The organism is Enterobacter sp. 03-F-07-AD-ECC (assembly GCF_047530935.1).
GTDB classification, from domain to species: domain Bacteria; phylum Pseudomonadota; class Gammaproteobacteria; order Enterobacterales; family Enterobacteriaceae; genus Enterobacter; species Enterobacter cloacae.
Map to the genome: position 1 here is coordinate 1 of NZ_JBLKBZ010000020.1, position 56,918 is coordinate 56,918.

A 56,918-nucleotide genomic window follows, 5' to 3' on the forward strand; every position below is an offset into this window, starting at 1 on the left:
GATACCAATGAGCGCAATGTTTTCCATGATAGTTCTCCGAATGAAAGCCTGTCCTCAGCATAGTACCGGGAAGGAGGGAGTGACCATCTCATTAAATGTAGTGCATGGAACATTAGGGAAAAGCGCTTAACTGTATGTATAGACAGTGCTAATTGACAGTAGTAGACTTCTGTAGACTATCGTTAGCAGGAAGCTTTTATGCGAGAAAACATTCTCAACATGCCCCATCATCTTCGCCGACAACGTGTGGTCACTGCTGAACAGGCTGCAATGGCTATGGCCGGTGTGTATCGTTTTGCTTGCTTAAGAGAATTTGATAAAAGTTATGACCCCGAAAGATACAACATGGCTTGTAGCTATTTTCGTATCATTCAAGAGGCTCTTAACAAAGAGCTAAGCCCGAAAACTGTTTGGACTGATATCGGCGGCAATTTTGTCAACGCTGAGTTTTACGCTGAAGATATTTGGCCCTGGGCAATCAAAGAGCTATCTGCTGAAGATGTGTGGTATGGCTGTGAGGAAGAAAATGCAGCTCATGCTAATGAACATACTCCTGAGGTATGGGGCGAGTTCGCTGGCAAAGACACTGCTTTGAAATTGATCGCTGGTATGGCGATTGCGCTTGAAAAAGCGGGTGGAAAATATGTTCGCGGTAAGAAATTGAACAAATCCGAAGTTGCCAGAAGTGCCTCAAGAATCATATTGGAGCATGGCGATGGCATCGATGTGACTGATAAGGCATTGACTATGCTAATTGATGAAGCTCTGAACACATACGCTTCCAAATAGCCCGTAAGGATTTCCAAAAAGACGATCTACAGGTTCTAAAACTTCTGGCCGTACTTCTATTTCCGTGGAAGAGCTACTTCCAACTGATTTACTGTGACTTCCACAACTACCCTCCTGTTTTTGCTGAAATATACCTCGTAGACCACATTAGACTTCGAGAGGTATATATGTCCCAATCCCTTATCCGCTTACCTGAAGTTCAGCGCAGAACCGGCTATAGCAAGGCTTGGATCTATCGACTCATGGCTGAGCAACGTTTCCCCTCATCCATAAAAATTGGTTCTCGAGCAATTGCTTTCATTGAAAGCGAAATTGATGAATGGATTAGTGAGCGCATTGAATCCTCACGCAGCCAAACGAACTGAGATTCCGTGAGCTGAGATAATTTGCGAGAGTTTGCACTTCAGATCTCGCAGAATAAGTTCGTCGCGACAGCTCACTAAAAAATTCAAAAAGGTTAATGCCATGAAAAACAATTATGCCCGTCTGGGGCAGGGCTTCGCTCACCCTAAAAACTCCTTGCCTTGTTATTCAACTGAAGGGTATGCTTTAAAAGCACCAGCAAAATATGGTGCCAGGATTGGCGTCCTGAATGACTGTATGGCGACACATGACGCGCCAAGCGTCTTTTTTTGTGCCGTTGATCCGTCTCACCTATTTTCACGCGTTGTGGTTCAAAACCGCTCTGCTAGCAAAATTATGGTGGGCTGGGTGGGGGCGGAGAAATCCGCGCCGGAGTCCATACAGTCCGGTTACGCCAACCCTGCTCAGTCCACCACCAGTGAAATTGGCGTTTCCGGTGGTGGTTATCTAGACCACTGTATGGAGGCTGCCACATGGCTACTACCCCAACCCAAAAACTACCCAAATTCACTTGGCTTTTCCTCGGTACGCCGAAAGGCCAAACGTGCACTCCCGTTGTTATCCGCATTGTTGCCGATAGTGAGCAAGAAGCCCGCGAGTGGTATTCCCGCTGGGATCTTATCTTTGCCGCCAAAATTCGCTCTGAATGTTCGCTTTATCAGTACAGCAGCGGCGCGTTTGAACTGGATGTTGCGAAACTGGGAGGTAGCCATGTTTAACCTCCAGACCCTGACAGCTAAAGCCCGCGAGCTGCGCGGCAATGTGGTAAAAGCCACTACCACGAAAGGTACCCGCACCATGACCCCCGTTTATGAACGGGAAGAGCAGCGCAAACTGCGCGAACGCATCCAGCAGACCCAGCCGGACTGGGTTTTACTCTGGTGGGATATTGCGACCGTTACCGGCTGGCGTACCAGCGACGTTTGCAACTTCCGTTACTCGTGCATCAACTGGGAAACCGGCATTGCAACAATCATCGTAGCGAAGCAGACCAAAGCAGCAGAAGCCAGGGCGACCCGGAAGGGGATCGAGATTGTTCGCCAGCAGCGTAAGGACGCTGCCCGGCTTGCTGGCGATCACATTGCCTACATGCACTGGGATAGCGTGAGCTGCGACGAGCTGGCCGCCGGTATGACGGAGGAAGAACAGGCGATCGTGTTTGAGCTGGTGGCAAAGGCTGAGGTTAAGCATGATACCAAACAGCTGCCGCCGGGCATCATCAAACGACTGAGTGAACGCATGGAGCGCAATCTTATCGGTGACGACCTGGTATTTTCCCGCAGCCAGATTGAAAGTAACCGTTGCCAGTCTCTGGAAGGTAGCGTGAGCCGCCAGACAATCTGGAAGAAACTGCACAACGTAATGCTGTGGTTTACGCGCGTCGTAAACACGCGTCTGCGCCTGAGCGCCTATTCCAGCCGCAAAATTGCCGCCTTTAATCTTATGTCCGCCGGCGGCGAACAGGGTTTGCTGGTCGCCTCTGAAATGCTCGGTCACAGTAACCCGGCAATCACCCGAACTTACCTCCAGTTAGGCAGTAAGGCCTCCGCCATTCAATCCCGTCTGGCCATGGAGGTATCTGTATGACAACGGTTATCCCGATTTGCCGTCTCGGCGCTTTTCTAGAGCACGTATATGAGCGATTAAATAGCGCACAATATTGTTTTGCCCGCCAGTCATTAAGGGATGGGGAGGAGAAATTATGACTCCTGTTTACGATCTGGTTCGCCGGGCCGACGGCAAAAACGTTTTCAGTTTCCCGGCTGGCGGCCGCTATCTGGTGGACACGTCAAATGGTCTTCAGTCGATGCGCCCCCTTATGGACGACGAGATCATTTTTACGGTGGAGAGTGCCGCGCGCTTTCTGAGGAAAATTGGTTATCAGGTAATCCCGCCAGCGGCGTGAGGTAAAAAATATGACGATTAAAAAATCCGGCTTAGCTGCTGGTGGCCGCGCTCACCCTGAAATCAGGCCGGGCGATAAATGGAAGGACGGTCGGGGCAACATCGTAATTATCGAAAGTTACCGATTCGACAGAGTGACATATTGCCGCGAAGGGTACAGCTCACCGTGTTTTTGCACGCCAGAAAGACTGGCGCGGGAATTTGAATTTATTTCTTCTGTGCCGGGCACCGGGGGAAGAGATATCGATCGAATTATGCGGGTGCAGGGCATCGAACGAATTCGGGTTATGCGGGAAATCATCAGGGAGCGAGGGAACAGAAAATGAAGAATGCACCAAACCTTAAAAAGCAGCCGGCGGATCTCATGGAGGAGTCAATCATCTTTGCCGGCGCCGATGCCTGGACGTTCGCCAAAGCATGGCAGGAAATGAACCCGATTGGCGATACGGTGCCGCCGGTTGTGCTGGATAAAAAGCAGCTGGCAGAGCTGGAGAATATCCGCATTGTGGATGATGGCCGGCTATATGCCCGGGTTTGCCGTGGCGGGCATCTGACCGAACGGCAGATAACCATTCTCGCGACAAAGCTGGCGGTGGCCGGCGTGGAGCGCGCGCAATTCTACTCTGAAGGTTATCAGCTTCTGGAGGACTGGACGCCGCAGCTGCCGCGCCTCAAAGCCGATGCGGAAGCCGGCAAAAGCATGGTGATCGGCAAACCGCTGACGGATGTAAACCTCCGCGACCTGGCTGATAACGAAAAGGCGCTCATACTGGCCGCGCGTTACACCGGCATTGCGATCCATGAAAACAGCGAAGGTGTGTACGTCTACCGTGCCGGCATCTGGGAGAAAACGTCTCTGCTCGAGCTGAGCCGCGAAATGGTGGCTATCTACAACGAGAACAAAACCAACTTCAGCAAGCGTGCGATCAACAACGTTATCGACGCCCTGAAAATCGTTATCCCGGTAATGGGGGAGCCGCGGCGCAGCCTGATCCCCTTTGCAAACGGCGTCTACGATATGGAAACCGGTGTTTTCTCCGAACACAGCCAGGATAACTGGCTGACCAACCATAACGGCGTGACCTACACGCCGGCGGTGCCGGGCGAAAACCTCCGCGACCACGCGCCGAACTTCCATAAGTGGCTAAGTTACGCATCAGATAGAGACGCAATTAAGATGCAGCGCATCGCTGCAGCGCTCTTTATGGTGCTGGCAAACCGGTACGACTGGCAGCTGTTCCTCGAGATCACCGGGGAGGGCGGCAGCGGGAAAAGTGTCTTTACCCATATCGCCACGATGCTGGCCGGCGCGCATAACACCGCCAGCGGGAACATGGCGGCGCTCGACAGCGCGCGTGGGCGGGCGCAGTTCGTCGGGAAAAGCATGATAACGCTTCCTGATCAGCCCAAATATTCAGGAGAGGGCACCGGGATAAAAGCGATAACCGGCGGGGATGCCGTGGAGATCGACCCGAAACACGAACACCAGTACACCGCCGTTCTGCGGGCGGTGGTTGTGGCCACGAACAACACGCCGATGATTTTCACCGAACGTGCCGGCGGCGTTTCCCGGCGCCGCGTAATTTTCCAGTTTAACCGGCGCGTCAGCGAAGAGGATAAGGATCCCGACCTGGCAGAAAAGATATCCGCTGAAATTCCGGTGGTTGTTCGCCGGCTGCTGGCAACCTTTTCGGACCCGGAAAAAGCGCGGGCGCTGCTGCTGGAGCAACGGAACAGCGAAGAAGCACTGGAGGTGAAGCAGAAAACGGATCCCCTGTACGCCTTCTGTGCGCATCTGGAGCGCCTGGCTGATTGCGTGGGAATGCTGGTGGGCAACCGTAACCCGCCTCATCGCCCCCGCATTTACCTCTATCACGCTTATCTGACGTTTCTTGAGGCTAACGGTTTCGAGAAGCCGCTGACGCTGAATAAATTCTCTGAGGGAATGGAAAGCGCCATGCGGGAGTTTAATCACGAGTACCGCAAGGAGAGAAAGACCCGCGGCGTGGTGACGAACGTCGAACTTTCAGAGAGTGCGGAGGACTGGCTGCCGCAGGCGCACCCGTTAGCTGAGGAAAAATGATGAATGTTTAGCTAAATATGGCGAAAGGTGTTCATAGTGTTCATTGATTGGGTAAAGTTCAATTAAATCAATAAGATTAACTATGAACACCTTTGTGTAAGGTATTCATAGGGTATTCATAGTGTTCATAGGTCACTTTAACTCAGTGCTCATAAAGTAAACAGAAATATGAACACCATGAACACTTGTTACCCCTGTATGTAGACCGGTGTTCATAGGTTAATTTATTGTTTTGTCTGTAATTTATCGCCTTTATGAACACCATGAACACCTTGAGGGCAAATTCTTTAAAACGCATCCACTCTTTTCACGTTGTGGACCCCTGCTATTTCATTAATATCGTTTCATAAATCGCAACTTATGGATTGATTGTTGCGATTAATAGAACTTTAACGGTCGCTATAACAGGGGGCATTATGAGCAAGGTTAACGTTAAGCCCGTTCTGCTGAACGGGGAGCAGATTCAGGCTCTGAAAACCATCCAGGAGAGGGAGCGCCAGAAGTCAGGCATGGGGATCGCGCCGTCAATCCATGCTGTTGCACGCAAGGTATTTGATGCAGGGCTGTCAAAAATGGAGGCTGGCCAGTGAGCTACTCAATCAAAATAGGGAAACACAGTATCGAGCTGGCGGGTTATGCCGGTAAGGTTGTTGCGCCAAATACTCAGATGGCCGCTTTATTCCGTGGTATGGCGGGCGAACTCACCAGCCTGAGGACAACGGCGCAGCAGGCCGAAGCTGAGGCGGATTTGCTGGACGTTATCCGCAACGATCCGGATCTGAACGAACAGGCAAAAAACCGCAGGGCAGGTGAAGCCCGGAACCCGGACACGCTCAAAGACTTTACCCGCGGCGTCGCAGCCGTAAGCGAGCAGGCCGCAAACATTCTCGATTATCTGAAGAACAAGCTCGCGCCGGTTAATCCACTGGCATCTGATGATGTTCAGGGATTCATGCGTGACAGTGAAATGCGCCAGGCATTCGCCCGACTGGATCGCCGTAGCCAGGAAAAAATGCTGCTGTCGATGCACAGTGGAAAGCATCAGGAGCTGGCGGACGCCTTACTGAGGGCGCACGCGGTGTGTTCGGGGCTCGATACGGAACAGCTAAAACGTCTCGGCTTCTCCCGTATCGCATCAGAGAACGGGCAGGTAATTAGCGCGGTTGCCGATCTGGTCGACGCGGTAAGGAAGGACGTCGCACAAATTACAGCTGTCCGAACCTGGTATAACAATCTCGTTTACGGGAAGAACGACGATCCATCAGAAGTTCTGCCCCGCATGACCGGCCTTGATCAGTTAAGCGAACATGTCAGCGCGATGCTCAAAGGCAGCCAGCGGCAGACACATTCAGAAGAGAAGCAGGCCGCCTGAGGGCGGCTTTTTTCTGCCCGGAGGGAAACACAGGATGCTGTTAAGTAAATCAGCCTACGCCAGGCATATGGGCGTCAGCCGGCAAACTGTTTACGGCTGGATAGCCCGCGGTGAAATTGTAATTTCAGGCGATAAGGTGGATGTCGAAGCATCGCAGGCTAAACAAAATTCTGCTGATGCTGGCGAACACCAGACTGAAATGACGTGGGCGCAGGCCGCCGCGTGGGTATGGGGGCATGACGGCGGGAAAGAGCTGCCGGCTGATATTAATGCTGGCCAGCGAATAGAGGCAGCAGCCGCTGAGCTGGGTTTTGATGTTCAGCACGAGCCCGATGAACAATTGCTGATTCTCTTCCGGCCGGATGAAGAAACCCACAGCTTCTATGGCAAAGACCGTGCAGCAGGCGCTTTACGGTTTCTTCGTTCTGAGCTGGCTTACGTTGCCACAATGCACCCCGATATGCTGGATGACTGGAACAAAACTGGTTTAATGTCACTCTGCCTGCTGGACGGCGAAAAACTGTAAACCCCCCAGCCCCTCAAACTTGACACTTTTTCGCGAGAAACTGGGAAAAGTGTCAACCCAACCTAACGGATCCTGACGCCTACGGACAGCAGCTACAGCAGAAGTGTAAAGGGCTGGCGTTGAGATTTGTTGAGCCTTGGCTGTTAACTTTTGTTAATCCTGATGCGAAGCAGGGCAGGTGTCAGCCTGTTATGGTTTGTTATGCCTCACCAGAAAAGTGTCAGCCGCTGCCGCTTCAGAAAACTTCAGGTGCAGATCGTCAGATGCGTCTGTCAAAACTTGCCACCCGCCGGCCCCGCTAGGAGGATTCGAGGTTATGTACATTCTAAGTTACAGTTGTGATGAAGTGTTAATCACATTGCCAACTAAGCTTTTGGACAGAATATGGTCATACATTTTGCATGAATAACCGGTTAAATTTTGATAAGTTAGTTCACAAAGCATCGAAAATGTTGGGGCAGATCAAAAGCCAAGATTAATGTGGCCGTATGTTTCCATGCTCCACTTTCGCTGATAAATTTTTAAGGCTAAGATGCTACTAACAGCATTTCGCTAATGGAGATTTTTATGTCTTTACTTGATAATGATAACGATATTTTTGAAATAGAAGATGAAACATATCCAATTGATGAATTCGAATTAACAACTACTCCCAACGATTTTAACATGTTGACTATAATAAGTTTTATTAGGTCGAAAGTGTTTAAGATTCCTTCTTTTCAACGGCACTTTGTTTGGGATATAAAGAAATCCTCAAAGCTAATCGAGTCGCTGTTAATAGGCTTGCCAATCCCACAAATTTTTCTCTATGAAAAAGGGAAGAATGAGTTTTTAGTAATTGATGGGCAACAGCGTTTAATGTCACTATATTATTTCTTTAGTGGTAGATTTCCTAAGATGGAAAAAAGATCTGAATTAAGGAAAATTTTTGATAAGCATGGATATATACCAGATGAAATTCTGGCTGATGATGATTATTTTGTAAAGTTTAATCTTAAACTTGATGGTATTGTCGATGGTCAGTTAAATAAATTCAATGGAAGAAATTACGACACTTTAGGTGAGTTTCAAACGACGTTGAATCTCGCAACCATTCGAAACATGATTATAAGACCTGTTGCCCCGGACTCTGAAGATGGAGCAATGTTTGAAATTTTTAACCGTTTGAATAGTGGTGGTGTAAATCTTGCTCCGCAAGAAATTCGAATGAGTTTATATCATTCCGAATTTTTAGAGATGCTTTTAAATTTAAATGAGCATCCGCATTGGCGATTAATATTAGCTAAAAAAGTCATTGACGTACGATTAAATGATGTAGAAGCGTTATTACGTTCCTTTGCGATGGCTATATACCTTGATAACTATAAAAGCTCTGTAAATGGATTCCTGAATAATTTCTCGAATGCTACGAAAAGCTTCCCCTCTCATTACATTGCATTTTATCAGGACTTATGGCGTGCCTTTATGGATGCCTGCTCCGATCTCAATGAAGAAAGTTTTAGAACAGGAGGAAGCCGGCTCAGTATCACACTCTTCGAATCTGTTTTTTCAGCTAGTGTTGAAGAATCACTACGTTCAGGGCAAATTGATATCAAAAAGATATCCCCTGCTTATATCGAACGTTTGAAATCTGATGCCGCTTTCATAGGCTATAGTACAGGAAAAACTACTAGAGGTGAGTTCGTTAGGGGACGAATTAAAAGGGCCAAAGAAATTCTCAAGGAGTTTTAAATGAACGAAATGGGGAAGCAGGCAATTGATAGTTTATACACGGATTTTGTAGAAAACTATGGGAGACTCATTGAAATTGGCGAAGTAAGCTTCGCCAACTCTTATAAATCTCAGTTTGCTAAAGTGATTCTTTTGGCATGCGCCAGCTATTTTGAATCAGCAACAACACTTGTAATTCACTCGATGTTAAACCCAACACGTTGCAATATAACAAGACAATTCATTGAAAATAAGGCTTTGAGTAGACAATATCACGCTCTTTTTGATTGGAATAATCGCTCTGTAAACAAGTTTTTTGCATTTTTCGGTGCGGAGTTTAAAGCTTTCATGGCTGCAAAGATAAGGCAAGATGCTGATATAAAAAGAAGTATAGATAATTTCCTTGAGTTAGGAGATTTACGAAACCAGTTAGCTCATGAAAACTATGCCTTATTTAGATTGAATCTTACGCCTGAAGAAATTTATGAAAAATTTAATGATGCCCATACATTTATAGATAATTTAAATGGTTATATGAATGAATATAAGGAAGCGTTACAGGCTCAGTTGGCTCAAGAGCCATAATGGCTATTCCAGAGAGTAATAAAGTTTAATAAATAGATTTATATAGTTTTTAACGTTTGCATGGAATTAAGGGGGTCTGATGAAAGCTGTAGATTTAATAAAAAAAATGGAATTGTACGTACACTCTGCACTTTACGCTTGCGAATTATCAATTGCTGCTGGATCTGCTATGTCCTTCTCAAAGGAAAAATGGAATGTTGGGCCTAGTTTGCATAGTGCTGCAAATCGACCACAATTAAACAATAAAATACTTCCTTTGACACTGAAAACATCTGATATATTCCAACTTGCATTGCATGTAATGAATGATCTTAAAATTCCGCAGAAAGAAAAAAATGGTGGTCGTCGAATGTTTAATATCAACGACTTAACTCCTCCAGATGAGATAATGTCTGCACAAACTATACTTTATCTTTTTTGCTTGTTAGAGGAATACGAATTTCTTACTTATGAGAACGCACTTACATCAAATCTAAGTAGGGTGTGTCATAGTGATCAGTACACCCTGAAAAATCTAGAGGAATTAGGGGTTGAAGGAGTAAAGAAAAAAAGTATTGAAAGGCATATGGCTACATATCAATTTTCAGCATGCCGAAAAAGAATTAAGTATTGGGGTAAAATGGGGCTAAAAGAGTTACCAGAGGGCAAAATCACTCTATACGAGCAAATTTCAAAAAGAAGAAATGAATTAACGCATTTATCTACACCAACCCCTGCATCAAGATTTGAGGCAGTAAATTTTTATTTAGTTTGCCGAAATTTAGTGCGTGATATAGCAATATCTTTCGCAGATGAGAGTATCAATGAACTTGATATTGAATGGGATATTTGGAGTGAACTTGAACATGATGTACAAAATGATAGTTTAGTTCATGACTTAGCAAAAGTTATAAACAATAATCAAAATCATAGTTAGATTGAAACTTAAAGTTTTGCTTTGCCCACTTTACAGCGCTTGAGCTTATGTTTTTATGAACTAAAGCTTGTGTAGCATGTCCTGCCAGCTGTTAATATCATTTAGAAGGTTTATGCAGAGCGTTACGGGGGTACTTTTGGGGGTATCTGATTGGGCGAGGAATATAAAACACATTAAATTCAATTAGTTAATTGGTGTTTTTTATTCCTATTATCGCACCATCTTTTCAAAAGTTACGCATCCTTCCTATTTTCATTATTTTGACTGTAGAACATTTTCGGGTCTGAAGTCCTTTAAATGGAATAGATGTCACACAAATTACACAGGTATAACAACCTCGTTTACGGGAAGAACGACGATCCATCAGAAGTTCAGCCATGCATGACCGGCCTTGACTAGTTAAGCGAACATGTCAGCGCGATGCTCAAAGGCAGCCAGCGCCAGACAAGTTCAGAAGATAAGCAGGCCGCCGTATGGGTATGGGAGCATGACGGTGGGAAAGATCTGTCGGCTGGTATTGATGCTGGCCAGCGGATAGAGTCCGCAGCCGGCTGAGTTTTGATGTTGAACACGAGCCCGATGAACAACTGCTGATTCTCTTCCGGCTGGATGAAGAAACCCACAGCTTCTATGGCAAAGATCACATGGCTGGTGGTCTGCGTTTCCTGCGTTCCGAGCTGGCCTATGTGGCCGCAATGCATCCCGACACCCAGGATGACTGGAACGAAACAGGATTAAAGGCACTCTGTCTGCTGGCAGGTGAAAAACTGTAAACCCCCAGCCAAACCTAACTCCTCTAACTTGACACTTTTTCGTGAAAAACAGGGAAAAGTGTCAACCCAACCTAACAGATCCTAACGCTCACGCATAACAGCTGCAGCCAACGTGTAAAGGGCTGATGCGAAGCAGGGCAGGTGTCAGCGTGTTATGCCTTACTAGGGAAAACTAGGGGGAAAGTGTCAACCGCTTCCCCTTTAGAAAACTTCAGGTACAGCTCGTTGGATGCATCAGTCAAAACTTGTCACTCACCGGCACTACCAGCGGAGATTTTTTCTAAGTTTCAGTTGCTTCCATCAGTATGATAGGATCGTACTTCAAGCTTGTTTTATAAGAAGTTCTAAGATTATCTCCATAACAATGTTTTAACGAGAACGGATTAATTATGGATTGGAAAGATTTAGCACATACAGCCATCTACACTGGGGCCGAAAATTCAGAAGGTAGTATATGGAATCGGGTGGAAGGAGTGGATGTAGAATTCATCGGAGGATTTCTTACTGCCCATCTTAGTGTTGAGAAATATATTAGTGACTATCTTTCTTTAAAGTATCCTTCACTTTCATGGAACGAAGCCAAGTTAAATTTCTCACAAAAAATTGCTTTATTGCAAAAAGAAAAAGCCGAGCCTCCTTATAATGAGATTTACATAAGGTTGAAAGATTTTAATAGTATAAGGAATAAATTAAGCCACAATTTAAACTACAAGTTAACTGAAACTGATAAAAGTAAGTTTGTTGATTTTTTTAAGAAGGTATCTAAGGGGCATGAACATGCCTCATCTATTGATATAGATGATCCGGCGTATTTAATAACTTTTTTGTGCAAATATCCGAAGCCTACTTCGCCAGTGCAATAGCTTTTTATCATTCTAAAAACCAAGTTCTTTCAAAAAGGGAGTGATTGATTATTTATGGTTTTTACTTCTTTAGATATAAGGTGGTTTCATGAGTAAAGAATCGAAGCTCTTTATTTCTCTAACAAGGACGGTTCACTTATTATACCTAATGAACTGATTGATAGGGAGAAGTCTAAAGAAATGTTGCTCTTAGCTATTGAAACTATAGACGATAGATTAGTTGGTTATAGCGATAAAACTTATGACATTGAAAAAAGATTATCTCAATTATTCGAACATGTTTTAAAACAATCTTTGGATGATTAAAATTATAACTCTAAATATTGTTATGGATTTGATTGTTCATGAAATGGAGAATGTGAAGAAGTTTTATTAATGAATATTAAAAATTAGATAGATATGATATTCATTAACTTTATTTTACACCCCCTTCACATCCTCTAGCATTTTATAAATTTTCACTTTGTAGTTAAGGGGGTTATTTCAATCAATCCAGAGCGTGTAATTGTTGCACTAGAAACATTGGCTAAAGGATATTTCTCTGATAGCTCATTTATAGCAGGTAATTTATCCATATCAAACATGGGGCCGAGTATGATTGTTTTAAGTTCGTGTATATTGAAGGTTAGGTCACTATAAAGACCTTCCTGAAGAGGTCTTTTGTGAGTTGATACTCTCCATTCTTTTTCATATTGCCAATCTAGGGTTTTGATGAAAGTTATATCTTCGTTTATATAATTTTTAACGATTTCTTCATCCATGAAAAATAATTCAGCCATTCCTTCGGCAGTATAAGTTAAGGGTTTTTTATCTGTGTACTTCACAGGTTTAGCTAAAAGCCAAACGCTATCAAGTTCATCTAAGCAACTAAATTCTAAAACTATACCCTTATAGCTGTCAGCATAATGATTCCACATTGATGTTATTACCGGGCTTTCACTAAGACATAATATCCGTCTATCTCGTAGTGTATTATCCCAATAATTTCTAAACCCTGTTAAAGCATCCTTTGCTCCTTCTCCTACGGGAGGGTTTAAAATAAGCTCGGTTTGTTTTTTAATTAACTCTTCTGGAAGTCCAAATGGAAAGTGATTTTTATAGAATTCAAGAAGGTACCTTATGCCAGAATTCAGTTGGGATGTGTCAGGTCGTGGATTTATTAATTCTAATAAAATTTTCTGGGCTAATGCTCTGCTAATATCGTGTTCATTCACATCTGGGATAACTTCTCGCGGAACATCAAAAGGGTCATTGAATATTAGTGGTGAACTCCATCGCAATGACGCGTTTTGCAGGACAATTTCAGCTGTGGAAAGGGGCATGTATTTATAAAAGGAGCTACGTTCATGTAAACGATACGGTGAGCGCATGTACAATCCTTAAGAGAATCAGTGCTATTACTTCTCACAATACTATTTATTAAAAAGATAGAGCAAGAAAATACGGATCTATTATTAACAAATTTTATGAAGATCTCATTTTAAGCACTGTTTCATGTTCGTATGGATGACTAGTAGGGTTAGACATGAATGATAAATGCTTACCTGAGGGAGGGTTCTGAGGCACTTGCCATATAATTGTATGTTTATTGAGCAAGGAAAAATACTGGGGGTACTTCTGGGGGGTATCGCTTAAACATATAATCATTGATTTTTCAATGGGTTGCATGTCTTGTGTTATTCCTGTTTCCTTTTTAAGGGATTCTATGACCAACAGTTGCCGCTATGGTTAACAGTGGCCATACAGGGATGTTTGCACGTAGCGACCTGTAGTTATAAAGCTCTAACAGGTACAAAGTGTGAACACTCCCCACGAACCGCTATCAACTCGAAGCTGATGACGCTGCCAACGTCTCTAAACCATCCCGAAACAGATTGATCACACGTATTTAAGCTCGATGTGTGGCCTGTGAGCCACGCACAGGTAAACGTACCTGCACACAATACGCAGGCTGTGCCAGCGCTTCGCTCACGCTCCGAAAGGTACACGAGCACCCTGATAAGGTGTGATCCTTCTGAACACTGATGTAGTCGCTACGCTCCGCTTGTTGCTTGCACCACTAACGGGGCTTTATGGCTTCTATTGTCTGAAATCTGATACATTGCACAAACATCAAGTGGATTGCTGTAAAGTTCATCAGTATGATTATTTTCACAATCAGCGGTTGAGAAAACACTTCTGGGAGCTAAGGGACGAGACGATATGAAAGTGACTGATGAGGCTTTGTTACGTTCAGGGTTTACGCAGCCCGAATTGCAGAAGATAAAAAGCAATATTGAAAAATATGGGGGAACGCTTGGAGAGGCCATAAATGACCTCGCCAGACGATTTGTTACCTTGGCGGGAGTGGTGGCTGTTTGTACCTTTATCCTGTTACTACTTATTGTCTTCAGCTCACCTGATAGAGTAATTGCATGGGGGCTGGCGATGATCTTTGGGGTTGCCATTATGTCCTTTGCGCAGCCGCCGGTAATTTCCTATAAATCCTGGCGTTACCGAAAAGCTATCAAGGATTAACTGGTTCCATTTTCTGTTGTCACCAGGTCGAAAATCACTTTTGCTTTAACACCATAACCGACAATCTTCATTGTTAGCGTAGGAGTGCTCATTGTGCTGACTTTGCGATAGTAATCGTGTGGAAGCCAGCGGAATAATCTCCAGGCTCCAGTTTTTCGAGCGAGTCCTAAAATGCTGTACACACTGGCTCCAAGAGTAACACCATTATAGAGAGCCAGGCCCGTGTTAGGATTAAATCCCATAAATTGGGCGGTATGCATCGCGGAGTCAGCAATGATACCTTGCGAGGGTTTATCTCCTGCTGGCTGATCAAAGTTGAGCACTTCTTTCGTTAATCCGTTCATACCATCGGCAATCAGGACTGCCCCAGCCAGCATACCAATTGGCCCCATAGTGGATAACATCATAAAGCCACCAAAGAAAACCATCCCTGAAAGCACCACATTCACAGCTGAAATAACATATCCGACTATCTTGTTATTTTCTCTGACAAACTCGACCTTCGCATAAAGCTGAGCGGACCTGGTCCTTAACAAGCGCTCTTGCTCAAGAAGATTCTCTTTTTCAGCACGCAGATTTTTGAGGCATTCAATGCATTCTTCATCGGTTTTCGCCCGCCGCGCTGTCGCGAACTCTTTTTCTACGGCCTGTTTAATTTCCTCAACAAACTTGATACGTGTTAGACCATCTTGTAAATAGTAAGCTGACAGTCGATTTGCAGTTTCGATGACCTTTCGGGCTTCCAGATTCACCATCGTATCTGACCAGGTTCTGTTCCATCCCCTGTTAAGCAGCGCAATATCCATCATGCTTCCTTCATTAATATGCCTGGCTGTTTTACGGGCAATATATTCGCCTCATCGGTTTTTCTCAATAGACGATCCCCTGGTATTCATCTCACGCCAGTAAAAGAATAACCACCCGTAATTACAATGACGAATAAAGGGAACAATTAACGATAATTAAGTACGACAGGCATAATATTGTGCGCACTCTGCAAAAAGGCGATATAACCTTTGGGTTATATCGCCTGCTCCTTTTTATCGTGCGATTAAGGCAAACACGCCCCAGCCAAAGTATTCCCGCGTATACGTCACATGGCGTTTAGGCGCATTCGTCAGCTCTGCCCGAACCTCATGCGCAAAGTCATCGTCAGGGTTCTCCTCAAGCCAGCGGCGCATGGTCAGCCATTTAGCCGCTTCATACCGATCCCAGCCTTCCTGGTCTGCCAGTACCATTTCGACCAGGTCATAGCCCTGTTCATCGAAAGAGGCGACAAGGTCGGGCTGGGTGAGGAAATCGGCCACCGATGAAACGCCACAGGCCTGGGCAATCTCTTCCGATGCAGGCAGCTGACGCCAGTACGGTTCGCCGATAAGCACCAGTCCGCCTGGATTAAGGCTCTTTGCCAGCAGTTCGATCGTCCCGGCGACGCCGCCCGCAATCCAGGTGGCCCCTACGCAGGCCGCCACGTCGCATTTTTCATCCGCCACGAAACCCGCCGCGTCGTTATGAATAAAATGAACGTGTTCACTGACGCCAAGCTCTTCTGCGCGCAGCTTTGCCTGTGCGGTGAAGAGCGGGCTCATGTCGATGCCGGTACCGGTAATGCCGTAGTCACGTGCCCAGGTACACAGCATCTCTCCCGAGCCGCTGCCGAGATCGAGAATGCGCGCGCCTGGCTTCATGCGTAACACGCGGCCCAGCGTGGCGTACTTCTCTGGCGTGAAGGGGTTGTGAATGCGGTGTTCACTTTCGCTGATAGTAAAAATACGTGGGATATCCATAATCCTCTCTTTATCGATTATCAGGCTGGGCGCGAACGTTGTTCAGCCCGGTGGTATTGATGCGGTAGGGTTGACCGTTGACGGATTTGATCAGCTTTTTGGTTTTGAGTTTTTTAAAGACGGCGAGTGTGCAGTCGGAGAGCAGAAGCCCTTCCCGGCTGTAGCATTCAACAGAAGTGACGCGGCCAGATGCATCGCGGACGTGCACAATACGTCCACCTTTAGCGAGAACGTGTAAGGTACGTTGTTCCTGACGGGATAAATTCATACTGGAAAACCTGTTTAATCATCATGTGCAAAACGTGCAAACACACAGCGGTGTCCGCATTCGATTTCGGCGCATTGATAATCAGTCCGGCCTGAAAGGTCGGGGTGCTGATTATCAGATGATTACATTCTCCAGCATCAAAGCCTCGGGTAGAGTTGAAAGGTATTTACGAGGCGAATGATAACACCGCTTTTTGGTAAGTGAATAGCCAGGGATAAAAAGTGTGATCACGAAGGGTAGGGTGCGGCGCCAGAATGTTGTATTCCCGGCAGGCTGGAAGTGAAAAGGTAAGCCTGTGGTCCGGCTATCTAGCTTTTTCATCCTGAAACCTCATGGTATTTCAGGATGAGCGTACTCCCACACAAGCCCGCACGAAGCGGGCCGTACAGCACATCACATTACAGCTTCAGCAAACGCGGCAGCTGGTTGTCCAGCTCAAGCAGGCAGCTTTTCATGTAGCTTTCAGTTTGGCTGGTCACTTTTTGGTAATTATTTGCACTCCACTCGCTCAGTGGCGCTTCAACTGGCGTAGGGGCGCATTCCGCTACCGTAAATGCAGAGAACATATTTCCGCTTTCCGGACGTTTATAGAAGAGGACTTTGTATTTCAGCTGATAGAGAGGTGTGGTCGCGGTGGCGTCTTTATAGATCAGCGCCCAGGTTGCTTTACCAATATAGAGCGGCTGCTTGTAAACGTGGCCATTGCCTTTTTCGTTCAGCCACTTGCTGATATTTTGTTTCGCTTTAGGAACAAACCAGCTGTTCGTCGGGTTTTGCAGGGTTTCGATCGCTGTCCCTTTATAGTTCTCTTTATCAAAGTCACCGGAGTTAATGTTACCTGTTAACGCGCCGAGAACGGCAAGCCCCATACCGGCTGCGGCATGCGTCGGGGTCACTTCGCGCAGCGTGTTGTCGGCGATACGGTTGTCATTCAGTTCCGGCAGTGCTGATACGCTATAAATATCAATTGCGCTGCCATTTGCCGCTTTCACGGTGTCGGGTTTTACCGAGCCAGCACAGCCCGCAAGAATTAAGGATGCAGATACAATCGCTAGAAGACGAACTTTCATTTTCTCTCCATGAGATAATTTTATTTAGGTGGCTGCGTGGATGATCCTGAGCCGAAAAGGGCCGTTTATCTTGCCCGGCAGAGTTGTCGGCCTGCAGACACAGGCTGACAACTACCCAGATAAATATCGACTCCCTGACCCTGTTCTTTAGTCAATCAGCCACATTCCTTTGACCCGCATCAATAATCGTTCGCGATTATCCAGCCACGGGTATTTTATTATTCGCCCGTATTATGTGACGCACCGAGAGGCAAACGCCACAAATCATAGCGTTCCTCTCCGGGTTTAACGGCTCCCGCGAAGTGGTCATTGAGGCGACTCGAGGTAAAGATCAAATCCCCGTCCGGACGGATTGCCGGTGTGTCTGGCCAGTAAACGTCTTCGCTGGCGGCGATAAGCGACATAGCGCGATGCTTCGGATCAAACCGGACAATCCCGTTGCGGGTGACATCCGTGATATAGAGGTTGCCCTTTGCATCGGTTACAAGACCGTCGGTGTTACCGCCCACCACGCCAAGATCCTGGATACTGGCGGCAATCTGCGCATCGGTTGATCCAGCCTGCCTCAGCAATGCCGTGGGCACTGCCCAGGCATGGGTTCCCGTTGTGACCGTCCAGTAGAGCGTGCCCGCATCCGGGGAGAGCGCAATACCGTTGATGCCAATTAATAAGGGTTTACCCGGCCAGACCTCCGCACCGTGTGAAACCACCTTGACGCCCGGCTCAATCTGTAGCGCAGGGTGACGGTCGAGCACGCGTCGCGCCGTGCCGGTGGTGAAATCTACGACGATAAGGCCCACGCGGTTTTCCGGTGCGCTCCGCGAGCCGCTGTCGGAGATATAGGCGACACGGCGTTTCTCATCGACAACCACATCGTTCAGGAAGCTGGCTTTGCGGTCCGCCACGCCATCCAGGGCGATACGTTTAAGGGGGCGGCCCGTGTTGAGATCCAGTACGACCAGTTTCTGCGAGCCCACGGGCGACTCCGCTTCGCCTGCGACAAACCCCATGTCCAGCGCCCATAGCCAGCCGTTTTGACGATCAATATAAAAGCCAAGCACGTTGCGCAGGTTGTGCGCGGGATCGGTGTTTACCGCGTTCCCCTCGCGGGACGGAAACGCCGTCAGGCGGGCAGGGCCGGACTGCACAGTCGTATCCAGAATGCTCAGCGTGGCGGGGGCGGCGGCAGAAACCAGCCGGGGCGTACTGACAAAGGCCCGGCCCTTTGCATCAAAATGGATACCGGCAATGGGCGCGTTAACCGAGCCGGAAAACCGCGTCGGCGTTTGCCCATTCTGAGAGGTATCCCAGCTCACGCCAGCATAGCTGCGCCAGCGTTCAAGGGGCTGGAGCGTCGCCGCACTGGCGAGACTCGGGAAAGCGATCAGCGCCGCCAGCGCAATGGCGGACAGACTACGGGTGCGAATGAACATGAAAAGGCTCCGGTGAGTTCAGCATTAAAGGATGGAACGGAACGTGCCGCCCTCGACGCGTACAGCCGCCCCGTTGGATGCCGCGCCCAGTGGACTGGCTAACAGAGCGACCATCGCCGCGATCTCGTCTGCCTCAATCATTCTGGCGATCAACGAGCTGGGGCGGTAGGTCTGGAAGAAATGCGCTTCGATCTCCCGATCGGTCATATCCGGCGCAGGCGCGGTCTGGCGAAGGTACTCAATAATGCCGTCCGAGCGCGTCGCCGACGGCAGCACGCTGTTAACCGTCACGCCGGTTCCCCGGGTCAGTTCGGCCATACCGCGCGAAACAGCAAGCTGCGCTGATTTGCTGACGCCGTAATGCACCATGTCTGGCGGCGTAAAGGCGCCCACTTCGCTGGATATAAAAATCACCCGTCCCCAGTTCCGTTCCAGCATGCGCGGGAAGTAGTGGCGTGAGAGGCGGACGCCGGACATCACATTTGTGTTGAACATGTGCAGCCAGTCTTCGTCGTTAATATCCGCGAAGGCTTTGGCTTCGTAGAACCCCAGGTTATTAATCAGAATATCGGTATCAGGGCAGGCGGCGAACAGGGCTTCTGCGCCCTCCAGGGTACCGAGGTCAACGACAACGGTGGAGACCTGTGCGTCAGGCGTCGCGTCGGTGATAGTGGCCGCGGCTTTTTGCAGCTTTGCCGGGTCGCGTCCGGTAAGGGTGACGGCAACCCCTTCTTGAGCGAGCGTGCGGGCGATGGCCAAACCAATGCCTGCGGTTGCGCCCGTAACCAGCGCGGTCTTACCGGTGAGTTGAAGATCCATAGTGTTTACCCTCTGGTGATGAATGCAGCTCACTTTACTCATCACTCCGGAGGGGATAAATTAGCCAGATTGAAAAACATTTGTTCCTGAAAGAGCAAAATGAGCCGCAAATTCGATTATCTCGGAGACGTTGAAGTCTTCATTACTGTCGTTGAACACGGCTCTTTTACGGCCGCAGCGGTTGTCCTTTCCACCACACCCTCTGTCCTGAGTCGCGCGGTTTCCCGCCTGGAAGCGCGTCTTGGACGGCAGTTATTACAGCGAACGACCCGCCGCGTGGGGCTGACGGAGGCCGGACGCGTTTATCTGGAACAGGCGAGGTCTGCGTTTGCACTGCTTGATGACGCCGAACGCGAGGGGCGGGGCCAGGAAGGCGATCTGACCGGTCGCGTGCGAATGAGCGTTCCAACCACCTACGGGCACTACCGTTTGCCGCCGCTGCTGGCGCGCTTTGCCCAACACTACCCACGCGTTCAGGTGGAGCTGAACATCACCAATCGCAACGTTGATCTGATTGCGGAGGGATTCGATCTGGCGATTCGCCTGGGGCAGTTGCCCGACAGTGGGTTAGTCGCGCGCAAGCTGGAGGATGCAGCGCTGCTGCTGGTCGCATCGCCTGATTACCTGCACCGCATGGGGAGCCCGCAGACGCTGGAGGAGTTGCATCGTCACACCTGTCTGCCCTTTATCATGCCGCGTACCGGACGCATTGCCCCCTGGGTGTTTCGTGATGAGGAACGTGATATTGACTGGCTGCTGGGTTCAACTATCGAAATCTCAGAAGATGTACTCGGCGTGGTTTCGCTGGCGGAGCAGGGGATGGGGATCTGCCAGAGCTATGAATTTATCGTCCGCGACAGGATACAGCGCGGGCAGTTAGTCGAGGTGCTGCCACACCTGCGTGGACGGTCGCGGCCGTTCTCCGTGCTCTTCGCGCCACACCGACGCCAGTCGGCGGCCACCCGGGCGATGATTGATCTTCTCACCACCCAAAAATGACAAGGATATGTCCACTATGAAAAAAGAGAGTTGCCCCTGAGCCGGGGGACGTGAGGGCGCGAAAATCACCGTCAGCCCGCCTCCAGCATCCCAAAGCTCACAATACGCGAACGGCCCAGCTCTTTCGCCCGGTATAAGGCCACGTCGGCAGCGCGCAGCAGGTTATCGCTCTGAGCGTGCTGCGGATAGCTGGCGACGCCAATCGACACATCCACCGGGCCAATCTCTGAAAGCCCATAGCGCAGCGACAGTTCATGCACGCCGTTATAAATCTCTTTGGCGCACGCCTGCGCCGCCTCTTCATCGACGCCGGAAAGCAACACCAGAAACTCTTCGCCGCCATAGCGGAATGCCAGCCCGCTGTCGTGTACGGCGCGTTGTATGATGGTGGCCACGCTTTTGATGACCTGATCGCCCGCTTCATGACCAAAGCGGTCATTGATGCTTTTGAAGTGGTCGATGTCGATCATCAGGCAGCTTACCGGCTCTTCATTGCGCACCGCCTGCGCCATTTGGGTGCGCAGGGTATCTTCCAGATGATGGCGGTTACGCAAGCCGGTGAGCGGATCGAAGAGGGCTTTTTCCAGCAGGGCATCGCGCAGACGTTGGTTGGCCAGCGCCAGACCGAGCGCTTCAGCCATCAGCTCCAGATAGGCGCGGGAAGGGGCATTTTCCGCAGTGATGTTCTGGAAGGAGAGCAACCCAATGGCTTCGCCCTGGGCAATCATAGGAACGCAGAGCGACGTATGCGTGTGCGACGCCGGCAAATGGTAGCAGGCGATATCCGGCTCGCCATTCACCGGAGGATGGCTCTGCCCACGTCTGACCGCCCAGCACTCATCGGGATGAAAAGGCGTATCCTCTCCTGGCGGCGAAAGCCACTGCGCGACGCAGCGCATCTGCCACGGATCGCGGTCGAGGATATAGAGCCGCCCGGCAATTCCCGGCGCGATATTGGGGGCGAACAGCTCCGCTACGTTAATCACGTCCGCAAAGTTCTCACACCCTTGCAGCCGCTGGGTCATGCGCGCCAGCAGCTCGCGGATGGCCCAGTCGGCGTCGCGCTCTTTTTCCAGACGCTGCCGCGCAAGGCCATTTTCACGAAAGATACGAATCGCCTGCGCCATATCGCCAATCTCATCGATCTGGTTGAAATTGGGTGTTTCAACCGCGTAATCCTGCGACGCGAGACGGTGTACCACATCGCTCAGGCGTACCACCGGGCGCAGCACGCGCCGTTTTAAGATAAAGCCAAGCACAAACAGGAACAGCAGGGCGGTCAGGCCAACCATCATTTCAGAGATTGTCCGCAGCGTTTTCGATTTTTTGGTTGCCTCCTGAACGGAAGCGATCACCCGCTTGTCGAGTATCTGGCGGAAGTGATCGATCTGATTCTGGGCGCGTTCCAGCTCCTGCTCATAGGGTGCACCGTAGAGCAGGGCGATGGCCTGGGCATCTTCTCCCTGCGCCGTGTGGGTGAGGGCGGCCTGCTGTTCGTCCTGTAGTTCATCGACGATTTTTATCCCTTCATGCAGCAGGGACAGCTCATCATCTGACGCGCCGACATCCTGCAGTTTTTCCAGCCGGAGTTCGGTACTCTTCAGCTTGTTCTCTGACTGGTTGTATTCCCTGAGGATCTGCGGATCTTTTTTAATCACGTACAGGCGGGCTAAATCAGACTGCGCCCAGATATCGGTTTCGATATCTTCCGTAAGTTGATCAAATATCTGCCGCTGTTCAACGGCCTGACGCTCAAGGGTGTCAGCATTGGACGCCATCAGCATGATGATGCCGGAAGCGAGGGTCAGGCAGACCGTGGCACCGTAGGCCCAGTTTGTTATCGTCGCGATTCGCACCTGGTGATCCTTTTACGACCAAAGAAGGATGGCGTTCTTTCAAATTATAGAAAACGTTTGATTTAAGGCGAAAAAAAAGGCGGCACAGCGCCGCCTGTTGGGAAGGTTATCGTCAGCGGTTTATAAATCTGGAGGATTTTTCCCTTCTTCAATAAACGCGGCATCCAGCTCTTCGGCGTTACCCGCATGATCGCGACCGGAGAAGAGATTCCAGCAGGCGATAAACAGCGCGGCAATCAGCGGGCCAATCACGAAGCCGTTAATGCCGTACAGCTCCATGCCGCCAAGCGTTGAGATCAGGATCAGGTAGTCCGGCATTTTGGTGTCTTTGCCTACCAGCAGCGGGCGCAGGATATTGTCCACCAGCCCGACGATAATCACGAAGAAGCCGACAATGAACAGCCCCTGCCAGATCTGATGCGTCGCGAAGAGGAAAATGGCGGCCGGAACCCAGACAATCGCCGACCCCACCGCAGGCACCAGGGAGAGGAAGGCCATCAGCGCTCCCCAGAGGATGCTGCCGTCGATACCGGCAATGGCAAACGCAATCCCGCCGAGCGTGCCCTGAACCACCGCGACAACCGCCGTGCCTTTTACCGTCGCCCGCGAGACGCCGACAAACTTGGCGAACAGGTGCTGCTTGGCGAAATCGGACAGAGGCAGGGAGTCGAGGATCTGGCGCACCAGGAACGGCCCGTCTTTCAACAGGAAGAACAGCAGATACAGCATGATGCCGAAGCTAATGGCAAAGCCGAACGTCCCTTTGCCGATCAGAAACGCGCTGCCCGCCAGATACTGCCCGCCCTGCAGAGCGACATCGGAGAGTTTTTTCTGGATCTGCGCGGCGTTGGTCAGGTTGTGATCCGCGAGGAAACCGCTGGCCCAGTCCGGCAGATGGTTAAAGATGCTCGCCACCACCTCCGGGAACTGGGTGTTGTTCTCCTGCAGTTTGGTGTACACCACGTTCAGCTCTATGGCGAGCGAGGAGAAGATCACCATCAACGGGATAAAGACAATCAGGCAGATAATGCCGATGGTCAGCAGCGAGGCCAGCCCGTTGCGATCTCCCAGTGCGGCGCGCAGCTTGTTTTTTACCGGGTTAAAGATAACGGTCAGAATGGCGGCCCACAGAATGGCGGAGAAGTAGGGCGATAGCACGTCGAAAAACGCCCACGTCACGAGGGCGAGAATAAAGATAAAGAAACCTTTGGTCAGTCCGTTAAAGCGCATCAGTCAGTCCTGGTTACTAAGAAACTGTGACGACTATAGAACTGATTGACGGATTTACCAACCATTGCGCCGGGGGGCGCAGGCGACGCGCCGCCGGGCAATGTCAGGACGGGAGGGGTCAAATCTCCTCAAACAGCGGGCTCACCAGCGCAACGTGCGTTTTCACGCCCACCGCCAGCGCAGCCTCGTCGATGCGAAAGTGTGGATTGTGGACGTTCCAGACCGCGCCTTTTTCCTCGTTGCCGCAGCCGATGAACAGAAACGTTCCCGGGACTTTCTCCTGATAGGAGGAGAAATCCTCGCTGCCAAACAGGGCCCGATCGGCAAGCTGCAGCGTTCCTTCTTCGAAGTGCGCTGCAATCGCCGCTTTGGCGATGGCATTGGTGTCGGCATGGTTGTTGCCAACGGCGTAACCCTGCTGCCAGCGGATCTCACAGCGCGCGCCGTGGGCACTGACGACGCCCTCGACAATACGCTGCACCAGCTGCGGTACCTGCTCGCGTACCTGCTGATTATGAGTACGCACCGTTCCGGCCAGGCGGGCGCTGTCCGGAATCACGTTATAGCTGTCACCGGCCTGGAAGGTCGCGATGGTCAGCACCGGGGCGTTAATCGGGTCGAGATTACGCGCCACCACGTTTTGCAGCGCGGTGACAACTTCAGCGCCGATTACCACCGGGTCGATGCAGAACTGCGGCATTGAGCCATGTCCGCCCCGGCCGAAGATCGTGATATCAAAATTATCGCTGGAGGCGACATAGACCCCTTCTTTCAGCGTAATGTTACCGGTAGGACTGGTCGGGAAAACGTGCAGACCGAAGATCTTCTCGACATCGTCAACCACGCCTTTCTCCACCAGTTCGCGCGCGCCGCCCGGCGGCACTTCTTCGGCAGGCTGGAAGATAAACTTGATGCTGCCGCACAGCTGGCTGCGCAGGTGGCAAAGCACTTTCGCCGCGCCCATCAGCATGGCGGTGTGGGCATCGTGACCGCAGGCATGCATGACGCCGGGTTTGGTTGAGCTGAATGCTTCACCGCTCTCTTCCTGCAGCGGCAGGGCGTCGATATCAGCACGCAGTGCCCACATCGGGCCGGGTTTTTCACCCTGTAATACCGCCACCACGCTGTTCTCCAGCGGGCGGCTAATCGTCAGCTCCGGCAGATTCTCCAGTTCACGGGCGATAAAATCTGCGGTCGGCTTTTCCTGAAATGAGAGATCCGGGTTGGCATGAATATGCCTGCGCCAGCGGATCACCTCGTCGTGAACGTCGCGGATAAGGTTTTCAGTGCTACTTTTCATGACAGTCTCCTTCAGTCAGTCACCGGCAGTGAGGGCGCAGGTTTTTTTATCAATGGCACTATCGCCACGCCCGCGCACACCATTGCCAGTGACAAGAAAATAAATGCGCTTTCATAACTGTGGCTTTTTCCAACGAGATAGCCAATAACAACCGGTGAAACGAAGCCCCCCAGCGTCCCCCCGGTGTTTATCAGCCCGATGGCCGAGCCCATGATGTTCTCCGGCAGGCGTTTCATTGGCAGGGTAAACGCGGTCACAAAGGTGGCCATCAGGAAGATCTCCCCCACAAACAGCAGGATGCTGGCACTCACCGCCGTGGCGGTGTGGAAGATGCCGAGAATGGCAGCAGCGCTCACCAGTGCGCAGATCAAAATCACCTGTGGCTCGCGGTGGTGGAAGTATTTTCCGACCAGCCAGCCGGTGCACAACGACGAAAGCCAGATCCCCGCGCCGCCAGCCGCCACGATATAACCGGACACCTCAATCGGCATGCCCATGCTCTGGACAAAGAATTTAGGCAGCCAGGCCAACAGGCCATAGCTTGGGATATTGATGCAAAACACCGAGAAAAACAGCAGCAGCACCGTGGGGTTACGCCACAGCGCCTCGCGTTGCCCATGCGCGGCCTGGCGTGGCGCGGGTTTCTGATACGGCACGCGCAAGGCGATCAACAGGGCGATGGCGCAGGCAACGATCCCTAATGCCACAAACGAGGTGTGCCAGCCCAGGTGTTCCAGCGCCGAGACGGCCACAATCGGCCCGACGGTCATCGCCAGCCCGGCGGAGGAGAGCAGTACCGACTGGGCGAAGGTGCGTTTTTCCAGCGTAAAATTGCTGACCACCGCTTTCGCGCAGGAGCAGGGATAGCCGGAATGCCCCACGCCGGAGAGAAAGCGAAACACCAGCAGCAGGCCAACGCTCATACCCAGCGCGCCAAAGCAGAGGGCGAAGATCCCCAGCGCACACAGAGAAAGGATCAGCATGGTTTTGTAGCCGATTCGGTCGTTTAGCCAGCCAGCAGGCACCTGAAAGAGAGAGTAGGCGAGAAAGAAGATCCCAGTGATATAGCCCAGCTGCGCGGTGGTAAGCCCGAACTCTTTTTCGATCGGCAGCAGGGCAAAACCCATTACGGTTTTATCGATGTAGACCACGACATAGCCGATAAAAAGTAAAAAAATCATCTGTGACTGGCTTTTCATTGTGTTTTCCGCCTGACGTCAGAGTGTGATGAGAATTGTTGTGTGCACTCTGAATCTAGGGGTTTACCAGACAGGCGGGAAGATATAATTTTGCTATAGGTGATGCTTTTTTGTTATAGGGCGAGCGATGAAATATCTGCCAAAACTCGGCCATCTTCAGGCCTTTCGTCAGGTGGCGCGCAGCGGCAGTATCCGTTCGGCCGCACGGGAACTGGGCGTTTCGCAGCCCGGACTGAGCCGTACATTGCGTGAGCTTGAGCAAACTTTAGGCACCCAACTTTTATTGCGCAGCAAAGAGGGGATTGCCCTTACCGAGGCGGGAATGGCGTTTTCCCAACGGGCGGAGTGGGTGCTTGAAGAGCTGCGGCGTGCGGCGGATGAAGTGGAGCAGATTAACCATTTTACTCACGGGCGTCTGACGGTGGGGTTCTCTTCGCTTATTGCGCTGACCGTCTTTCCTGATGTGGCCGAGGCGTTCAAGAAAACGCTGCCCCAGGTCTTGCTGACGGTGAAGGAGGGGCAGCTCTCCTCGCTCCTGCCTGGCGTACGAAACGGTGAAATAGATATGGCTATCGGCTCGGTGGATCCGATGGCGCCGCCGGAAGGGGTGATGATCGAACCGCTGTTTACCTCGCCATTTTGCATCATCGCACGCAAGGGGCACCCACTGGCAGAAGCCCGCGATCTGATGGCGCTGCGTCAGGCTAAATGGCTAATGCCGGAGTCATCCATGGGCTACTACCAGCAGCTACAAAATGAGCTCAGCCATTTTTATCGACAGGTGGATATCACCCCACTGCGCACCGATTCCGTCATCACGGGGCTAAATATGGTGCTTAACGCGGACTATCTGACGGTGGTCGCGCGGGCGATGTGTCAGCCGCTACAGCTTGATGACAAGCTGGTGGCGTTGCCCATCACCCAGCTGCCGTCGGCGCAGTATTGCGCGGTGTGGTCGCAAAAGTCGGCGATGACCACTAACGCGCGTCAGTTTTTGATTCGCCTGCGCGAAGCATGCAGAGGGTTTAGCTGGTAGGGGAAAGATACAACTTTTGTCTGAGCCAGAATCACAGCCGTCCGCGCCATGCTGTAAGTATCTGCTTGCGGAGGTGCTTATGGCCTGGCGTCCGATTCTGTATGTGATCCTCACAACCCATCCCCGACTCAGTGCGCGACGCGCCCGGTTGCGTCTGGTCGTCTAGCTTTTTTATGTTAATCGCGGTATAACACACCTTCTTTGGATGTTTAGATGTCCATACGTATAGAAGGTAATATGCAAACACAACAAGAAAATGGGCAGCTAAAGCGCACCATGAAAACACGCCACCTGATTATGCTCTCGCTGGGTGGCGTGATTGGCACAGGGTTATTCTTTAATACCGGTTATATCATTTCGACAACCGGGGCAGCAGGCACGCTGCTGGCCTATCTCATTGGCGCACTGGTGGTCTGGCTGGTGATGCAGTGTCTGGGCGAGCTGTCGGTGGCGATGCCGGAAACCGGCGCGTTTCACGTTTATGCCGCTCGTTACCTCGGCCCGGCGACGGGCTATACCGTGGCGTGGCTGTACTGGCTCACCTGGACGGTGGCGCTAGGATCGAGCTTTACCGCCGCCGGGTTCTGTATGCAGTACTGGTTCCCACAGGTGCCCGTCTGGGTATGGTGCGTGGTCTTCTGCGTGGTGATTTTTGGCCTTAACGTTATCTCCACGCGTTTCTTTGCCGAGGGCGAATTCTGGTTCTCGCTGGTGAAAGTTATCACCATCATCGCCTTTATTATTCTTGGCGGCGCGGCGATCTTTGGCTTTATTCCAATGCAGGACGGTTCGCCTGCGCCGGGTCTGAGCAACATTACCGCTGAAGGCTGGTTCCCGCATGGCGGCCTGCCGATCCTGATGACCATGGTGGCGGTGAACTTTGCCTTCTCCGGCACCGAGCTTATCGGCATTGCGGCGGGCGAAACGGAAAACCCGCATAAGGTTATTCCGGTGGCGATCCGTGCGACCATTGCCCGGTTGATCATCTTCTTTATCGGCACCGTGTTTGTGCTGGCGGCGCTGATCCCGATGCAGCAGGCCGGGGTGGAAAAGAGCCCGTTTGTGCTAGTGTTTGAAAAAGTCGGGATCCCGTATGCGGCAGATATCTTTAACTTTGTGATTTTGACCGCGATCCTCTCGGCGGCAAACTCCGGCTTGTACGCCTCAGGGCGCATGCTGTGGTCGCTTTCTAACGAGAAAACGCTGCCGCGCTGCTTTGCCCGCGTCAATAAAAACGGCGTGCCGCTGACGGCGCTCTCCGTTTCCATGCTCGGTGGCGTGCTGGCGCTCTTCTCAAGCGTGGTTGCGCCGGACACGGTGTTTGTGGCGCTGTCGGCCATTTCCGGTTTTGCGGTGGTGGCGGTGTGGATCAGCATCTGCGCGTCGCACTTTGTCTTCCGTCGTCGTCATCTGCAGTCCGGACAGCCGCTGTCTGCTCTGCACTATCGCGCGCCGTGGTATCCGCTGGTGCCGGTGCTCGGGTTTATCCTCTGCGTGGTGGCATGTATCGGCCTGTGGTTTGATCCGAGCCAGCGCATTGCCCTTTATTGTGGCCTGCCGTTCGTCGCCCTGTGTTATGGTGCCTACTACCTGACCCGAAACCTGACATCGCAGGAGCCTGAACATGTCGCAGAATAATCCGCTTACCGCCCTCCTTGAAAAGCAGCCGTTTGTGGTGCTGGATGGCGCAATGGCAACTGAACTGGAAGCGCGCGGGTGCAACCTTGCAGACAACCTCTGGTCTGCCAAAGTATTGATGGAAAACCCGGAGCTTATCCGTGAAGTCCACCTCGACTACTACCGTGCGGGTGCGCAGGTGGCGATCACCGCCAGCTATCAGGCCACGCCTGCGGGCTTTGCGGCGCGCGGTCTGGATGAGGCGCAGTCCCGCGCGTTGATCGGCAAAAGCGTGGAGCTGGCGCGTAAGGCGCGTGAAGCGTATCTGGCGGAAAATCCGCATGCGGGCACGCTGCTGGTGGCGGGGTCCGTTGGGCCGTATGGCGCCTATCTGGCGGATGGCTCTGAGTATCGCGGAGATTATGTGCGTCGCGCCGAAGAGTTTACCGCGTTTCATCGTCCGCGCATTGAGGCGTTGCTGGATGCGGGGGCGGATCTGCTGGCTTGCGAAACGCTACCCTCCTTTGAGGAGATCAAGGCGCTGGCAGCACTTGTGGCTGAGTATCCCCGCGCCCGGGCATGGTTCTCGTTTACCCTGCGCGACAGCGAGCACCTGAGCGACGGGACACCGCTGCGGGAAGTTGTCGCGGCCCTGAAAGATAATTCGCAGGTCGTGGCGCTGGGCATCAACTGTATCGCGCTGGAAAACACCACCGCGGCGCTGAAACACCTGCACAGCCTGACGACACTGCCGCTGGTGGTCTATCCGAACTCGGGCGAGCATTATGATGCGGTGACCAAAACCTGGCACCATCACGGTGAAGCGTGCGAGACGCTGGCGGGGTATTTGCCCCAGTGGCTGGAGGCCGGTGCCAGATTAATCGGTGGATGCTGTCGCACCACGCCGAAAGATATTGCTGAGCTTAACGCGCAGCGATAATCCTGATTCCCGGTCAGCAGTTATGCAGGCCGGGAATAATTCTCTTTATACCCTTCCCATTATTTCTTTCTGACAAATTCAGATGCCTATCCCAACTAGATAATTTCTGTTCGCGTGCGAATGATATTGTCTCCTGACACAGATACTTTTTGAGTTTATGTAATTAATTTTCACACTCCAGCAACAAATCTACTTTGATAATCTCGTGTTTATGACTGTTAGTGTGGGTTAAAAGATTAAGCTTTAGAGTGATAATCTATCATTATTATTTATTTTAGTATAAAAAACTAATTGATGTGTAATTCATCTTTATTATTCTAATTAAATCTCTTATTTAAGAATGTCTTTTGTTTTTGATCTGATGGCTTATTTTGCCTTTTGTTTTTTCATCGTCGGGTTATTATTTGTTGCATCAGCGAAGCGCAGGGAGATATGCGTAAGTTCAACTGAATTTGCTGATGATGATGTTTAAGAGATTATTTGATTGCTGAATAATTTAATTAATCCCAATTTTCGGGCGGGGCGTCTATTGCCCAAATTCAGCCATCACAAATCTTATGTGTGTGTCATTCACTTAATTTACAGGACGATATTTATGAAAATGAACAAACTCTTTACTGCACTGGTTCTGGCTTCTGGTATGGCTGCTTTCGGTGCTCAGGCTGACCAGGGTAGCGGCGTTGTGACCTTCACCGGTTCCGTTATCGATGCGCCATGTTCAATCGCGGCAGGTGATGAAGATCAGACCATTAGCCTCGGCCAGGTTTCCAGTTCCGCGGTGGCGAACGGCGGTACCTCTACGCCGGTTCCGTTTTACATTCACCTGGAAAACTGCTCTGTTGAGACCGCTACCACTGTGACCACTACCTTCTCCGGCGCGGATTCCAGCGTTGACGGTGCAGTACTGGGCGTAACCGGTAATGCAACCGATGTTGGCATCGTGATGACCGATGGCGACAGCAACACTATCACCCTGGGTGAAGCCACGAGTGGACAGAACGTGGTTAATGGCGACAACACTCTGACCTATTCCGCATACATCATCGGTGGAGAAGCACCAACCGAAGGTGATTTCACCGCTGTGACTAACTGGACTCTGGCTTACGAATAAGCCCTGACCTTATTTCGATGATTCGTCAGACGGCCTTTGCAGGCCGTCTGATATTCGATACCGACTGAATAAGTGAAAAGGGTTTGCTATGGGTTATATATTTTCGAATACAACAAAATTAGTTAAAACACTCCCTTTTCTCCTGTCTGGTTATTGCCTGCCTTTATTCGCTGCAAACCTGGGGGAGGGTGCCGTCCTGATTCAGGGGGCGGTGCTCTACACACCCTGTGCAATTGATCTCGATAGCCGTGATCAAACGATTGATATGGGCGATACACCCGTGTCGGAAATTGCGACTAAAGGTTACGGCCCTACCCGTGCCTTCACCGTTCGCTTAATTAATTGCCTGATGCTGCCAACACCCGGGAACAGCAAATATGACTCCGAGTACTACCAGATAACGTTCGAGCCCATGATCGGCACAGAGCGATTTTCAGTACATGGAGACGCGCAGGGCATTGAACTGGCGATCCGCGATATTGACGGCAATATCGCCGCGCCTGGTGTGGCGTTTCCCGCCAGAGAGGTCACGGCGGGCAGTATGAACCTGAATTATTCGCTTCAGCTTGTCAGCAACGGACAGCCGCTTAAAGCCGGGGATTACCAGTCTCTGATCCGCTTCAGAATGGATTACTACTGAGATGAAAAAAACGATACGGACATTCCGACGCTCAACGCTCAGCGTGCTGATTTTGGCTTTAATCGTGCCGGTGGCGAAAAGCTGGGCCGACGATGATATTCAGTACAATACCGACGTGCTGGACACGCAGGACAAGAGCAATATCGATCTTAGCCACTTTTCGCGTCGAGGCTACGTCATGCCCGGCGACTACACCTTCAGCATCATGGTGAACAAAGACATCCTGCGCGAAGAGCGAATTGTGGTCTATCCCGAGGGTGAAAACGGCCGGGACAGCCTGATTTGCCTGACGCCAGAGCAGCTCTCTCGCTTCAACCTGAAGGCCAGCGTCATGGACGATCTTCGCTGGCTGCGCGACGGTGAGTGTCTGGACAAAGCCAGTCTCGAAGGGCTGGATATGCGCGTCGACCTTGCAAAGGACACGCTTTATCTGGCGATCCCACAGGCGTGGCTGGAGTACACTGCGCCAAACTGGGATCCGCCTTCGCGCTGGGATGAGGGTATCCCTGGTGTGATTGCCGACTACAACCTCAATGTTCAGGCGCAGCAGAATCAAACCGTTTCAGACAGCCAAAATATCAGCGGGAATGGGGTCCTGGGGGCCAACCTGGGACCATGGCGTGCCCGCGCCGACTGGCAGACCAGTTGGAACAAGCGTGACGGGAAAACGGACAAGGATTTCGCCTTTAGCCGTTACTACCTCTACCGCGCCATTCCTTCACTGAAAGCGAAGCTGACGGTGGGGGAAGATTACCTCAGCTCCGATATCTTCGATACCTTCCGCTTTAGCGGCGTTAGCCTGAATTCCGATCTCAGCATGTTGCCGCCGAGCCTGCGTGGCTACGCGCCAGAAGTGACGGGGATCTCCCGTTCAGGCGGTAAAGTGACCATCAGCCAGCAGGGACGCGTAATACACGAAACGCAGGTGGCCGCCGGGGCATTTCGTATTCAGGAACTGAATGATGCCATCTCTGGCACGCTCGACGTAAGGGTGGAAGAGCTGGACGGCAGCGTGCAGGTCTTTCAGGTCACGACGGCTTCGGTTCCCTACCTGACGCGCCCGGGTGCGGTGCGCTACAAGCTGGCAGCGGGTAAACCCTCCGAGTGGGGGCACAGCATGATCGGGCCGATGTTCACCTCGGGAGAAATCTCCTGGGGCGTGGCCAACGGCTGGACGCTGTACGGCGGCTCGGTGATCGGCGGTGACTATAATGCCCTGTCGGTGGGGATCGGGCGCGATCTCTTCATCCTCGGCGCGCTGGCCTTCGACGTAACGCAGTCGCGGGCGGTATTGCCTTCTGAAGGAACGCTGTCCGGTACCTCTTACCGGGTGAGCTACTCAAAAACCTTCGACGAGTACGACAGCCAGGTCACCTTTGCCGGGTATCGTTTCTCCGAACGCGACTTTATGAGTATGTCGGAGTACCTCGATACCCGCTACGGCAGCGGCACGTCGCACAGCCCGAAAGAAAAATACACGGTGTCGTTTAACAAACGCTTCCGTGATGTCGGGCTGAGCGCTTACCTCAACTACAGCCATCAGACCTACTGGAACAGCGCGGATAACGATCGCGTAAGCCTGTCGCTGTCGCGCTATGTCGATCTCGGTCCGTTCAAGAACATGAGCGTATCGCTTACGGCCTACCGCAGCGAGTACTACTCCCTGAAAGACGACGGGGCATACATTTCCGTGTCGTTGCCGATAGGTAACGGCACCTCGCTCAGCTATGGCGCCACAATTAACCGCACCGATAACACACATCGCGTGAGCTATTACGGCCGGGTGGATGAACACAATAGCTTCCAGGTCAGCAGCGGCCTTTCCCGCAGCGGCCCGACGGCGTACGGCTACTACACCTGGCAGGGCGATAGCGCGCAGGTACAGACCAACGCTAGCTATCAGTCCGGCAGTTATACCGCGCTGGGCATGAATGTGACCGGCGGTCTGACCCTGACCACCGAAGGGGGCGCAGCGCACCGCTCGAACGCGCGGGGCGGCAGCCGCGTACTGGTGGATACCGCAGGCGTCAACGGCGTGCCCGTGAAGGGATTCGGCGCCTCGGTGAAAACCAACCGATTCGGGAAGGCGGTGATTGGCGATGTGAACAGCTACTACCGCAATCCGATCCGCATTGACGTTGACAAGCTTGATGAAAACGCTGACGTCACCCGATCGGTCTCACAGGCCACGCTCACCGAAGGGGCGATCGGCTATCGCCAGTTTGACGTGATTGCAGGTGGTAAAGCGATGGCCTTTATCCGCAAGGCTGACGGGAGCTTCCCGCCATTTGGGGCCTCGGTGATGAACGAGAAAAACCAGGAAACGGGGGTGGTGAATGACGAAGGAAGCGTCTGGCTAAGCGGCATTCAGCCAAACGGCAAAATGACCGTCAAATGGGATGGACAAGCCCGCTGCGTGGTAAACCTGCCGGCCGTGCTGCCAGCCGTGCTGGAGAATTTGCTTTTAACCTGTGCGCCGGAATAACCGGCCTGAACAACGAGATGAGTTAATCAAGATGACAATTGTGCGAATTTCCGCCCTGACGGGCCTGGCACTGATGGTTTCAGGCGTGGCGACAGCCGCCATATCGCTGGACAGAACTCGGGTGATTTTTGACGGCGCGGCAAAATCCGTCAGCCTGCGCCTGACCAATGAAAATAAAACACTGCCGTATCTGGCGCAGGGATGGGTGGAAGATGCTCAGGGTAAAAAAATCACCGATCCGCTGGTGCTGCTGCCGCCGGTTCAGCGCATTGAACCAGGCGAGCAGAGTCAGATCAAGGTGCAATCCACCGCGGGGATCCAGCGCCTGCCACAGGACAGGGAGTCGCTGTTCTATTTCAATCTGCGCGAGATCCCGCCCAAAAGCAGCAAGCCTAATACGCTGCAACTGGCGCTCCAGACCCGCATCAAGCTCTTTTATCGCCCGGCCGCTATTGAAGTGCAGCGTGCCGATTATTCCACGCCGTTTCAGGAACAGCTGACCCTGACGCGGGTAGGGGATAAATACCGCGTGAATAATCCGACGCCGTATTACATCTCGCTGGTGAATGCGTCTTCGACGCTCACTGGCAAAGCGGCGGCAGGCTTCAAGCCGATTATGGTTGAGCCGAAAGGTCAGCTGGTGCTGACACCTTCTGCTGCTGCGCTCGGCAGCGCACCAGTGCTGACTTACGTCAACGACTTCGGTGGCCGCGCAAAGCTGATCTTCAGCTGTGGCGGCAACGAGTGCAAAGCCGTTCCGCAGGAAAAGAAAAAATAACCGTCGGGAGAGTGGCATGACTATCGCGTACTGGAAAAAGGGGAGCGGGCTCGCTCTGATGCTGCTGGCAGGATCGCTAAATGCCGCGGACGAATTGGTCGATGGCAACTATGGGCTGCTGCACGTGCGCGGTGCGCTGACGGAAAGCGCCTGCCGTCTGGAGATGGACTCCGCGTGGCAGGAGGTGGACATGGGGACGACGGCAACGGGTGCGCTTAAAAAGCCAGGCGACCAGGGTACGCCGGTGCGGGTGGAGATCCATCTGGAGGATTGTATGCCATCACCCACCTCAGTACGCGATGCGTGGAGCGGCGATTTGCTCTGGAGTCGGGATCAGCCTTCGGTCACGGTCAGCTTTGTTGCGCCGGGAGAGTTGTTTAATCCGGGCCTGGTCCGCGTGACCGGGGCCAGCGGGTTAGGGCTACACCTGACCGACAGACTGCACCGTTCGGTTCGTCTTAACGATGAGGGGCATCCGCTGTTGCTGGAGTCAGATGACAACACGCTTTTTTATTATCTCACGCCGGAACGTACCTCTGCACCGCTGGTGGCGGGGGCATGGCAGGCGCTGATCCACTTCAGGCTTAATTATGACTAGTTCACGTTTTGCTCTGCTTATCGCTTTGTTGCTGGCCAATCCAGTGGCCTGGTCATCCCTGACGGTAAACGTCACCGGCGTGGTCGTGGAGGGAGTGTGTGAAATCAACAACGGTGAAACCGTCTACGTGGATTTTGGCAGCAACCTGCAGGCGCGCCAGCTGGACGGTGAGAACTTTATGAAAACCATCGACTATTCGCTGGTCTGTGAAGATCTGACCTCCAACGATCTGGAGATGCAGTTTGAAGGCGCGGCAGCCTCGTTTAGCGACGACTATCTGGCCACAGACCGCGAAGGGCTGGGGATCAAATTGTATATGAACGGAGAATCGATGCCGCTAAATACCTGGATGCCGTTTACCTGGCCGGAGGTGCCCGTTTTGCAGGCCGCGCCGATTAAAGATGGCGCATCAACCGTGGAAACGGGCGTGTTTAGCGCGTCAGCCACGCTGAAAATTCAGTATCAGTAGGAGAAAACTCCATGAAAAAAATGCTCTTTGCGCTTCTTCTGTTTCTCGGCATGGCATTTAGTCACACCGCTTCAGCCTCAATCTGGAGTTGGATCGACACCCTCAAATCGTGCGGCTCGAACTCCTGCTACGACTACACTTTCACGATTGCCGACTGGGATGAAAATGACGCAACGCCAAATCCATGCTATCAGCTCTCGGCCTGTACTCTGATCATCGGACACAGACATAATGTTGCGGGGACTTCAGGACCAGGAATAGAGCGTTCCTGGGACGCGGGGTCCTATCCGTTTTTGATCACCGCAGAGACAATGGGTGAGGTAAGTCAGCAGTTTAAAACCATTTTCACGTTCCCTTATTCGTCCACGACGCGGCACAGCGGTGTGGCTGTCAATTGGGAAGAGTGCGTGGGTTTTTTTTACGCAGCGGGCAAAAACCTTGGTAACAACGCGTCAAACGTCAACCAAAGCGCTTTTCAGGGCCACCCTATGATGCCTGGGAGTATTTGTGGTGTTGCTCCACAGCCCAGCGGTTCCTGCGATTTCAATCAGGACGTACTGACCCTCGACCACGGCACGCTGACGCGTCAGGAGCTTGATGGGCATGAGGTCAGTGAAAACGTCAGTATTAACTGTACGACATCACAGACGCTCAAGCTGTATATCTACTCCGCAGACAACGTGCAGCTGCGTGACGACGGCAGTCTCTATTCCGAGCTTTATATGAATGACAACGTACTCGGCACGTCGGGCTTCACTCTGGACGTCGCCGAACAGGAAAATGTCGTTGTGAAATCAGTTCTTCATACAAATGGCAGCGTGGCGGCAGGTGAGTTTTCGGGCTCCACTGTGATGCTGATTACGGTGGAGTGATGAAAATGACTGCGTTGCCCTTGAACAATATCGATCTCTACTGCGCGCTTATGATGGGGGAGATCGTTCCCTATTATCAGCCGCTGATTAACAGCCGGACCCAGCGTTTGTACGGGCTGGAAATATTAATGCGCTGGTCACTCTCTGAGGAGAATGCCTCACCCCTGGCGCTTATCCGCGCATTTGACGAGAATGGTCTGTTGCCTGAAATGATGCAACACCTGATGCGCAAGGTTGCGGCAGATATTAACGAACTGGATGCATTGCTGCCTGTTGGGCTTCATCTTTCGCTCAATGTGAGCTCTTCACAGGTCGCGAAGCCCGGCTTTGTGTTTGATACGCTCTCGTTTCTGGCATCCATTCCTCTGGAAAAATATTGTCTGGTGGTCGAGGTCACCGAAGAGCAACCATTGCCGCCTACGCCTGAGGTTACGGGCGCTTTTCTGAAGTTGCAGTTGGCGGGGGTCGAGATCTATCTGGATGATTTTGGTACCGGCTGCTCTAATCTGGAATACCTTGAGCAATTTAGCGTGGACGGGGTGAAGGTGGACCAGCTTTTCGTTAAGCATCTTTCCTCTGATAAAGCGTCAACATCCATTGCAGCGATGGTTGCTGGCCTGGCGAAAGCGCGGGGTCTTGGCATCATTGCTGAAGGGGTTGAAACCCCAGAACAATCACAGCTGCTGCGCGATATGGGGATTGTTATTCAGCAGGGCTATCTCTTTTCCTGCGCATTAAGTCAGTCGCAGTTACGGGAGTATCTTGCCGCCAGACGGTTACATTTTCAGATGAAAAACAGGAAATAAGAGAGTCGTTGATTATAATTTGTCATGACGTAAGTAAAAATTTCCAGACAGTATGATACGCAATTGAACGGGTATTTTGTCACTTTATTCCAATACGCTAAACTAGCTATCGGCATTAACGCCATGAAGAGTGTGGATTAATATTGGAGCTGGTGACAGTGTTATGCATTTCATATTAAACAATAATGTCTCTTTCAACGTTGCTGAAAGGACAGTGTCGGATGGAAAAACGCAACATGTGCTTTCTAATCCGGCATGCAGGCTTCTTCTCGTACTCCTGGAGAATAATAACCGGCTAATGACCAGAGAAGAACTTTTGCAGAAGGTTTGGGGCGATTTTGGATTAACCCCATCCAGTAATAGTTTGAATAATAATATCAGTATATTGCGTAAGATTTTCACTGAGTTTGGAATTCATGATGTGCTCAAAACTGTCCCTAAACAAGGCTTTGAGTTGGCGCTGGAAAATCTTCAGGTCAATGAAAAGTCCAGAGACTATTTGGTGATGCAGGCGATTTCAAAACCTGAAAAAGAGCCAAGTGTACATAAGACCCGGTTGATTAAATGGACCGGCGTGTTGTTCATTATTATTGGATTAGCAATCGCTTTATATCTCAATTTTTTCGACAAACGTGAGGATGTCACGCTTTTAAAACAAGTGCAGCAGTGCAAGATCTTTTATCACAGCAAAGTGAATGCAAAGAGAGTGGAACACTATTTCTCTGAAGGAAACGGGATGAAATTGCTGACGAAGTGTTCAACGCCTGCCTATATTTTTTACGATGACAGTAAAGTGCATGAGAAAACTGAGCTTCTTGAAATCTTTGTCGCAAAATGTACGGTCGATAGTGAAGGGGAATTTAGTGAATGTAAAAACTTCGTCTCGACTAAAGTGGGCTAGCCTTGCTATGTTGTTGATCGCGGTATTTATTGGTGCGTTGCTGTATGTGCCCAAGGATACCCGCGTGCTGGATTGCACAGCAGATATGAATCTTGAGCTGGGTAAAGACCATGACAAGATCGTCGCCAACATCCATCTCGTCGTTCACTTCGTTCCAGATGAGCTCAGCTACATTACCGAGTATGGGGTCGTGACCTACAACAACCAGCGCTATATCGTCGATCGCTATGCCCGACTGCGTTATTCTGGAGATAACCGTCACTCTTTTAATGAATTTAAAAGAGAAGGGATAGAGAAGAATATTAGTGAAACACTACCTGACTCTTTATCTGAAAAACTCACTTCAGCACAAAAGGTCTTTTTATTTAAGGTGCGGAAGTTACAGGGTGAAATATGGAGCATTAGCGATTTGCGGCGTACGGTATTAGTGTGCGCTAAATCAGACTGATGCCGTTATTTTTTTAATTATATCTCCGCCTCTTAATGTTAAGAGGCTGGAGTCTTTTTGTCTTTAAAATGCATTTGGGTGTAAATTTCATGCCATTAAACGTTCTGATAACACAGGATAGTTATCTCTTTCATGGGTTGAAACACTGTATTTCTCTTCAACATATTCAGGATCTTACACTACTTGAAACCTCACATCGAGAGTGTGTGGTTCTGGTCGACAGCAGAATGCCGATGAACGACCTTGAGCACGGGTGGCGGTTTCTCTCGGCTATGTTTGAGCGAACTAAGGCTATTATGCTTTGTATGAATCAACCCGTGAGCTTGCCCTTCAGCGTAAAACCCTGTGGAGACACTGTTGATATGAAAACCAGCCCAGAAAATATATCGCTGATGATCCTCAATAAAATCTCTATTGCAATGCCGGATAAATGGTCACCGCCGGTGCGAATAAAAATAGAAGAAAGAGAGGTTGCATTAATTAACGCGTTTCTGTGCGGAAAGGATATCGAAGAGATGGCAACAATGTTTTGTTGTTCTCAAAAGGAGGTCTATAAGCTTAGAGACAAAGTTTGTCAGCGGCTTAACGTCAGGCATTTTTATATTGCCTGTTTATATATTTTTCGCCACGGGTTACTGCAACGGTCTTATACGTTACCCGAAACCTGGTTACGGTATTAAAAGCGAAGACGCGAAACGGTAACCCGCGTTACCGTTTCGCATTTCATTACGCAGCCTCCGCCAACATAAACATCCCGTACGGATGGATCTCAAGGTAGTACGCATCGCCCACGTCCGGTTGCAGGCGCGTGGCGTTCACCTGAAGTAAAATCTCCTGCCCGTGCCAGTCGACAATCACCTCATACTGCGGCCCCATATAAGCGACGTGGCGGATAGTGCAGCGCTGGCTCTCCTCGCCGCGCTGGCTTAGCGTAATCGCCTCCGGACGCACACCGACCGTACCTTCGCCCTGCGTAGCAAAATGCAGCGGTCGCGGCAGACGGTAGCCGTAGATTTCCACGATATCCTCGTTGAAGCGCGCCGGGAAGAGGTTGGCATCCCCCATAAAACTCGCCATAAAGCGAGACGCCGGCTGTCGATAGAGATCCTGAGGCGAGCCAATCTGCATAATGTTGCCCTTGTTCATCACCAGCACGGTGTCGGAGACCGCAAACGCCTCGCTTTGATCGTGCGTCACGTACAGCGAGGTGATGTTGAACTGCTTTTGCAGTTCGCGAATTTTGTCCCGCATGCTGCGCCTGAGGTTCGCATCGAGGTTGCTCAGCGGTTCATCAAATAGCAACACTTTGGGTTTGAGGATCAGAGCGCGGGCCAGAGCCACGCGCTGCTGCTGGCCGCCAGAAATCTGATCCACGTAGCGATCTTCAAACCCCTCCAGGTCAACCATCGCCAGGGCTTCTTTGACCCGTGATTTTATCTCCGGGCGCGAAACGCCCAGCATCTTCAGACCGTAGCCCACGTTCTCGCCCAGCGACATATGTGGGAAGAGCGCGTAGGACTGAAACACCATACAGATATCGCGCTGCTGAATGGAGCGGTGGGTCACATCCTCTCCATCAATGTAAATCTGTCCTTCGGTCGGTTTTTCCAGCCCGGCGACCAGGCGCAGCACGGTAGTTTTACCGCAGCCGGACGGGCCGAGCAGCGTTACCATTTGTCCCTGCGGGATCGCCAGGTTGATGTTTTCAATTACTGTGTTTGCGCCAAAGCGTTTGGTCACGTTGCGCAGTTCAACAAAATGTTTCTCAGTCATAGTGTTATGCCTGGTTTTTGGCTTTAGAACGGGAGATACGCGCCTCGCCGATCAGCCAGTCAAAGAGGAAAATGATCGCCAGCATGACCACAATCAGGATCGAGCCGTAGGCAATCGCCACGCCGTATTCACCGTCTTCCACACGGTTCAGAATGTAGGCCGTTGCCACGCGGGTATCCGGCGTGACGAGGAACACAATGGCGCTGACGGTGGTAATGGCACGCACAAAGCTGTAAATCAGTGCCGATAAAATGGCCGGACGCAGCAGCGGCAGCAGGATGTGGGTGATGGTGCGCAGGCTTCCGGCACGCAGGCTCAGCGAAGCCTCGTCCAGCGACTTGTCGATCTGCCCTAATCCCGCGATCCCGGCGCGAATGCCCACCGGCACGTTACGCATTACCATGGAAATAATCACGATGGCGGCGGTGCCCGTGAGGTACACCGGCGCGCTGTTAAAGGCCAGAATGTACGACACGCCCGCCACGGTACCCGGTACGGCAAAGCACAGCATGGTTGTGAACTCGATGGTCTTTTTACCCCGGAACTGCTGGCGCACTACAACCCAGGCAATCAGCAGGCCGAAGACGGCGGTGATCGGCGCGGCAATCCCGGCGTAGAGCAGGGTATCTAGCAGCGAAGGCCACGCGCCGTCGCTCATCCCCTGCCCGAACAGCTTGATAAAGTTATCCAGCGTCAGGGTGTAATCCACGCCCCAGTTGACGGTAAAGCTGCCGTAGAAAATGCTGCCGTAAAGCAGGGCGTTAAAGGCGATCCACACCGCCAGCAGGGCGATCACGCTCCACACCAGCGTCACCGGCAGCGGCTGCACGTCTCCGCGGTACGATTTACCGGATACGGTTACGTAGGAGCGCTTGCCGATCCACATGTACTGAATGCAGAACACCAGCAGCGAGAACAGCAGGAGGAAGGCTCCGAGGGTACTCGCCGCCTGATAATCCAACTGTGAGCCGGTAATGTAGAAGTAAATCTGCGTGGCCAGCACGTCGAAGTTCCCGCCCAGCACCAGCGGGTTACTGAAATCGGCCAGCGACTGCACAACCACGATTAAGAACGCATTTGCCAGCGCCGGTTTCAGCAGCGGCACGAAGACGCCGTTAAAGGTCTGCCAGCGGCTGGCGCGTAGGGTGTATGAGGCCTCTTCCAGCGACGGGTGGATGGTTTTGATTGCGCCGTCGAGGATCATAAAGGCCATCGGCGTGAAGGCCAGCACCTGCGCCAGCCAGATGCCGGTGAAGCCGTACAGCCAGTTAGTGTTGGTTAACCCAAACCAGTCCACCATCAGCTCCGTAATATAGCCAGAGCGCCCCATCATAAGTGTAACGCCCAACCCCACCACGAACGGCGGGGTAACGATGGGCAGAATCGAGAAGATACGGCCAATGATGGCGCTGCGTTTGGCGATGCGCGTGGTGTATATCGCCAACACCAGCCCAAAGAAGGTGCAGCCGATCCCGACGGCAACCGACAGCATAATCGAATTGATGATGACCTGAATAATGTGCGCCTGGGACAGCACATTCATGAACGCCAGCGGGGCGAATTCACCTGCGTCGTTGGTGAACATCGGAATGAAAATGGCGATGCTCGGCCAGACGATAAAAATCCCGATCAACGCTACGATGGTAATCAGCGAGCCGATGACAAAACGATCGCCGCCCAGCCACTCCAGGCGGGTGAGGGCCAGCGTCATGATGGCGCCCAGGGCGACAAACAGCACGATGGTGGCATAGCCTAAACCGCGTCCTTCGACGGTGGCGCTGATGACCACGAACGCCATACACAGCAGTGCCCAGCCCGCGTCAAGATAGTGGCGGCTGCGCTGCTCGCGCTTTGCTTCGTTAAACGGGCGTACCAGCAGCAAGCTCGGCAGCAGGTACCACAGCCAGCTGATGTTGAAATGGGACCAGCCGTAGGCGTCGAGGATCTCATCCCCGGTCGACTCCAGCAGGCCGTAATCAAGGCTCCAGCTCGGCAGCAGGGCAAAGGCCAGCCAGCCGAGTAAAACCCACAGGAATACCGCATCCCGTTTTTTGGCGGGATGAAGAGCATGTGTCTGTGACATAAATTTTCCGGGTGTTGGATGCCCGGCAAATGAATGATGCCGGGCGATGACCACTGTTCGCGGGCTTATTTACCCATCTTCACGTCGCTGACCCATTTATTGATCAGCGCTTTACGCACGTCCGTGGAGCCGTACTTGTCCATGTCATAGCTGATGAGCTTGAGGTCATCGAGCTTGAGCGAGTTCGGTGAGGTCTCGGCTGTGGTGTTGGTCAGGATTTGGTAGGATTTGCCCTTCTTCCACGCCAGCTCCTGCGCTTCTTTGGAGAGCACCCAGTCCACGAACAGCTTCGCGTTCTCTTCGTTGCGCGCGCCCTTCAGAATGCTTACACCGCCAATTTCATACCCGGTGCCTTCGCAGGGAGAGATCAGTTCCAGCGGTGCACCCTGCTCTTTTTCCAGCGAGTAGTCGTGCAGGAAGCCGATGCCGATGGCGGTTTCACCACGTGCGGCGTTACGCGCCGGGGCAATGCCGGATTTGGTGTACTGAGACACGTTGCCGTTCAGCTGTTTCAGGTAGTCGAAGGCCTGATCTTCCCCCCACAGCTGGACGAAGGTCGCCAGCGCGGTATAGGCGGTGCCGGAGCTTTGTGGATCGGCAATCTGGATCTCGCCCTTGTATTCCGGTTTGGTCAGATCCTTCCAGCATTTGGGCACCGGCAGATTTTTCTCTTTCAGGCGCTGGGTGTTAACGCCAAAGCCTAAGATCCCGACATAGACCGCAGAGGAGTGGTTGCCCTTCACCTTGGCCGGATCGCGGAATTTCTCCATGATCTGTTCCAGGTTTTCCGATTTATAGGGCTGGAGTAACCCCATCTCACCGGCCTGGGACTGCGGATCCAGCGTGCCGCCGTACCAGACATCGGCCTGCGGGTTTTTCTTCTCGGCATCCACCTTCGCCAGCGTGCTGCCGGAACCGTTGCGGATAAACGAGGTTTTAACATCGTACTTTTCACCGAATGCTTTGGTTTCCACTTCGCACATTTCGTTAGTGGCGCTGCAGTACACCACCAGACGGCCTTTGGCCTGTGCGGCACCGGTTAAGGTAGCCAGTGCGATCCCGGAAGCAATGAGGGTAGAGAGAAGCGTTGTTTTCATTATTCAGCCCTTTTTATGACGTTATGTGACTGCGAGAAGCGGTGATGCCCGCCATCAGCAAGGGCATCAGTAATAAACCCATCAGGACGGCGGCAATCGAGAGCAAACTGAACATCCCTGACCAGCCGTAGCGTTCAATTACCTGCGACAGCGGCCACCCGGCCAGCGAGGCGCCCAGATAGGCAAATACGCCGAGAAAGCCGGTAATCGAGCCTGCCGCCTGTTTGTGTCCACACTCAACGGCGGCAAGGCCAATGAGCATCTGCGGACCGAAGACGAAAAATCCGACCGTAAAAAAACACATCGCCAGCAGGGCATAGTGATGAACCGGTGCCAGCCACAGCGCAGCGACAGACACCATCAGCCCCAGCGTGAACAGCAAAATCATCGGTGCACGCTGGCCGCTGAACAGCAGATCTGATCCCCATCCAGCAAATAACGCGCCCAGTAACCCACCCACTTCGAACAGCATCACCGTGGCGTTGGCGCTAAGCAGGTTCACGCCGTGGCTTTCTGCCAGCCAAATATTGCCCCAGTCGTTCAGGGCGATGCGGATGAGATATACCAGCACATACGACGCCCCGAGCAGCCAGATCATCGGGTTTTGCAGCATGGTGGTACGCAACATCTGCCATAACCCCATCGGCGGGCTTTGCTGCTGCTGGCGCAGCTCCAGCGGATCGCTACGCCACTCCCCGACCGTGGGCAAACCCTCCTCCTGCGGTGTACCCCGCAGTTGTGTGGTCAGCCACAGGCCGAGCACGATGCTGATGATCCCCGGTGTCAGCATCGCCGCCTGCCACCCCCATCGATGGGCGGCAACGGCGCAAATCAACGGAATAATCGCGCCACCGATATTGATGGAGGTATTCCAGCAGCCCCACCAGAAGCCGCGTTCGTTACGCGAATACCAGTGGGTCAGCAGCCTGGCGCAGGGCGGCCAGCCCCAGCCCTGAAAGAAGCCGTTCAGCGTCCAGATAAACAGAAGCAGCGGGAACGCATCGCTAAAGCTGAACAGCACGTTCAGCACGCCCGTAGCCAGCAGCCCGATGCCCATAAACGCGCGCTGTCCGTGGCTGTCGTGCCAGAGCCCGGCGGCGAATTTGGACAGCCCGTAGCTGAGATAAAACAGCGAACCGATAAGCCCGATATCGCCCTTGCTCAGCCCCAGATCCAGCTGCAGCGCGGGTAAAACATAGTTCAGACTTTTTCGCGTCAGGTAAAACGCGGCGTAGCCAATCGCCATACAAAGGAGCAGCCTGGGGCGCAGCGCCCGGTAACGTTGTGAAACCTCTTCAGCAGACAGTGCGTGCATGGCGTTCTCCGTTTGAGATGACTGTAGGGAAGTGCGGCATAAATGGGATGAGACAAAGTCTGGAGTGACTAAGACTTTTTCCTGGTCAGAGCGGCGTTTGTTGCAAATTTGTGGGCAGGTTAACAATTACGCGCGTCCCAGGAAGGGATTCCAGCGTCAGTTCGCCGCCGAGCGCAGAGACGCGCTCGCGCATACCCTGAATGCCAAAGCCGGGCTGCTGCTGCGGGCTAATGCCGCTACCGTTATCGTGCACCTCAAGGTACAGCCGCGCGTGCCGCTGGCAGAGCAGAATTGTGACTTCGCTTGCGTTGGCGTGTTTGCAGACGTTGTTGAGCAGCTCCTGAAGCAGGCGATATAGCGTAAAGACCAGCGTTTCGCTCTCCGGCGGCGTGGGAAGCCGGTAGTCAAAGTGGCAGCGGATCCCGCGTTCAGCAAAGGCGAACTCGTTGACCAGGTGGTGCAGAGCCTCGTGGAGCGACAGCTCTTCCAGCACGGGGGGGCGAAGCTGGCGCAAAAGCTGGCGTGTGGAGTGGTGAATACGCCGCGCGAGATCGTTGATCTGTCCAGCGGCCTCAATGGCGAGCGGCGTATCGCTCGTCCGCTTCACCAACTGAGACTGAATCTGGATAGCGGTGATGTTCTGGCCAATCTCATCATGAAGCTCGCGCGCCAGCAGCTTGCGGGTGTCCTCTTCGGAATGGATCAGTTTCTCCGCCAGCGCCCGCCTGGCCTGAAGTTCATTCTCAAGTCGATGGCGATAGCGTTCGAGGTTCATCGCCAGATGCTGCTGGCGGCTGATAGCGATTCCCAGGCCAATCCCCAGCAACGACTGGGTAGAGAGAAAAATTTCCAGTTCGAGAAGGTCGCTAAATCCGACGCCCACCTGGCGGGCAATGGTGATCATCATGCTGCCGAGCAGCCCGGAAAGGACACCACCCTGCCAGCCGAATTTCCACGCCATCACCACGTTGGGCAGGAACACGATAATCAGCAGCAGCCGCTCCAGCGCCGGGGAGAGCACCATCTGCGTGCCGATGCCGATAATGAAAAACAGGCTGCACCAGATAATCAGCGAGGTGCGCAGCGGCGGATTGCTGGTGTCCAGCCCCAGCAGATGGTAACGATGCTGCTGGCGTAAAAATTCGAAGACCAGATAGACGAACGGCGTAAGCAGCACGCCACCCGTAAATGAGCCGAGCAAAAGCAGCGTGGCCGGGCTGTCCAGAAAGGGCGACAGGAGCAAGGTTTGCAGTAGGGCATTCACCGTCACCGCCGCAATCAGGGTCGACAGCCGCTGCCAGTAGAGCGGGAAACGGTGCCAGTACCGCTGCGCCAGCCAGGCGCTGACTATGCCGATAAGCGGCACAGTTAGCATCATATAACGTGTGAGGAGTTGCTCGCCGTGCAGCCACAGAATGGCGGCAAGGGGGGGAAGAATTAATGCAGGCCAGTAGTGGCGTGAAAGTAAAATCATCAGTGCCAGCCACACCCCCTGCGGCAGAAACAGCACCGCCTGCTGGCCGTTGTGGGTAAGGTAGAAACTCAGCGTCCACAGCATCAGCCAGCCGGTTCCCCAGGCCAGCATAATGAACAGGGACAGGATCAGATGCCGGACAGCGCGCCGCATCAGTGACCCGTCAGCAGTTGGTTATCAAGCGCAAAGTGCACCAGGTCGATGGTGCTGTTGCACTGAAGCTTGCCCAGTACATTGGCACGATGAACGTGTACTGTTTTATGGCTCAGCGCAAGCGTATAGGCGATCTCCTTCACGCTTTCTCCTTTCACCAGCAGTTCAAACACTTCGCGTTCGCGCGGGGTGAGCGCCTCAAGCACTTTTGGCATCGGCTCGCCGCCGCGCAGCGCTTTTACCGCATCGGCACACAGATAATGCCCGCCCATGCCGACGGTGCGCACGGCCTGCACCAGTTCCTCCGGGCCGCAGCGCTTGGTCAGATAGCCGCTTGCACCCGCGTCGAGAGCACTTTGCACAAAGGCCGGGGTATCGTAGATGCTCAGGATGATGGCGCGAAACGTTGGCCGCTGCTGGCGCAGGCGCTTGAGCAGGCTAAGACCGTTTTCGTCCGGCATCGCAACATCCATCACCGCCACGTCGATATCGTTACGCGATAGGACGGGCCACGCCTCTGCAGCGCTGCTGAACTGACCCTCTACGACTAAATCCTCTTCCAGATTTAACAGTTGGGCGAAACCGGAACGCACCACCACGTGATCGTCCACCAGCACCACTTTAATCATCTCGACACCTTTTGCTCATTCGTTGACCTATGATGCCCGTTGCCGACGGGCTGGCAATACTGCGGCTGCGGTTATGGAATCGATGTAACAAAATTGCAATAAAGCCACAGCCCACTTTTTTAACTATCCTTTCCCGCTTTTTTTCTAAAAACGAATCGTTATTAGCGATTCGTTTTAATTCCTTTATCAAAATTCCCGCGCCGGAAATACTGCCCTCATAACAACAAGGGGAGCAGACAGGATGGCAATTACATCGCGAATTACATTACTCGGCGCGCTGGCGCTGTGGGCATTTCAGGCGCAGGCGGTGGACGTCACCGTCGCGTATCAGACCTCCGCAGAGCCTGCGAAAGTCGCGCAGGCGGATAACACCTTTGCCAAAGAGAGCGGCGCAAACGTCGACTGGCGTAAGTTCGACAGCGGGGCGGCCGTGGTGCGTGCGCTTGCGTCCGGCGACGTGCAGATTGGTAACATCGGTTCCAGCCCGCTGGCGGTAGCGGCCAGCCAGCAGGTGCCGATTGAAGTTTTCCTCCTCGCTTCACAGCTGGGTAACTCCGAAGCGCTGGTGGTGAAGAAAAACATCACCAAACCGGAAGACCTGATCGGCAAGCGCATCGCCGTGCCGTTCATTTCGACCACTCACTACAGCCTGCTGGCGGCGCTGAAACACTGGGGCATCAAGCCAGGCCAGGTGCAAATCATTAATCTGCAGCCACCGGCGATTATTGCGGCCTGGCAGCGCGGCGATATTGATGGCGCATACGTCTGGGCACCGGCTGTCAATGAGCTGGAAAAAGACGGCACCGTGCTGACCGACTCCGAAAAAGTGGGCCAGTGGGGCGCGCCAACGCTCGACGTGTGGGTGGTGCGCAAAGATTTTGCCGAGAAACATCCTGAGGTCGTGAAGGCCTTTGCCAAAAGCGCCATCGACGCTCAGCAGCCCTATATCAGCAACCCGGATGCATGGCTGAAGCAGCCTGCCAATCTCGAAAAACTGTCCCGTCTGAGCGGCGTGCCGCAAGCGGACGTTCCGGGGCTGGTGAAAGGTAATACCTATCTCACGCCTGCCCAGCAGGTACAACAGCTGACCGGGCCGGTAAACAAAGCGATTATCGATACCGCCACGTTCCTGAAAGAGCAGGGCAAAGTGCCGGCGGTGGCGGCGGACTACAGCCAGTACGTGACCGATCGCTTTGTGAAATAAGGGGGCTGCGATGCTGAATATTACAAATCTGTCTGCTGATTACGGTGGCAAACCGGCCCTGGAGAACATCAACCTGACGCTGGACAGCGGTGAGCTGCTGGTTGTGCTTGGCCCGTCCGGGTGCGGGAAAACCACGCTGCTGAATCTGATTGCCGGGTTTGTGCCATATCAGCATGGCTCCATTCAACTGGAAGGTAAAAAAGTAGAGGGCCCGGGCGCTGAGCGTGGGGTGGTCTTTCAGAACGAAGGTCTGCTTCCCTGGCGCAACGTGCAGGAAAACGTGGCGTTTGGGTTGCAACTGGCGGGCGTAAGCCGTGAGCAACGGCTGGCAACAGCACGGGACATGCTCAAAAAGGTCGGTCTTGAAGGGGCTGAAAAACGGTTTATCTGGCAGCTTTCCGGCGGTCAGCGTCAGCGGGTTGGTATTGCCCGCGCGCTGGCGGCCAATCCGCAGCTTTTGCTGCTGGATGAGCCGTTCGGGGCGCTGGATGCCTTTACCCGCGAGCAGATGCAAACCCTGCTTTTACGCCTGTGGCATGAAACGGGTAAACAGGTGCTGCTGATCACCCACGATATCGAAGAGGCGGTGTTTATGGCGACCGAGCTGGTGCTGTTGTCCCCTGGCCCGGGGTGCGTGCTGGAGCGGCTGCCGCTTGAGTTTGCCCGTCGCTATGTCTCGGGGGAGCCGGTACGCAGCATCAAATCCGATCCGCGGTTTATCGAACAGCGTGAATACGTCTTAAGCCGCGTGTTTGAACAACGGGAGGCCTTCTCATGAGCATCGTCTTCAGCGAGAAAACGCGACGCGCGCGCCCGGCCTTACGCTGGCCTTTCTCGCGCCAGATAACACTCAGTGTCGGCACGTTGCTGGTGTTGCTGGCGGTCTGGTGGCTGGTTGCCGCGCAGGCATGGATCAGCCCGCTGTTTCTGCCGCCGCCGGGGCAGGTGCTGGCAAAACTCATCACCATTGCCGGGCCGCAGGGCTTTATGGACGCCACGCTCTGGCAGCACTTAGGGGCAAGCCTGGCGCGCATTCTGGTGGCGCTACTGGCTGCGGTGATAATCGGCATTCCGGTCGGGATCGCGATGGGCTTAAGCCCGACGGTGCGCGGGATCCTCGACCCGCTGATTGAGCTTTACCGTCCGGTGCCGCCGCTGGCCTATCTGCCGCTGATGGTGATCTGGTTCGGCATCGGTGAAACGTCAAAAATCCTGCTGATTTATCTGGCGATTTTCGCCCCGGTTGCCATGTCGGCTCTGGCGGGTGTTAAAAGCGCTCAGCAGGTGCGGATCCGCGCGGCGCAGTCGCTGGGAGCCAGCCGGACACAGGTGCTGCTGTTTGTGATTTTACCGGGCGCACTGCCGGAGATTTTAACCGGATTACGCATCGGCCTTGGCGTGGGCTGGTCAACGCTGGTGGCGGCAGAGCTGATCGCCGCCACCCGAGGGTTAGGGTTTATGGTGCAGTCGTCGGGGGAGTTTCTGGCGACTGACGTGGTACTGGCCGGGATTGCGGTTATCGCCGTGATCGCCTTTGGATTAGAACTGGGGCTGCGTGCGCTGCAGCGTCGTCTGACGCCCTGGCATGGAGAAATACAATGAGTGAACGTCTGACCATTACCCCGCTGGGGCCATATATTGGTGCGCAGGTGTCGGGCCTGGATGTGACCCGTCCGCTGAGCGATAACCAGTTTGAGCAGCTTTATCATGCGGTGCTGCGCCATCAGGTGGTATTCCTGCGCGAACAGGCAATCACCCCGCAGCAGCAGCGCGCCCTGGCACTGCGCTTTGGCGATCTGCATATCCATCCGGTTTATCCGCATGCGGAAGGGGTGGAGGAGATTATTGTGCTCGACACGCATAACGATAATCCGCCGGACAACGACAACTGGCACACGGATGTGACGTTTATCGAGACGCCACCTGCAGGGGCGATTCTTTCGGCGAAGCTGCTGCCGGAGACGGGCGGCGATACGCTGTGGGCCAGCGGCATTGCGGCCTTTGAGGCGCTGTCCGCACCCTTCCGTACCCTGCTGAGCGGCCTGCGGGCGGAGCATGACTTCAAAAAATCGTTCCAGGAATACAAGTACCGCAAAACAGAAGCGGAGCATCAGCGCTGGCAGGAGGCGGTTGCGAAACATCCGCCGCTGCTCCATCCGGTCGTGCGCACCCATCCGGTAACCGGCAAGCAGGCGCTGTTTGTGAATGAGGGATTCACGACGCGGATTGTGGACGTGACGGAAAAAGAGAGCGAGGCGTTGTTACGTTTCCTGTTTGCGCATATCACCAAACCGGAGTTTCAGGTGCGCTGGCGCTGGCAGGAGAACGATCTGGCGATCTGGGATAACCGCGTGACGCAGCACTATGCGAATGCGGATTATCTGCCACAGCGTCGGATTATGCAGCGGGCGACGATTTTGGGAGATAAGCCGTTTTACCGTCCTTGAACCATCGCACCCGTAGGCCGGGTAAGGCGTAGCCGCCACCCGGCAATTGTGCATCGTTCTTGCCGGGTGGCGCTGCGCTTACCCGGCCTACAAAAAACCGCACAGTTAAAGGTGCGCCTCAATATACCGCTGATAGCGGTTTGCCTTGAGGTAGCACAAGTCCACCAGCACCAGCCCGTCGATGCAGTTGTTGAACGCCGGGTCGCTGCCAAAATCGATAAACTGCACGCCGCCGGGTTCACACAGCTCGGAATACTGTTTGTAGAGCGGTGGAATACCGCACCCCAGATTACCGAGCAGGGATTTCAGCTTCGTCAGGTCATCCACGTAATCGACCCCGCCAAACTGCGCCAGCACGTCCGGCAGGGAGGCCGGATAAGGCTGACGTGACGCGGCTAAGGGATTTGTCGCCGGGAACCAGAGGCGGTAAAACGCCACCAGCAGATCCCGTGCGGCAGGCGGTAAGCCACCGGAAATCGAGACCGGGCCAAAGAGGTAGCGGTAGTGCGGATAACGTGCCAGATAGGCACCAATACCGGACCACAGATAGTCCAGACCGCGACGACCCCAGTAGCGCGGTTGAATAAAGCTGCGCCCCAGTTCAATACCGTGTTCCAGCACGTCCTGCATTTTATCGTCGTAGTGGAACAGACTGTAGCTATAAAGCCCTTCCAGACCGCGTTGCTCGACCTGTCTGGCAGTGGGCATAAAGCGATAGGCGCCGACGATCTCCAGATCGTCTTCATCCCACAGGATCAGGTGCAGATAGTCATCGTCGTAACTGTCGGTGTCCCGACGTTTACCGCTCCCTTCCTCCACGGCGCGAAACGCGATCTCGCGCAGGCGTCCCAGCTCGCGCAGCAGGGGAGCCTCTTCCTGTCCGTTGCGTTGCCACAGATAAATAGTTTTGCCATCGCTGGTTTTGCCCAGACATTCAGCCTGGGCCAGCTCGCGCTTCAGCGTGGCCCGGTCTTCCGGACGGGCAATGGCGCATTGGGTTTTAAAGACGCCAGGCACTCCCTTGCCAAGACGTATCACGTGCTGACGGCACTGCTCGGCCATCTCACGCGATGAAAGGGTTGTGCTATACCAGTGATGCCAGGCTATCTGCTGGCCGATCTTTATCGGTAGCTGGCTGTGGCGGCGGCGGAACATCTGCTGCATCAGCAAGAGCATCGATACGGTGGGGGACACCAGCGTGCTGGCATAAAAGAGCAGGCTGTTGTGTGCCTGAATATGCACCGGCAGCAGCGGTACGCGCAGCTTACTGGCGAGTTTAATAAAGCCGGGGTGCCATTTTTTATCGCGGATCCCTTTGCGCGTAGGACGGGACACTTCTCCCGCCGGGAAGAAGATCAGCACACCTGCGTTTTGCAGATGCTGTTCCATCTGCATCAGGGACGTTTTTGCCGTTCTGCCGCCCATATTGTCCACCGGAATAAACAGCGAGCTAAGCGGTTCAAGGTGGGTCAGCATCCGGTTAGTGACGACTTTCACATCGCGCCGTACACGGGAAACGGCATACATCAGCGCCAGCCCGTCCAGCGTTCCGGTTGGGTGGTTGGCAATAATGACCAGCGGGCCATGTTCAGGGATTTGTTCGAGATCGCGGGCGGAAACGGTGCAGAGAATATCGAGGTGCTCCAGAACTTGCTCCACCATATCCAGGCCTTTCAGATGGCGGTGTGTCGCGGCAAATTGCTGGAATTCTTCTTCGTAGAACAGTCTTTTTAACAGACTTTTTTGCCAGGGTGCAGGCCTCGCCTGAGGCCAAAGGTCGTCGAGAACGCTATCGAGACTAAACATGGTTACTCCTCCTGCCGTCTTGCTCAGACAGTAGAAGGGAGAGATGTCGGTTGTATTGCAGTTTGGTGAAGATTAGCGCAGAGAGGAGGCCGGGTAAGGCGAAGCCACCACCCGGCGCTAAAGCGGATTAACGCAGAATTTTCTTCTCGGCCAGATCCAGCGCAAAGTAGCTGAAGATCAGATCCGCGCCAGCACGTTTGATCGCGCCCAGGCTTTCCAGGATCACTTTCTCTTCGTCGATGGCACCCGCCTGCGCGGCGAATTTGATCATCGCGTACTCGCCGCTCACCTGGTATGCACCCAGCGGCAGCTCGGTGCGCTCGCGAATGTCGCGCAGAATATCCAGATATGCGCCAGCTGGTTTCACCATCAGGCAATCTGCGCCCTGGGCTTCATCCAGCAGCGATTCACGGATGGCTTCACGGCGGTTCAGCGGGTTCATCTGATAGGTTTTGCGATCGCCCTTCAGCGCAGTACCGGCCGCTTCACGGAACGGACCGTAGAACGAAGAGGCAAACTTAGTGGAGTAGGACATGATGGCGGTATCGGTGAATCCGGCCGCATCAAGCGCCTGGCGGATCGCCTGAACCTGCCCGTCCATGGCAGCGGAAGGTGCGATGAAATCCGCACCGGCTGCTGCAGCTACCACCGCCTGCTTGCCGAGATTCAGCAAAGTGGCGTCGTTATCGACACCGTGATCGCACAGCACACCGCAGTGGCCATGAGAGGTATATTCACAGAAACAGGTGTCTGACATGACGATCATTTCCGGCACGGTCTCTTTGCAGATCCGCGACATCCGGGCGACCAGACCGTCCTCTTTCCAGGCATCGCTGCCGGTAGCGTCAGTGTGGTGGGAGATGCCAAAGGTCATCACCGAGCGGATCCCCGCGTTGGCGATACGTTCGATCTCACGCGCCAGATATTTTTCCGGAATGCGCATCACGCCTGGCATGGCGTCGATGGCTTTGTAGTCATCGATCTCTTCTTCAACAAAAATCGGCAACACCAGATCGTTTAAGGTCAGTGTTGTCTCTTCAAACATAGCGCGCAGTGCAGGTGACTTGCGCAGACGACGGGGACGAGCAATTAAATCGGTCATGATATGCCTGACGTTTGTGGAACAAAGAAGGCTAGTGTACATGAAAGTGGGGGAGAGGGTTTTACGAAAGTAGGCTTTTTGTTAATGCGAAATGGGGTTTGCGATGTTTCACATGGTCAATATATATAACCAACGTCAGCCTGTTTTTCACACGCTCGAGATATTGGTGCGATTTCTAAATTGAAGTAAATATATCATTAATAATGATCTATTATTCTTTATTATATTTTCTATATTTATGTCAGATGATTTTAATTCGCTGTTTTTATAGTGTTTATTTATAATTTTTAATGTCGTTGCATTTTTTTCATGTTATTAGTCTGGATACGGACTTAATGGAATCATTCATTGAACCTTTTCGAAATGAAAATGCATAATTCCCTCCGCAATACAATGTTGCCAAATGATTTGATGGACAAACTTGCTTACGTCCCTGAGGAGGGATGACCCAATGCAAACATGGAAAAAGAAACTGGTTGTATCACAACTTGCATTAGCCTGCACCCTGGCTATCGCTTCTCAGGCCAATGCGAAAGATATTTCTGGTACCACATATAATACCTTCGGATATGATAATTCAGCATCAACACCCTGGTATTATGGCTACGCTGACTGGGATTACTCGGATGCCACCCACGACGGTGATATTTATCCGGTGATTAATAAGTCAACGGTGAACGGTGTTATTTCGACGTACTACCTTGACGATGGTGTCAATGGAAGAGCGAATGCGCTGAGCATTTCTAACAGCACCATTAATGGCATGATCACCTCGGAAAGATGCGTGACTACTACATGTACTGGAGGCGTAGACTCCGATGATACGACCCATACACAGTACGATCGTTTTAGCCTGACAGTAGATCACTCCACCATTAACGATACCTATGAGCATTATGCGTATGATGTTCTGAATGGTGACAACACCGAAACCCACTATCTGGATACCTATGGACTGGGTAATGCGATTACGCTGGATGTGGAATCGGATATTGTTATCCAGAACAACTCCCACGTTGCGGGCATCACGCTGAAGCAGCACGAGCACTATCAGGCGCAAGATAACACTCCGTACGATGATGTTGAAGGCGTTGCCAATAGCAGCAACGTATTTACCAACACGCTGGTGGTGAAAGACTCTGTACTCACGTCGGGTGCCTACAATGATTTAGGTACCAACGGTTTCTATGGGCAATCTGCGAAGCCAAGCGATTACGGTGAAAACGGCGCAACAGCTTATGATTATGATGATGCGGCATTAATTGTAGAGGCTGATAAACTAGACCTGTCAGACACTTCACAAACGCCGCAGGCATTACTCAAGACAGACGTTGCGATGCAAACCACCGCAACCTTCGATCATTCGACGATCACTGGCGATATTCTCTTTACTAGTACTTTTGATAATAACTTCTATCCGAATGGCGACCCGGCAACCGATACCACCGAAGACGGTGTATATAACCCAACCACCAACGGCTGGGATGGTACCGATAAGCTGGATGTCACACTGACAAACGGCAGTAAATGGGTGGGAGCCGCTCAGTCTAAAGTTGCTATGATCGACGTAGATGATATGTACGGTCTGGGCTATAGCAACGTTGACTGGAGAACCCTGACTCCAAACAGCATCTGGCCTGATTCCACCTACGACACCAACGGTCACGTTGCAGGTGAAGAGGTCTACCAGAGCGGTCTGTTCAACGTCACCCTGAACAACGGTTCAGAGTGGGATACCCGCAAACTGTCTAACATCGACACGCTGGCAGTGAATAACCAGTCGCAGGTCAATGTTGAAAACTCTGGCCTGCTGGCGGATTCCATCACCCTGACCAACGCCTCTACCCTGAATATTGGCGACAGCGGTGCAGTGGCGACAGACAGCCTGTATCTGGACAGCTATAGCCGTGCCGCGCTGACGGAAGAAACGGCTGAACTGTATGCCAACACCATCACCGTCGACAACGGTGCGGAACTGGCACTGGGCCTGGGTCAGGTGGACACGCACAACATGGTGCTGACCGATGGCGGTGTGCTGAACGTTGCCAGCCGTGACTACGTGCTGAACAGCGATCTGAACAACGCCCGCTTTATCACCAACGACAAGAGCAAAGCAGATTACGACTATGGCGTCGTGGCGCTTAACTCAGACGGTCATCTGGCGGTGAACGGTGATGTGGCAGGTAACTACACCGTGCGTATCGACGATGCGACCGGCGCCGGTTCTGTTGCTGATTATAAAAACAAAGAGATCATCCGCGTTTATGACAATAACGCAGACACTGCGGCCCGCTTTACGGCAGCAAACAAAGCCGATTTAGGTGCCTATACCTACCAGGCGCAGCAGAAGGGTGACACGGTTGTTCTGCAGCAGAAAGCGCTGACTGACTACGCCAATATGGCGCTGAGCATTCCGTCAGCGAATACCAATATCTGGGATCTGCAGCAGGATACCGTTGGAACCCGTCTGACTAACAGCCGTCACGGTCTGGCCGATAACGGCGGGGCGTGGGTGAGCTACTTCGGCGGCAACTTTGACGCTGACAATGGCGTTATCAGCTACGATCAGGACGTAAGCGGGATTATGGTTGGTCTGGATACGCAGATTGACGGTAACAACGCGAAGTGGATCGTTGGTGGCGCGGCAGGTTTTGCGAAGGGTGATATCAGCGATCGTACCGGTCAGGTTGATCAGGATAGCCAGACGGCGATGATCTATGCCTCTGCGAAGTTTGCCAACGATATCTTCCTCGACAGCTCCCTGAGCTACA

At 52.6% G+C, this 56,918-nt stretch carries 55 protein-coding genes and 1 pseudogene (1 of these 56 running past the window's edge); 37 read left to right on the forward strand and 19 right to left on the reverse strand.

What is annotated here, in order from left to right:
• The first annotated feature begins 198 nt into the window (after positions 1-198).
• The 16 genes and pseudogenes from ACMWKA_RS20700 (at position 199) to ACMWKA_RS20775 (ending at position 11,885) form a co-directional block, all read left to right on the forward strand.
• Entirely contained in the window at positions 199-789 is a 591-nt protein-coding gene (locus ACMWKA_RS20700) for a hypothetical protein (protein WP_032427890.1), read from the forward strand.
• Between the two features lie 167 nt (positions 790-956).
• Positions 957-1,154: a helix-turn-helix transcriptional regulator gene (locus ACMWKA_RS20705; protein WP_045339018.1), complete on the forward strand. Its 198-nt coding sequence runs from the start codon at positions 957-959 to the stop codon at positions 1,152-1,154.
• Positions 1,155-1,389: 235 nt separating this feature from the next.
• Positions 1,390-1,578, forward strand: a pseudogene (locus tag ACMWKA_RS20710) (ash family protein); the annotation flags it as partial.
• Positions 1,579-1,625: 47 nt separating this feature from the next.
• Complete coding sequence (locus tag ACMWKA_RS20715) at positions 1,626-1,871, forward strand: host cell division inhibitor Icd-like protein (RefSeq protein WP_072001918.1); 246 nt, start codon at positions 1,626-1,628, stop codon at positions 1,869-1,871.
• Positions 1,864-2,739: a tyrosine-type recombinase/integrase gene (locus ACMWKA_RS20720; protein WP_047363603.1), complete on the forward strand. Its 876-nt coding sequence runs from the start codon at positions 1,864-1,866 to the stop codon at positions 2,737-2,739. The genes ACMWKA_RS20715 and ACMWKA_RS20720 overlap by 8 nt, the downstream gene beginning before the upstream one ends.
• A gap of 115 nt (positions 2,740-2,854) precedes the next feature.
• Positions 2,855-3,058 (forward strand): hypothetical protein, encoded by a 204-nt coding sequence (locus tag ACMWKA_RS20725; protein WP_020686326.1) that lies wholly within the window; start codon positions 2,855-2,857, stop codon positions 3,056-3,058.
• Positions 3,059-3,068: 10 nt separating this feature from the next.
• On the forward strand, positions 3,069-3,383 hold the full coding sequence (locus ACMWKA_RS20730; protein ID WP_414760562.1) for a DUF4222 domain-containing protein: 315 nt from the start codon (positions 3,069-3,071) through the stop codon (positions 3,381-3,383).
• The gene (locus tag ACMWKA_RS20735; RefSeq protein WP_414760563.1) at positions 3,380-5,140 is read left to right on the forward strand and encodes a primase-like DNA-binding domain-containing protein; all 1,761 of its coding nucleotides are present in this window, start codon (positions 3,380-3,382) and stop codon (positions 5,138-5,140) included. Before ACMWKA_RS20730 ends, ACMWKA_RS20735 begins: the two co-directional genes overlap by 4 nt.
• 416 nt (positions 5,141-5,556) lie before the next feature.
• On the forward strand, positions 5,557-5,730 hold the full coding sequence (locus tag ACMWKA_RS20740) for a hypothetical protein (protein ID WP_014830800.1): 174 nt from the start codon (positions 5,557-5,559) through the stop codon (positions 5,728-5,730).
• Positions 5,727-6,512, forward strand: a complete 786-nt coding sequence (locus ACMWKA_RS20745; RefSeq protein WP_045339030.1) for a hypothetical protein — start codon at positions 5,727-5,729, stop codon at positions 6,510-6,512. The genes ACMWKA_RS20740 and ACMWKA_RS20745 overlap by 4 nt, the downstream gene beginning before the upstream one ends.
• A gap of 34 nt (positions 6,513-6,546) precedes the next feature.
• Positions 6,547-7,038: a DNA-binding protein gene (locus ACMWKA_RS20750; RefSeq protein WP_325773910.1), complete on the forward strand. Its 492-nt coding sequence runs from the start codon at positions 6,547-6,549 to the stop codon at positions 7,036-7,038.
• 567 nt (positions 7,039-7,605) lie between these two features.
• Positions 7,606-8,769 carry a DUF262 domain-containing protein gene (locus ACMWKA_RS20755; protein ID WP_017880056.1) on the forward strand — a complete coding sequence of 388 codons (1,164 nt, stop codon included), beginning with the start codon at positions 7,606-7,608 and terminating at the stop codon, positions 8,767-8,769.
• Positions 8,770-9,333, forward strand: coding sequence for a HEPN domain-containing protein (locus tag ACMWKA_RS20760; protein WP_017880057.1), 564 nt, complete (start codon positions 8,770-8,772; stop codon positions 9,331-9,333). It abuts the gene before it with no gap.
• A gap of 79 nt (positions 9,334-9,412) precedes the next feature.
• Positions 9,413-10,249: a hypothetical protein gene (locus tag ACMWKA_RS20765; RefSeq protein ID WP_131073738.1), complete on the forward strand. Its 837-nt coding sequence runs from the start codon at positions 9,413-9,415 to the stop codon at positions 10,247-10,249.
• A gap of 644 nt (positions 10,250-10,893) precedes the next feature.
• Positions 10,894-11,022, forward strand: a complete 129-nt coding sequence (locus tag ACMWKA_RS20770; protein ID WP_414760564.1) for a hypothetical protein — start codon at positions 10,894-10,896, stop codon at positions 11,020-11,022.
• Between the two features lie 389 nt (positions 11,023-11,411).
• On the forward strand, positions 11,412-11,885 hold the full coding sequence (locus tag ACMWKA_RS20775; RefSeq protein ID WP_414760565.1) for a hypothetical protein: 474 nt from the start codon (positions 11,412-11,414) through the stop codon (positions 11,883-11,885).
• Between the two features lie 458 nt (positions 11,886-12,343).
• Here the strand turns inward: ACMWKA_RS20775 and ACMWKA_RS20780 are convergent, their stop codons facing one another.
• A complete protein-coding gene (locus ACMWKA_RS20780) occupies positions 12,344-13,255 on the reverse strand; it encodes a DUF2971 domain-containing protein (RefSeq protein ID WP_414760566.1) in 912 nt (303 codons plus the stop codon).
• 832 nt (positions 13,256-14,087) lie between these two features.
• Between ACMWKA_RS20780 and ACMWKA_RS20785 the strand changes: the two genes are divergently transcribed.
• Positions 14,088-14,402 (forward strand): hypothetical protein, encoded by a 315-nt coding sequence (locus tag ACMWKA_RS20785; protein WP_047023471.1) that lies wholly within the window; start codon positions 14,088-14,090, stop codon positions 14,400-14,402.
• Here the strand turns inward: ACMWKA_RS20785 and ACMWKA_RS20790 are convergent.
• The 6 genes from ACMWKA_RS20790 to ACMWKA_RS20815 form a co-directional block, all read right to left on the reverse strand.
• Positions 14,399-15,208, reverse strand: a complete 810-nt coding sequence (locus ACMWKA_RS20790) for a DUF4225 domain-containing protein (RefSeq protein WP_414760582.1) — start codon at positions 15,206-15,208, stop codon at positions 14,399-14,401. The genes ACMWKA_RS20785 and ACMWKA_RS20790 overlap by 4 nt on opposite strands.
• Positions 15,209-15,442: 234 nt before the next feature.
• The gene (locus tag ACMWKA_RS20795) at positions 15,443-16,189 is read right to left on the reverse strand and encodes an SAM-dependent methyltransferase (protein WP_414760567.1); all 747 of its coding nucleotides are present in this window, start codon (positions 16,187-16,189) and stop codon (positions 15,443-15,445) included.
• Between the two features lie 10 nt (positions 16,190-16,199).
• Positions 16,200-16,457: a YjhX family toxin gene (locus tag ACMWKA_RS20800; protein ID WP_027275635.1), complete on the reverse strand. Its 258-nt coding sequence runs from the start codon at positions 16,455-16,457 to the stop codon at positions 16,200-16,202.
• Positions 16,458-16,855: 398 nt separating this feature from the next.
• Positions 16,856-17,527, reverse strand: a complete 672-nt coding sequence (locus ACMWKA_RS20805) for a hypothetical protein (RefSeq protein ID WP_058661767.1) — start codon at positions 17,525-17,527, stop codon at positions 16,856-16,858.
• 218 nt (positions 17,528-17,745) lie between these two features.
• Complete coding sequence (locus ACMWKA_RS20810) at positions 17,746-18,960, reverse strand: L-dopachrome tautomerase-related protein (RefSeq protein ID WP_414760568.1); 1,215 nt, start codon at positions 18,958-18,960, stop codon at positions 17,746-17,748.
• A 24-nt stretch (positions 18,961-18,984) separates the two neighbouring features.
• Positions 18,985-19,779, reverse strand: a complete 795-nt coding sequence (locus ACMWKA_RS20815) for an SDR family NAD(P)-dependent oxidoreductase (protein WP_048970415.1) — start codon at positions 19,777-19,779, stop codon at positions 18,985-18,987.
• A gap of 99 nt (positions 19,780-19,878) precedes the next feature.
• Here ACMWKA_RS20815 and ACMWKA_RS20820 point away from each other — a divergent pair, with 99 nt between their 5' ends.
• Positions 19,879-20,778, forward strand: coding sequence for a LysR family transcriptional regulator (locus ACMWKA_RS20820; RefSeq protein WP_414760569.1), 900 nt, complete (start codon positions 19,879-19,881; stop codon positions 20,776-20,778).
• Between the two features lie 71 nt (positions 20,779-20,849).
• Here ACMWKA_RS20820 and ACMWKA_RS20825 read toward each other — a convergent pair whose 3' ends face one another.
• The 4 genes from ACMWKA_RS20825 to ACMWKA_RS20840 form a co-directional block, all read right to left on the reverse strand.
• Entirely contained in the window at positions 20,850-22,634 is a 1,785-nt protein-coding gene (locus ACMWKA_RS20825) for a diguanylate cyclase (protein WP_414760570.1), read from the reverse strand.
• Between the two features lie 120 nt (positions 22,635-22,754).
• Positions 22,755-23,864 carry an AI-2E family transporter gene (locus ACMWKA_RS20830; RefSeq protein WP_013095768.1) on the reverse strand — a complete coding sequence of 370 codons (1,110 nt, stop codon included), beginning with the start codon at positions 23,862-23,864 and terminating at the stop codon, positions 22,755-22,757.
• Between the two features lie 118 nt (positions 23,865-23,982).
• Positions 23,983-25,164 carry an amidohydrolase gene (locus tag ACMWKA_RS20835; protein WP_414760571.1) on the reverse strand — a complete coding sequence of 394 codons (1,182 nt, stop codon included), beginning with the start codon at positions 25,162-25,164 and terminating at the stop codon, positions 23,983-23,985.
• 11 nt (positions 25,165-25,175) lie between these two features.
• Positions 25,176-26,363 carry an MFS transporter gene (locus tag ACMWKA_RS20840; protein WP_062856951.1) on the reverse strand — a complete coding sequence of 396 codons (1,188 nt, stop codon included), beginning with the start codon at positions 26,361-26,363 and terminating at the stop codon, positions 25,176-25,178.
• 127 nt (positions 26,364-26,490) lie between these two features.
• Here ACMWKA_RS20840 and ACMWKA_RS20845 point away from each other — a divergent pair, with 127 nt between their 5' ends.
• From ACMWKA_RS20845 to ACMWKA_RS20910, 14 genes are all read left to right on the forward strand, one after another.
• Positions 26,491-27,399, forward strand: a complete 909-nt coding sequence (locus tag ACMWKA_RS20845; protein WP_414760572.1) for a LysR substrate-binding domain-containing protein — start codon at positions 26,491-26,493, stop codon at positions 27,397-27,399.
• A 237-nt stretch (positions 27,400-27,636) separates the two neighbouring features.
• Positions 27,637-29,037, forward strand: coding sequence for an S-methylmethionine permease (gene mmuP, locus ACMWKA_RS20850; RefSeq protein WP_013095772.1), 1,401 nt, complete (start codon positions 27,637-27,639; stop codon positions 29,035-29,037).
• The gene (gene mmuM / locus ACMWKA_RS20855; protein ID WP_048970423.1) at positions 29,024-29,956 is read left to right on the forward strand and encodes a homocysteine S-methyltransferase; all 933 of its coding nucleotides are present in this window, start codon (positions 29,024-29,026) and stop codon (positions 29,954-29,956) included. Before mmuP ends, mmuM begins: the two co-directional genes overlap by 14 nt.
• A gap of 595 nt (positions 29,957-30,551) precedes the next feature.
• Complete coding sequence (locus ACMWKA_RS20860) at positions 30,552-31,067, forward strand: fimbrial protein (RefSeq protein ID WP_013095775.1); 516 nt, start codon at positions 30,552-30,554, stop codon at positions 31,065-31,067.
• Between the two features lie 88 nt (positions 31,068-31,155).
• Positions 31,156-31,707, forward strand: a complete 552-nt coding sequence (locus ACMWKA_RS20865) for a fimbrial protein (RefSeq protein WP_013095776.1) — start codon at positions 31,156-31,158, stop codon at positions 31,705-31,707.
• 1 nt (position 31,708) lies between these two features.
• Positions 31,709-34,192, forward strand: coding sequence for an outer membrane usher protein (locus ACMWKA_RS20870; protein ID WP_414760573.1), 2,484 nt, complete (start codon positions 31,709-31,711; stop codon positions 34,190-34,192).
• Positions 34,193-34,223: 31 nt separating this feature from the next.
• Complete coding sequence (locus ACMWKA_RS20875) at positions 34,224-34,970, forward strand: fimbria/pilus periplasmic chaperone (protein ID WP_013095778.1); 747 nt, start codon at positions 34,224-34,226, stop codon at positions 34,968-34,970.
• 16 nt (positions 34,971-34,986) lie between these two features.
• Positions 34,987-35,568 (forward strand): fimbrial protein, encoded by a 582-nt coding sequence (locus ACMWKA_RS20880; protein WP_038982885.1) that lies wholly within the window; start codon positions 34,987-34,989, stop codon positions 35,566-35,568.
• Entirely contained in the window at positions 35,561-36,037 is a 477-nt protein-coding gene (locus ACMWKA_RS20885) for a fimbrial protein (protein ID WP_414760574.1), read from the forward strand. The genes ACMWKA_RS20880 and ACMWKA_RS20885 overlap by 8 nt, the downstream gene beginning before the upstream one ends.
• An 11-nt stretch (positions 36,038-36,048) precedes the next feature.
• A complete protein-coding gene (locus ACMWKA_RS20890; RefSeq protein WP_038418768.1) occupies positions 36,049-36,909 on the forward strand; it encodes a hypothetical protein in 861 nt (286 codons plus the stop codon).
• Between the two features lie 5 nt (positions 36,910-36,914).
• Complete coding sequence (locus ACMWKA_RS20895) at positions 36,915-37,715, forward strand: EAL domain-containing protein (protein ID WP_038420889.1); 801 nt, start codon at positions 36,915-36,917, stop codon at positions 37,713-37,715.
• A 163-nt stretch (positions 37,716-37,878) separates the two neighbouring features.
• The gene (locus ACMWKA_RS20900; RefSeq protein ID WP_038418769.1) at positions 37,879-38,616 is read left to right on the forward strand and encodes a winged helix-turn-helix domain-containing protein; all 738 of its coding nucleotides are present in this window, start codon (positions 37,879-37,881) and stop codon (positions 38,614-38,616) included.
• 7 nt (positions 38,617-38,623) lie between these two features.
• A complete protein-coding gene (locus tag ACMWKA_RS20905) occupies positions 38,624-39,064 on the forward strand; it encodes a hypothetical protein (RefSeq protein ID WP_072193804.1) in 441 nt (146 codons plus the stop codon).
• 233 nt (positions 39,065-39,297) lie between these two features.
• On the forward strand, positions 39,298-39,744 hold the full coding sequence (locus ACMWKA_RS20910; protein ID WP_038982960.1) for a hypothetical protein: 447 nt from the start codon (positions 39,298-39,300) through the stop codon (positions 39,742-39,744).
• A 46-nt stretch (positions 39,745-39,790) separates the two neighbouring features.
• Here the strand turns inward: ACMWKA_RS20910 and fbpC are convergent, their stop codons facing one another.
• The 6 genes from fbpC to ACMWKA_RS20940 form a co-directional block, all read right to left on the reverse strand.
• Entirely contained in the window at positions 39,791-40,837 is a 1,047-nt protein-coding gene (gene fbpC, locus ACMWKA_RS20915; protein WP_414760575.1) for a ferric ABC transporter ATP-binding protein, read from the reverse strand.
• 4 nt (positions 40,838-40,841) lie between these two features.
• The gene (locus tag ACMWKA_RS20920) at positions 40,842-42,920 is read right to left on the reverse strand and encodes an ABC transporter permease (RefSeq protein ID WP_414760576.1); all 2,079 of its coding nucleotides are present in this window, start codon (positions 42,918-42,920) and stop codon (positions 40,842-40,844) included.
• Positions 42,921-42,985: 65 nt separating this feature from the next.
• Positions 42,986-44,017 (reverse strand): ABC transporter substrate-binding protein, encoded by a 1,032-nt coding sequence (locus ACMWKA_RS20925; protein WP_057072866.1) that lies wholly within the window; start codon positions 44,015-44,017, stop codon positions 42,986-42,988.
• A 13-nt stretch (positions 44,018-44,030) separates the two neighbouring features.
• On the reverse strand, positions 44,031-45,332 hold the full coding sequence (uhpC, locus tag ACMWKA_RS20930; RefSeq protein ID WP_038418774.1) for an MFS transporter family glucose-6-phosphate receptor UhpC: 1,302 nt from the start codon (positions 45,330-45,332) through the stop codon (positions 44,031-44,033).
• A gap of 85 nt (positions 45,333-45,417) precedes the next feature.
• On the reverse strand, positions 45,418-46,959 hold the full coding sequence (locus ACMWKA_RS20935; RefSeq protein ID WP_013095791.1) for an MASE1 domain-containing protein: 1,542 nt from the start codon (positions 46,957-46,959) through the stop codon (positions 45,418-45,420).
• Entirely contained in the window at positions 46,959-47,588 is a 630-nt protein-coding gene (locus ACMWKA_RS20940; protein WP_013095792.1) for a response regulator transcription factor, read from the reverse strand. Before ACMWKA_RS20940 ends, ACMWKA_RS20935 begins: the two co-directional genes overlap by 1 nt.
• Positions 47,589-47,829: 241 nt before the next feature.
• On the opposite strand from ACMWKA_RS20940, the gene tauA reads away from it, so the two are divergent.
• From tauA to tauD, 4 genes are read left to right on the forward strand one after another with little or no spacing between them, the layout of a single operon-like run.
• On the forward strand, positions 47,830-48,792 hold the full coding sequence (tauA, locus tag ACMWKA_RS20945; RefSeq protein ID WP_414760577.1) for a taurine ABC transporter substrate-binding protein: 963 nt from the start codon (positions 47,830-47,832) through the stop codon (positions 48,790-48,792).
• Positions 48,793-48,802: 10 nt separating this feature from the next.
• Positions 48,803-49,570 (forward strand): taurine ABC transporter ATP-binding subunit, encoded by a 768-nt coding sequence (tauB, locus tag ACMWKA_RS20950; protein ID WP_284957751.1) that lies wholly within the window; start codon positions 48,803-48,805, stop codon positions 49,568-49,570.
• Positions 49,567-50,394, forward strand: a complete 828-nt coding sequence (gene tauC / locus ACMWKA_RS20955) for a taurine ABC transporter permease TauC (protein ID WP_414760578.1) — start codon at positions 49,567-49,569, stop codon at positions 50,392-50,394. Before tauB ends, tauC begins: the two co-directional genes overlap by 4 nt.
• The gene (gene tauD / locus ACMWKA_RS20960; RefSeq protein WP_013095796.1) at positions 50,391-51,239 is read left to right on the forward strand and encodes a taurine dioxygenase; all 849 of its coding nucleotides are present in this window, start codon (positions 50,391-50,393) and stop codon (positions 51,237-51,239) included. The genes tauC and tauD overlap by 4 nt, the downstream gene beginning before the upstream one ends.
• A 105-nt stretch (positions 51,240-51,344) precedes the next feature.
• Here the strand turns inward: tauD and ACMWKA_RS20965 are convergent, their stop codons facing one another.
• Positions 51,345-53,045, reverse strand: coding sequence for a lysophospholipid acyltransferase family protein (locus tag ACMWKA_RS20965; RefSeq protein ID WP_058684251.1), 1,701 nt, complete (start codon positions 53,043-53,045; stop codon positions 51,345-51,347).
• Positions 53,046-53,172: 127 nt separating this feature from the next.
• Positions 53,173-54,147 (reverse strand): porphobilinogen synthase, encoded by a 975-nt coding sequence (gene hemB / locus ACMWKA_RS20970; RefSeq protein ID WP_013095798.1) that lies wholly within the window; start codon positions 54,145-54,147, stop codon positions 53,173-53,175.
• Between the two features lie 451 nt (positions 54,148-54,598).
• On the opposite strand from hemB, the gene ACMWKA_RS20975 reads away from it, so the two are divergent.
• Positions 54,599-56,918, forward strand: the 5' portion of a protein-coding gene (locus ACMWKA_RS20975; RefSeq protein ID WP_163363350.1) for an autotransporter outer membrane beta-barrel domain-containing protein. It continues 515 nt past the right edge of the window; only the first 2,320 of its 2,835 coding nucleotides appear in the window; its start codon is at positions 54,599-54,601; its stop codon lies off the right edge, out of view.

What these genes read in the sequence shown, in the direction of transcription:
- tauD (WP_013095796.1), top strand. Translation starts at nt 50,391, where the DNA reads ATGAGTGAACGTCTGACCATTACCCCGCTGGGGCCATATATTGGTGCG.
- ACMWKA_RS20875 (WP_013095778.1), top strand. Translation starts at nt 34,224, where the DNA reads ATGACAATTGTGCGAATTTCCGCCCTGACGGGCCTGGCACTGATGGTT.
- ACMWKA_RS20765 (WP_131073738.1), top strand. Translation starts at nt 9,413, where the DNA reads ATGAAAGCTGTAGATTTAATAAAAAAAATGGAATTGTACGTACACTCT.
- ACMWKA_RS20805 (WP_058661767.1), bottom strand. Translation starts at nt 17,527, where the DNA reads ATGAAAGTTCGTCTTCTAGCGATTGTATCTGCATCCTTAATTCTTGCG.
- ACMWKA_RS20835 (WP_414760571.1), bottom strand. Translation starts at nt 25,164, where the DNA reads ATGAAAAGTAGCACTGAAAACCTTATCCGCGACGTTCACGACGAGGTG.
- ACMWKA_RS20755 (WP_017880056.1), top strand. Translation starts at nt 7,606, where the DNA reads ATGTCTTTACTTGATAATGATAACGATATTTTTGAAATAGAAGATGAA.
- mmuM (WP_048970423.1), top strand. Translation starts at nt 29,024, where the DNA reads ATGTCGCAGAATAATCCGCTTACCGCCCTCCTTGAAAAGCAGCCGTTT.
- ACMWKA_RS20780 (WP_414760566.1), bottom strand. Translation starts at nt 13,255, where the DNA reads ATGCGCTCACCGTATCGTTTACATGAACGTAGCTCCTTTTATAAATAC.
- ACMWKA_RS20870 (WP_414760573.1), top strand. Translation starts at nt 31,709, where the DNA reads ATGAAAAAAACGATACGGACATTCCGACGCTCAACGCTCAGCGTGCTG.
- ACMWKA_RS20890 (WP_038418768.1), top strand. Translation starts at nt 36,049, where the DNA reads ATGAAAAAAATGCTCTTTGCGCTTCTTCTGTTTCTCGGCATGGCATTT.
- ACMWKA_RS20775 (WP_414760565.1), top strand. Translation starts at nt 11,412, where the DNA reads ATGGATTGGAAAGATTTAGCACATACAGCCATCTACACTGGGGCCGAA.
- ACMWKA_RS20720 (WP_047363603.1), top strand. Translation starts at nt 1,864, where the DNA reads ATGTTTAACCTCCAGACCCTGACAGCTAAAGCCCGCGAGCTGCGCGGC.
- ACMWKA_RS20735 (WP_414760563.1), top strand. Translation starts at nt 3,380, where the DNA reads ATGAAGAATGCACCAAACCTTAAAAAGCAGCCGGCGGATCTCATGGAG.
- ACMWKA_RS20940 (WP_013095792.1), bottom strand. Translation starts at nt 47,588, where the DNA reads ATGATTAAAGTGGTGCTGGTGGACGATCACGTGGTGGTGCGTTCCGGT.
- uhpC (WP_038418774.1), bottom strand. Translation starts at nt 45,332, where the DNA reads ATGCACGCACTGTCTGCTGAAGAGGTTTCACAACGTTACCGGGCGCTG.
- ACMWKA_RS20935 (WP_013095791.1), bottom strand. Translation starts at nt 46,959, where the DNA reads ATGCGGCGCGCTGTCCGGCATCTGATCCTGTCCCTGTTCATTATGCTG.
- ACMWKA_RS20740 (WP_014830800.1), top strand. Translation starts at nt 5,557, where the DNA reads ATGAGCAAGGTTAACGTTAAGCCCGTTCTGCTGAACGGGGAGCAGATT.
- ACMWKA_RS20715 (WP_072001918.1), top strand. Translation starts at nt 1,626, where the DNA reads ATGGCTACTACCCCAACCCAAAAACTACCCAAATTCACTTGGCTTTTC.
- ACMWKA_RS20800 (WP_027275635.1), bottom strand. Translation starts at nt 16,457, where the DNA reads ATGAATTTATCCCGTCAGGAACAACGTACCTTACACGTTCTCGCTAAA.
- ACMWKA_RS20865 (WP_013095776.1), top strand. Translation starts at nt 31,156, where the DNA reads ATGGGTTATATATTTTCGAATACAACAAAATTAGTTAAAACACTCCCT.
- ACMWKA_RS20910 (WP_038982960.1), top strand. Translation starts at nt 39,298, where the DNA reads ATGAACGACCTTGAGCACGGGTGGCGGTTTCTCTCGGCTATGTTTGAG.
- ACMWKA_RS20895 (WP_038420889.1), top strand. Translation starts at nt 36,915, where the DNA reads ATGACTGCGTTGCCCTTGAACAATATCGATCTCTACTGCGCGCTTATG.
- hemB (WP_013095798.1), bottom strand. Translation starts at nt 54,147, where the DNA reads ATGACCGATTTAATTGCTCGTCCCCGTCGTCTGCGCAAGTCACCTGCA.
- ACMWKA_RS20700 (WP_032427890.1), top strand. Translation starts at nt 199, where the DNA reads ATGCGAGAAAACATTCTCAACATGCCCCATCATCTTCGCCGACAACGT.
- ACMWKA_RS20880 (WP_038982885.1), top strand. Translation starts at nt 34,987, where the DNA reads ATGACTATCGCGTACTGGAAAAAGGGGAGCGGGCTCGCTCTGATGCTG.
- ACMWKA_RS20900 (WP_038418769.1), top strand. Translation starts at nt 37,879, where the DNA reads ATGCATTTCATATTAAACAATAATGTCTCTTTCAACGTTGCTGAAAGG.
- ACMWKA_RS20920 (WP_414760576.1), bottom strand. Translation starts at nt 42,920, where the DNA reads ATGTCACAGACACATGCTCTTCATCCCGCCAAAAAACGGGATGCGGTA.
- ACMWKA_RS20965 (WP_058684251.1), bottom strand. Translation starts at nt 53,045, where the DNA reads ATGTTTAGTCTCGATAGCGTTCTCGACGACCTTTGGCCTCAGGCGAGG.
- ACMWKA_RS20925 (WP_057072866.1), bottom strand. Translation starts at nt 44,017, where the DNA reads ATGAAAACAACGCTTCTCTCTACCCTCATTGCTTCCGGGATCGCACTG.
- tauA (WP_414760577.1), top strand. Translation starts at nt 47,830, where the DNA reads ATGGCAATTACATCGCGAATTACATTACTCGGCGCGCTGGCGCTGTGG.
- mmuP (WP_013095772.1), top strand. Translation starts at nt 27,637, where the DNA reads ATGCAAACACAACAAGAAAATGGGCAGCTAAAGCGCACCATGAAAACA.
- tauB (WP_284957751.1), top strand. Translation starts at nt 48,803, where the DNA reads ATGCTGAATATTACAAATCTGTCTGCTGATTACGGTGGCAAACCGGCC.
- ACMWKA_RS20845 (WP_414760572.1), top strand. Translation starts at nt 26,491, where the DNA reads ATGAAATATCTGCCAAAACTCGGCCATCTTCAGGCCTTTCGTCAGGTG.
- ACMWKA_RS20830 (WP_013095768.1), bottom strand. Translation starts at nt 23,864, where the DNA reads ATGCGCTTTAACGGACTGACCAAAGGTTTCTTTATCTTTATTCTCGCC.
- ACMWKA_RS20790 (WP_414760582.1), bottom strand. Translation starts at nt 15,208, where the DNA reads ATGGATATTGCGCTGCTTAACAGGGGATGGAACAGAACCTGGTCAGAT.
- ACMWKA_RS20815 (WP_048970415.1), bottom strand. Translation starts at nt 19,779, where the DNA reads ATGGATCTTCAACTCACCGGTAAGACCGCGCTGGTTACGGGCGCAACC.
- tauC (WP_414760578.1), top strand. Translation starts at nt 49,567, where the DNA reads ATGAGCATCGTCTTCAGCGAGAAAACGCGACGCGCGCGCCCGGCCTTA.
- ACMWKA_RS20725 (WP_020686326.1), top strand. Translation starts at nt 2,855, where the DNA reads ATGACTCCTGTTTACGATCTGGTTCGCCGGGCCGACGGCAAAAACGTT.
- fbpC (WP_414760575.1), bottom strand. Translation starts at nt 40,837, where the DNA reads ATGACTGAGAAACATTTTGTTGAACTGCGCAACGTGACCAAACGCTTT.
- ACMWKA_RS20785 (WP_047023471.1), top strand. Translation starts at nt 14,088, where the DNA reads ATGAAAGTGACTGATGAGGCTTTGTTACGTTCAGGGTTTACGCAGCCC.
- ACMWKA_RS20770 (WP_414760564.1), top strand. Translation starts at nt 10,894, where the DNA reads ATGGCTGGTGGTCTGCGTTTCCTGCGTTCCGAGCTGGCCTATGTGGCC.
- ACMWKA_RS20705 (WP_045339018.1), top strand. Translation starts at nt 957, where the DNA reads ATGTCCCAATCCCTTATCCGCTTACCTGAAGTTCAGCGCAGAACCGGC.
- ACMWKA_RS20760 (WP_017880057.1), top strand. Translation starts at nt 8,770, where the DNA reads ATGAACGAAATGGGGAAGCAGGCAATTGATAGTTTATACACGGATTTT.
- ACMWKA_RS20840 (WP_062856951.1), bottom strand. Translation starts at nt 26,363, where the DNA reads ATGAAAAGCCAGTCACAGATGATTTTTTTACTTTTTATCGGCTATGTC.
- ACMWKA_RS20730 (WP_414760562.1), top strand. Translation starts at nt 3,069, where the DNA reads ATGACGATTAAAAAATCCGGCTTAGCTGCTGGTGGCCGCGCTCACCCT.
- ACMWKA_RS20885 (WP_414760574.1), top strand. Translation starts at nt 35,561, where the DNA reads ATGACTAGTTCACGTTTTGCTCTGCTTATCGCTTTGTTGCTGGCCAAT.
- ACMWKA_RS20860 (WP_013095775.1), top strand. Translation starts at nt 30,552, where the DNA reads ATGAAAATGAACAAACTCTTTACTGCACTGGTTCTGGCTTCTGGTATG.
- ACMWKA_RS20820 (WP_414760569.1), top strand. Translation starts at nt 19,879, where the DNA reads ATGAGCCGCAAATTCGATTATCTCGGAGACGTTGAAGTCTTCATTACT.
- ACMWKA_RS20905 (WP_072193804.1), top strand. Translation starts at nt 38,624, where the DNA reads ATGTTGTTGATCGCGGTATTTATTGGTGCGTTGCTGTATGTGCCCAAG.
- ACMWKA_RS20795 (WP_414760567.1), bottom strand. Translation starts at nt 16,189, where the DNA reads ATGGATATCCCACGTATTTTTACTATCAGCGAAAGTGAACACCGCATT.
- ACMWKA_RS20750 (WP_325773910.1), top strand. Translation starts at nt 6,547, where the DNA reads ATGCTGTTAAGTAAATCAGCCTACGCCAGGCATATGGGCGTCAGCCGG.
- ACMWKA_RS20810 (WP_414760568.1), bottom strand. Translation starts at nt 18,960, where the DNA reads ATGTTCATTCGCACCCGTAGTCTGTCCGCCATTGCGCTGGCGGCGCTG.